At 45.7% G+C, this 57,671-nt stretch carries 47 protein-coding genes and 3 pseudogenes (1 of these 50 running past the window's edge); 19 read left to right on the top strand and 31 right to left on the bottom strand.

Annotated features, from left to right (window positions below):
• On the top strand, positions 1-539 hold the 3' portion of the coding sequence (locus tag DWX23_RS12840; protein WP_007366514.1) for a hypothetical protein. 196 nt of this gene lie to the left of the window's left edge; the window shows 539 of its 735 coding nt (coding positions 197-735); its start codon lies off the left edge, out of view; its stop codon occupies positions 537-539.
• Positions 540-741: 202 nt separating this feature from the next.
• Positions 742-951 (top strand): annotated as a pseudogene (locus DWX23_RS12835) (DUF4134 family protein); the annotation flags it as partial.
• Between the two features lie 41 nt (positions 952-992).
• Here DWX23_RS12835 and DWX23_RS12830 read toward each other — a convergent pair.
• Positions 993-1,214 (bottom strand): hypothetical protein, encoded by a 222-nt coding sequence (locus DWX23_RS12830; protein WP_227201767.1) that lies wholly within the window; start codon positions 1,212-1,214, stop codon positions 993-995.
• Between the two features lie 367 nt (positions 1,215-1,581).
• On the opposite strand from DWX23_RS12830, the gene ltrA reads away from it, so the two are divergent.
• The 15 genes and pseudogenes from ltrA to DWX23_RS12755 all read left to right on the top strand — a co-directional run.
• The gene (ltrA, locus tag DWX23_RS12825) at positions 1,582-3,249 is read left to right on the top strand and encodes a group II intron reverse transcriptase/maturase (protein ID WP_008777825.1); all 1,668 of its coding nucleotides are present in this window, start codon (positions 1,582-1,584) and stop codon (positions 3,247-3,249) included.
• Positions 3,246-3,467, top strand: coding sequence for a DUF4134 family protein (locus DWX23_RS12820; RefSeq protein ID WP_050776220.1), 222 nt, complete (start codon positions 3,246-3,248; stop codon positions 3,465-3,467). The genes ltrA and DWX23_RS12820 overlap by 4 nt, the downstream gene beginning before the upstream one ends.
• 10 nt (positions 3,468-3,477) lie before the next feature.
• Entirely contained in the window at positions 3,478-3,810 is a 333-nt protein-coding gene (locus tag DWX23_RS12815; protein WP_007366512.1) for a DUF4133 domain-containing protein, read from the top strand.
• Positions 3,807-6,311 (top strand): TraG family conjugative transposon ATPase, encoded by a 2,505-nt coding sequence (locus tag DWX23_RS12810; protein WP_005850488.1) that lies wholly within the window; start codon positions 3,807-3,809, stop codon positions 6,309-6,311. Before DWX23_RS12815 ends, DWX23_RS12810 begins: the two co-directional genes overlap by 4 nt.
• A gap of 49 nt (positions 6,312-6,360) precedes the next feature.
• Entirely contained in the window at positions 6,361-6,741 is a 381-nt protein-coding gene (locus DWX23_RS12805; protein ID WP_007366509.1) for a DUF3876 domain-containing protein, read from the top strand.
• 23 nt (positions 6,742-6,764) lie between these two features.
• Complete coding sequence (locus DWX23_RS12800) at positions 6,765-7,394, top strand: DUF4141 domain-containing protein (protein WP_007366508.1); 630 nt, start codon at positions 6,765-6,767, stop codon at positions 7,392-7,394.
• A 3-nt stretch (positions 7,395-7,397) separates the two neighbouring features.
• The gene (gene traJ, locus DWX23_RS12795) at positions 7,398-8,402 is read left to right on the top strand and encodes a conjugative transposon protein TraJ (RefSeq protein WP_007366507.1); all 1,005 of its coding nucleotides are present in this window, start codon (positions 7,398-7,400) and stop codon (positions 8,400-8,402) included.
• Between the two features lie 31 nt (positions 8,403-8,433).
• Entirely contained in the window at positions 8,434-9,057 is a 624-nt protein-coding gene (gene traK / locus DWX23_RS12790; RefSeq protein ID WP_007366506.1) for a conjugative transposon protein TraK, read from the top strand.
• Between the two features lie 6 nt (positions 9,058-9,063).
• Positions 9,064-9,372 carry a TraL conjugative transposon family protein gene (locus tag DWX23_RS12785; protein WP_007366505.1) on the top strand — a complete coding sequence of 103 codons (309 nt, stop codon included), beginning with the start codon at positions 9,064-9,066 and terminating at the stop codon, positions 9,370-9,372.
• Entirely contained in the window at positions 9,353-10,702 is a 1,350-nt protein-coding gene (traM, locus tag DWX23_RS12780) for a conjugative transposon protein TraM (protein ID WP_007366504.1), read from the top strand. The genes DWX23_RS12785 and traM overlap by 20 nt, the downstream gene beginning before the upstream one ends.
• Before the next feature lie 55 nt (positions 10,703-10,757).
• The gene (gene traN / locus DWX23_RS12775) at positions 10,758-11,744 is read left to right on the top strand and encodes a conjugative transposon protein TraN (RefSeq protein WP_007366503.1); all 987 of its coding nucleotides are present in this window, start codon (positions 10,758-10,760) and stop codon (positions 11,742-11,744) included.
• A gap of 2 nt (positions 11,745-11,746) precedes the next feature.
• The gene (locus tag DWX23_RS12770; RefSeq protein WP_007366502.1) at positions 11,747-12,322 is read left to right on the top strand and encodes a conjugal transfer protein TraO; all 576 of its coding nucleotides are present in this window, start codon (positions 11,747-11,749) and stop codon (positions 12,320-12,322) included.
• 8 nt (positions 12,323-12,330) lie between these two features.
• Positions 12,331-13,200, top strand: a complete 870-nt coding sequence (locus DWX23_RS12765; protein ID WP_007366501.1) for a toprim domain-containing protein — start codon at positions 12,331-12,333, stop codon at positions 13,198-13,200.
• 25 nt (positions 13,201-13,225) lie between these two features.
• A complete protein-coding gene (locus tag DWX23_RS12760; protein ID WP_007366500.1) occupies positions 13,226-13,729 on the top strand; it encodes a DUF3872 domain-containing protein in 504 nt (167 codons plus the stop codon).
• Positions 13,726-14,076: pseudogene (locus tag DWX23_RS12755) on the top strand (lysozyme); the annotation flags it as partial. The gene DWX23_RS12760 and the pseudogene DWX23_RS12755, both read left to right, overlap by 4 nt.
• A 137-nt stretch (positions 14,077-14,213) precedes the next feature.
• Here the strand turns inward: DWX23_RS12755 and DWX23_RS12750 are convergent.
• Genes DWX23_RS12750 through DWX23_RS12740 form a run of 3 tightly spaced genes read right to left on the bottom strand, consistent with a single transcriptional unit; the run spans position 14,214 to position 17,485 of the window.
• The gene (locus DWX23_RS12750; protein ID WP_120096715.1) at positions 14,214-15,236 is read right to left on the bottom strand and encodes a tyrosine-type recombinase/integrase; all 1,023 of its coding nucleotides are present in this window, start codon (positions 15,234-15,236) and stop codon (positions 14,214-14,216) included.
• A 22-nt stretch (positions 15,237-15,258) separates the two neighbouring features.
• Positions 15,259-16,248 carry a tyrosine-type recombinase/integrase gene (locus tag DWX23_RS12745; protein ID WP_120096710.1) on the bottom strand — a complete coding sequence of 330 codons (990 nt, stop codon included), beginning with the start codon at positions 16,246-16,248 and terminating at the stop codon, positions 15,259-15,261.
• Positions 16,229-17,485 carry a site-specific integrase gene (locus DWX23_RS12740; protein ID WP_120096712.1) on the bottom strand — a complete coding sequence of 419 codons (1,257 nt, stop codon included), beginning with the start codon at positions 17,483-17,485 and terminating at the stop codon, positions 16,229-16,231. The genes DWX23_RS12745 and DWX23_RS12740 overlap by 20 nt, the downstream gene beginning before the upstream one ends.
• 232 nt (positions 17,486-17,717) lie before the next feature.
• Between DWX23_RS12740 and DWX23_RS12735 the strand changes: the two are divergent.
• Positions 17,718-17,906: pseudogene (locus tag DWX23_RS12735) on the top strand (lysozyme); the annotation flags it as partial.
• Between the two features lie 63 nt (positions 17,907-17,969).
• On the opposite strand, the gene DWX23_RS12730 reads toward DWX23_RS12735, so the two are convergent.
• From DWX23_RS12730 to DWX23_RS12690, 9 genes are all read right to left on the bottom strand, one after another.
• Positions 17,970-18,191 carry a hypothetical protein gene (locus DWX23_RS12730; RefSeq protein WP_007366498.1) on the bottom strand — a complete coding sequence of 74 codons (222 nt, stop codon included), beginning with the start codon at positions 18,189-18,191 and terminating at the stop codon, positions 17,970-17,972.
• Between the two features lie 117 nt (positions 18,192-18,308).
• The gene (locus DWX23_RS12725) at positions 18,309-18,617 is read right to left on the bottom strand and encodes a hypothetical protein (RefSeq protein ID WP_007366497.1); all 309 of its coding nucleotides are present in this window, start codon (positions 18,615-18,617) and stop codon (positions 18,309-18,311) included.
• 45 nt (positions 18,618-18,662) lie between these two features.
• The gene (locus DWX23_RS12720) at positions 18,663-18,908 is read right to left on the bottom strand and encodes a hypothetical protein (protein ID WP_007366496.1); all 246 of its coding nucleotides are present in this window, start codon (positions 18,906-18,908) and stop codon (positions 18,663-18,665) included.
• Positions 18,905-19,138: a DUF3873 domain-containing protein gene (locus DWX23_RS12715; protein WP_007366495.1), complete on the bottom strand. Its 234-nt coding sequence runs from the start codon at positions 19,136-19,138 to the stop codon at positions 18,905-18,907. The genes DWX23_RS12720 and DWX23_RS12715 overlap by 4 nt, the downstream gene beginning before the upstream one ends.
• A 20-nt stretch (positions 19,139-19,158) precedes the next feature.
• Positions 19,159-19,416, bottom strand: coding sequence for a hypothetical protein (locus DWX23_RS12710; RefSeq protein ID WP_007366494.1), 258 nt, complete (start codon positions 19,414-19,416; stop codon positions 19,159-19,161).
• 24 nt (positions 19,417-19,440) lie between these two features.
• Positions 19,441-20,730 carry a PcfJ domain-containing protein gene (locus tag DWX23_RS12705; RefSeq protein WP_014224642.1) on the bottom strand — a complete coding sequence of 430 codons (1,290 nt, stop codon included), beginning with the start codon at positions 20,728-20,730 and terminating at the stop codon, positions 19,441-19,443.
• A 2-nt stretch (positions 20,731-20,732) separates the two neighbouring features.
• Complete coding sequence (locus DWX23_RS12700; protein WP_007366492.1) at positions 20,733-21,155, bottom strand: PcfK-like family protein; 423 nt, start codon at positions 21,153-21,155, stop codon at positions 20,733-20,735.
• 13 nt (positions 21,156-21,168) lie between these two features.
• Positions 21,169-21,390: a hypothetical protein gene (locus DWX23_RS12695; RefSeq protein ID WP_007366491.1), complete on the bottom strand. Its 222-nt coding sequence runs from the start codon at positions 21,388-21,390 to the stop codon at positions 21,169-21,171.
• Between the two features lie 11 nt (positions 21,391-21,401).
• Complete coding sequence (locus DWX23_RS12690) at positions 21,402-21,617, bottom strand: hypothetical protein (RefSeq protein ID WP_007366490.1); 216 nt, start codon at positions 21,615-21,617, stop codon at positions 21,402-21,404.
• 456 nt (positions 21,618-22,073) lie between these two features.
• Between DWX23_RS12690 and DWX23_RS12680 the strand changes: the two genes are divergently transcribed.
• A complete protein-coding gene (locus DWX23_RS12680) occupies positions 22,074-22,265 on the top strand; it encodes a hypothetical protein (protein WP_014224645.1) in 192 nt (63 codons plus the stop codon).
• A 321-nt stretch (positions 22,266-22,586) separates the two neighbouring features.
• Here the strand turns inward: DWX23_RS12680 and DWX23_RS12675 are convergent, their stop codons facing one another.
• The 18 genes from DWX23_RS12675 to DWX23_RS12590 form a co-directional block, all read right to left on the bottom strand.
• On the bottom strand, positions 22,587-25,091 hold the full coding sequence (locus DWX23_RS12675; RefSeq protein WP_122374762.1) for a PQQ-binding-like beta-propeller repeat protein: 2,505 nt from the start codon (positions 25,089-25,091) through the stop codon (positions 22,587-22,589).
• A 19-nt stretch (positions 25,092-25,110) separates the two neighbouring features.
• Entirely contained in the window at positions 25,111-26,067 is a 957-nt protein-coding gene (locus tag DWX23_RS12670; protein WP_233587598.1) for a metallophosphoesterase, read from the bottom strand.
• A 5-nt stretch (positions 26,068-26,072) separates the two neighbouring features.
• A complete protein-coding gene (locus DWX23_RS12665; protein WP_122374760.1) occupies positions 26,073-27,014 on the bottom strand; it encodes an endonuclease/exonuclease/phosphatase family protein in 942 nt (313 codons plus the stop codon).
• 140 nt (positions 27,015-27,154) lie between these two features.
• Positions 27,155-27,577: a hypothetical protein gene (locus DWX23_RS12660; protein ID WP_122374759.1), complete on the bottom strand. Its 423-nt coding sequence runs from the start codon at positions 27,575-27,577 to the stop codon at positions 27,155-27,157.
• 110 nt (positions 27,578-27,687) lie between these two features.
• Positions 27,688-29,430 (bottom strand): RagB/SusD family nutrient uptake outer membrane protein, encoded by a 1,743-nt coding sequence (locus tag DWX23_RS12655; RefSeq protein WP_229800929.1) that lies wholly within the window; start codon positions 29,428-29,430, stop codon positions 27,688-27,690.
• Positions 29,431-29,521: 91 nt separating this feature from the next.
• Positions 29,522-33,046: a TonB-dependent receptor gene (locus DWX23_RS12650; RefSeq protein ID WP_122374757.1), complete on the bottom strand. Its 3,525-nt coding sequence runs from the start codon at positions 33,044-33,046 to the stop codon at positions 29,522-29,524.
• Positions 33,047-33,169: 123 nt separating this feature from the next.
• Positions 33,170-34,252, bottom strand: a complete 1,083-nt coding sequence (locus DWX23_RS12645; protein WP_122374756.1) for a FecR family protein — start codon at positions 34,250-34,252, stop codon at positions 33,170-33,172.
• A gap of 66 nt (positions 34,253-34,318) precedes the next feature.
• On the bottom strand, positions 34,319-34,867 hold the full coding sequence (locus DWX23_RS12640) for an RNA polymerase sigma factor (RefSeq protein ID WP_122374755.1): 549 nt from the start codon (positions 34,865-34,867) through the stop codon (positions 34,319-34,321).
• A 629-nt stretch (positions 34,868-35,496) separates the two neighbouring features.
• Complete coding sequence (locus DWX23_RS12635) at positions 35,497-36,387, bottom strand: YitT family protein (RefSeq protein ID WP_122374754.1); 891 nt, start codon at positions 36,385-36,387, stop codon at positions 35,497-35,499.
• 136 nt (positions 36,388-36,523) lie between these two features.
• Complete coding sequence (locus tag DWX23_RS12630; RefSeq protein WP_122353606.1) at positions 36,524-37,666, bottom strand: glycoside hydrolase family 43 protein; 1,143 nt, start codon at positions 37,664-37,666, stop codon at positions 36,524-36,526.
• 4 nt (positions 37,667-37,670) lie between these two features.
• Positions 37,671-38,555 carry a TIM barrel protein gene (locus DWX23_RS12625; RefSeq protein WP_122353607.1) on the bottom strand — a complete coding sequence of 295 codons (885 nt, stop codon included), beginning with the start codon at positions 38,553-38,555 and terminating at the stop codon, positions 37,671-37,673.
• A gap of 213 nt (positions 38,556-38,768) precedes the next feature.
• The gene (locus DWX23_RS12620; RefSeq protein WP_122374753.1) at positions 38,769-41,885 is read right to left on the bottom strand and encodes a glycosyl hydrolase; all 3,117 of its coding nucleotides are present in this window, start codon (positions 41,883-41,885) and stop codon (positions 38,769-38,771) included.
• Positions 41,886-41,996: 111 nt separating this feature from the next.
• Complete coding sequence (locus tag DWX23_RS12615; protein ID WP_122374781.1) at positions 41,997-44,654, bottom strand: alpha-L-rhamnosidase; 2,658 nt, start codon at positions 44,652-44,654, stop codon at positions 41,997-41,999.
• A gap of 8 nt (positions 44,655-44,662) precedes the next feature.
• A complete protein-coding gene (locus DWX23_RS12610) occupies positions 44,663-47,335 on the bottom strand; it encodes a glycoside hydrolase family 78 protein (RefSeq protein WP_122374752.1) in 2,673 nt (890 codons plus the stop codon).
• Between the two features lie 51 nt (positions 47,336-47,386).
• Complete coding sequence (locus DWX23_RS12605; RefSeq protein WP_122374751.1) at positions 47,387-49,939, bottom strand: family 78 glycoside hydrolase catalytic domain; 2,553 nt, start codon at positions 49,937-49,939, stop codon at positions 47,387-47,389.
• 98 nt (positions 49,940-50,037) lie between these two features.
• A complete protein-coding gene (locus DWX23_RS12600; protein WP_122374750.1) occupies positions 50,038-52,938 on the bottom strand; it encodes a glycosyl hydrolase in 2,901 nt (966 codons plus the stop codon).
• A 75-nt stretch (positions 52,939-53,013) separates the two neighbouring features.
• Entirely contained in the window at positions 53,014-54,558 is a 1,545-nt protein-coding gene (locus DWX23_RS12595) for a RagB/SusD family nutrient uptake outer membrane protein (RefSeq protein WP_122374749.1), read from the bottom strand.
• 13 nt (positions 54,559-54,571) lie between these two features.
• Positions 54,572-57,671 (bottom strand): TonB-dependent receptor (locus DWX23_RS12590; RefSeq protein WP_233587597.1); only part of this gene is annotated, 3,100 nt, incomplete at its 5' end.

Genomic DNA, 57,671 nt, shown 5'->3' with positions numbered 1-57,671 from the left:
CAGACACCCCGGACATCATCGGCAAGAGCCGTTTCAGGATGGCATCGCCCCGGACAACCGCTGCCATACCGACGCAAGAAGCCGCCACTTCGGAAAAAGGCATTGAGCTGACGGAGGAAGAGACTACTTTTGACGACGGAAACACGGAAACCGTGTCCCGTCCCGCACAAGTCCCGGAGGATAAACTCGACGAAACCTTCACGAGCCTCACGCCTTCGGAACTGGAGTTCGGGGAGGACGAGCCGGAGGAAGAAACGCCCGACGCGCCGAGGGCATCGGGAAGCAGTTTCGACGAGATAGACGATGCGGTCAGAACCGCCAAGAACCCGGAAGCGACAACGACGGAACGGGAGCGGGCGGCAAAGGTCTTCACCGACATGGAAGGGACGGAGCTGTACGAGAAGCTGATGACCGGCTCGTCTGAAATGAGCATCCGCATCAAGGGACTTATCGAAATCCGGCTGAAGAAGAATAAACCGAAAAAGGATTTTGTCGTCCCGGACAGTATTGAGAACTTCGACATCCGCAACTATGTATAACGACTAAAAAAGAATGAGAATGAAAACGTAAGACGGCATCACCCACGCGCACGGCGGTACAAGGTACAGCCAATTCGCAACGGACACACCCAAGTCCGTAGAAACAAACGGGCAACCCACTAAACCAAAGTAAAGTAATCGAGTATCAACCGCCCGACAAAGGACCATCCACCCTTTGGACGGCACAAAACAAGAACAGTTTATGAACAAGAACAACAGACAGAAACTTATCCTCTCTGCGGCACTTCTGGTTGCCGCAACCGCCTCCGCCTTCGCGCAGGGAAACGGCATCGCGGGCATCAACGAAGCCACCTCTATGGTGAGTTCGTACTTCGACCCCGGCACGAAACTCATCTACGCCATCGGCGCGGTAGTCGGGCTTATCGGGGGCGTGAAAGTGTATGGGAAATTCGTGCGACGTGAAGTTGCGTAAGTGATTGTGTAACATTCTGATTACACCTCCAGTTCCGTCTGGAGTAGCCTACGGACACGTGCATAGGGAGTAATTCCTTTGTACGAAGCTGTCCCGACAAGGTAGCCTTTCCGAAAGGAGGAGACTGAACCGCGAGGGGAGGTCAACGGCTGATAATACCATTCAGCACGAGGAGCTTGGCTTAGCGGTATGGTCAACGAAAGTGAACTGTCCGATAAACATCGTAAAGTACAACGAGCCAAAGGTATTGACAGGCTCGAACCAAAAAGGTAAGCAGTCGGCTGTTCCCTTGAATTTTGGGGACACACGGACATGAAGCACTGCCGGTGGAATAGACAGGACCTAACCCGCTTATTTGTCACTTATGTAAAACACGGTAAGCCCGTATCTCTCCCATCTTAATGGGTAAGCAAACCGTAAGGTGAGCCTACATGGGGTGCGGGTATAGGAAAGCGGAAAAAGCGAATGCCGTTCTGTAATGGAACGGATACGGATTGAGCCTCGGTCACGTGTGGCAAGGGCGACATCATCCGACACGAAAGTGGGCAGACTTCTGTATGGTAACACTTTACAAAATAGTTTACAGAACTTTTAAAGCAAGGAATGCAAATGAACAAGACGAAAGAATTGTGTGCGCCTGAAAACAGAAACCTCCACACACTCTGGTCGGAAATCGACTGGACACGGGCGGAGATGTATGTTCAAAAGCTGCAAGCACGTATTGTAAAGGCTCAGAGGGAAGGCAGACATAACAAGGTGAAAGCCTTGCAATGGACGCTTACCCACTCGTTCTACGCCAAGGCATTGGCTGTAAAGCGAGTTACTACCAACAAAGGTAAAGACACCGCAGGCGTTGACAAGGCTGTATGGTCATCACCGCTTGCGAAAGCCAAAGCCATCGGTTCACTCAAACGCCGTGGTTACCAACCGCAACCACTACGCAGGGTGAACATCGAGAAGAAAAACGGCAAACTACGCCCCTTGGGCATACCGACAATGAAAGACAGGGCTATGCAGGCTCTCTATCTCATGGCACTCGACCCGATTGCAGAGACCACGGGTGACACCCACTCATACGGTTTCCGCAAGCACAGATGCACTCATGATGCCATAGAGCAATGCTTCATCCTGCTCTCTCGGACGTGTGCGCCCGAATGGATACTCGAGGGAGACATCAAAGGCTGCTTCGACCACATCAGCCACGAGTGGCTTCTCAATAATGTCCCAACGGACAAGGAGATACTGCGAAAATGGCTCAAATGCGGGTTCGTATTCAATGGTGAACTTTTCCCCACGGAAGAGGGTACGCCACAAGGAGGCATCATTTCACCGACCCTCGCAAACATGGTTCTTGACGGCTTACAATCGCTTTTGGAAAATTGTGTCAGAAAATATCAGGTGAACTACAAGAAAATCGTTCCCAAAATACATCTGATACGCTATGCAGACGACTTCATCGTAACGGCAAAGGACAGAGAGACCATTGAAACGGTCATCCTGCCACTTGTGCGCAATTTCATGGCGGAGCGTGGATTGACACTGTCGGAAGAAAAGACGAAAATCACACATATCAGTGAGGGTTTTGACTTCCTCGGTTTCAATATCCGCAAGTTCCCCAACAACACACTGCTCACACAGCCGTCAAGCGATGCCAAGAAACGCTTCTGCGACAAAATCCGCAAGGTGATAGAAAGCAACAAGACTGCCAAACAGCATTCACTCATCAAAATGTTGAACCCGATTATAACGGGCTGGGGCAACTACTATAAATATGGTACGTCCGCAGAGACATTTCATCGGGTGGATTGGGAAATTCATCGAAAACTATGGCAATGGGCAAGACGCAGACATTCAAACAAGAGTAAGGGTTGGATTAAGGATAAGTATTTCAAGACCGTAAACGGACGGAAATGGCGTTTTATGGCAGATATGGAGGAACGCTCGAAGATGCGTCAAATCACATTAGCATATCTTCCTGACATTCATCATGAAAAGTTCGCCAAGGTCAGACACTACGCAAATCCCTATGACCCTGCCGATAAATCCTACTACGAATGGCGTGAGACCTATCGTATGAAGCAAACGCTCAAGGGCAGAGAAAGCCTCGTGAGGATTTGGACAAGGCAGAACAGAACATGCCCTTTCTGTGGTGAACGTATAGACAGGGAGAGACCTTGGAGCATAACCGAAAGTATCATCGGGGGCAAAAAGGATTACAAACTTGTCCATACATCTTGCAAAACAAAAATGTCTAAACTAAAAATTGGTAGGAAATGAGACACTTGAATGAATATCAACATCATTTACGTGTGTTGCTTGAGCCGTATGATGCGAAAGTATCACGTACGGTTCTTAGAGGGGAAAGCCCCAGCAATGGGGCTGACCTACTCGACTCGTCCGGCGATCCCGACACATCCAAGACTGCCGCCTCGTGGTTCGGGGCGTGCATCTTCCTGATTGTCGCCGCCACCATCCTGCGCTCATTCTTCCTTTAATAAACAATGTATGGCTGAATACCCGATAAACAAGGGTATCGGCCGTCCGGTAGAGTTCAAGGGTTTGAAGGCTCAGTACCTCTTCATCTTCTGCGGAGGTCTGCTGGCTCTCTTCGTCCTGTTCGTCATCCTCTACATGGTCGGCATCGACCAGTGGGTATGTATCGGCTTCGGCGTGGCATCGTCTTCCATCCTCGTATGGCAGACCTTCGCGCTGAACGCCCGGTACGGCGAACACGGACTGATGAAATTAGGGGCAACAAGGAGCCATCCCCGATACCTTATCAACCGGCGGCGGATCACCCGATTATTCAAACGGAAACGAAAGGAAGAAACGACATGAGGAATACATCCAAAATGACAACACTGGAAAACAAGTTCCCGCTATTGGCGGTGGAGCAAGGTTGCATCATCTCCAAAGACGCCGACATCACGGTGGCTTTCGAGGTGGAACTGCCGGAGCTTTATACCGTGACGGGTGCGGAGTACGAGGCTATACACGGCTGCTGGTGCAAGGCGATCAAGGTGCTGCCGGACTTCTCCGTCGTCCACAAGCAGGACTGGTTCATCAAGGAGAAGTACACGCCGGAACTTCACAAGGACGACATGAGTTTTTTGAGCCGCTCTTTCGAGCGGCACTTCAACGAGCGACCGTACCTGAAGCACACGTGCTACCTCTACCTGACCAAGACGACGAAGGAGCGTAACCGGATGCAGAGCAATTTCAGCACGCTGTGCCGGGGGCATATCATCCCGAAGGAACTGGACAAGGAAACAGCCGCGAAGTTCATGGAGGCTGCGGAACAGTTCGAGCGCATCATCAACGACAGCGGCTTTGTCAGGCTGCGCCGCCTCTCCACCGACGAGATCGTGGGGACAGACGGCAAAGCCGGACTGATAGAGCGTTACTTCTCGCTCATGCCCGAAGGCGACGCCACGTTACAGGACATAGACCTCTCGGCACGGGAGATGCGCATCGGCGACAATCGCCTGTGCCTGCACACCCTGTCCGACGCGGAAGACCTTCCCGGCACGGTGGCTACCGACACACGGTATGAGAAACTCTCCACCGACCGCTCGGACTGCCGCCTCTCCTTCGCCTCCCCGGTGGGGCTGCTGCTCTCCTGCAACCACATTTACAACCAGTACGTGATTATCGACAACAGCGAGGAGAACCTTCAAAAATTCGAGAAGTCCGCAAGGAATATGCAGTCGTTATCCCGATACAGCCGGAGCAACAGCATCAACCGCGAGTGGATAGACCGCTACCTGAACGAGGCGCACTCCTACGGGCTGACCTCGGTGCGGGCGCACTTCAACGTCATGGCGTGGAGCGACGACGCGGAAGAGCTGAAGCACATAAAGAACGACGTGGGCAGCCAGCTGGCAAGCATGGAGTGCGTGCCGCGCCACAACACCATCGACTGCCCGACACTTTATTGGGCGGCTATGCCCGGCAACGCGGCGGACTTTCCGGCGGAAGAGAGTTTCCACACCTTCATCGAACAGGCGGTGTGCCTCTTCACGGAGGAAACCAACTACCGCAGCTCGCTCTCGCCCTTCGGCATCAAGATGGTGGACAGGCTCACGGGAAAACCGCTGCACCTCGACATCAGTGACCTGCCGATGAAGCGGGGCATCACCACGAACCGTAACAAGTTCGTATTAGGTCCTTCGGGCAGTGGCAAGTCGTTCTTCATGAACCACCTCGTGCGGCAATACTACGAGCAGGGCGCGCATGTGGTATTGGTGGACACGGGAAACTCCTATCAAGGGCTATGCGAGATGATACGGCGCAAGACGGGCGGCACGGACGGCGTGTATTTTACCTACACGGAGGAGAAGCCCATCAGCTTCAACCCGTTCTATACCGACGACTACGTGTTCGACGTGGAGAAAAAGGACAGCATAAAGACGCTGCTGCTGACGCTCTGGAAGTCGGAGGACGACAAGGTGACGAAAACCGAAAGCGGGGAATTGGGCAGTGCCGTGAGTGCCTACATCGAGCGCATCAGGGCTGACCGGAGCATCGTCCCCTCGTTCAACACCTTCTACGAGTACATGCGCGACGACTACCGCAGGGAACTGGCGGAACGCGACATCAAGGTGGAGAAGGAGGACTTCAACATCGACAACATGCTCACCACCATGCGGCAGTATTACCGGGGCGGACGCTACGACTTCCTGCTCAACTCGGCGGAGAACATCGACCTGCTGGGCAAACGGTTCATCGTCTTCGAGATCGATTCCATCAAGGACAACCGCGAACTGTTCCCGGTAGTGACCATCATCATCATGGAAGCCTTCATCAACAAGATGCGGCGTCTGAAAGGTGTGAGAAAGCAGCTTATCGTGGAAGAGGCTTGGAAGGCTCTCTCGTCGGCGAACATGGCTGATTACCTGCGCTATATGTACAAGACGGTGCGCAAATACTTCGGTGAGGCAATCGTGGTGACGCAGGAGGTGGACGACATCATTTCCTCGCCCGTCGTCAAGGAGAGCATCATCAACAACTCGGACTGTAAAATCCTGCTTGACCAGCGCAAGTACATGAACAAGTTCGACCAGATTCAGGCGTTGCTCGGACTGACGGAGAAGGAGAAGTCGCAGATACTCTCCATCAACATGGCGAACAACCCCTCACGGCTCTACAAGGAGGTGTGGATAGGCTTGGGCGGCACGCAGTCGGCGGTCTATGCCACCGAGGTGAGCGCGGAAGAGTATCTGGCGTACACCACCGAGGAAACGGAAAAGGTGGAGGTGTACCGTCTGGCGGAGCAATTGGGCGGCGACATCGAAGCCGCCATCCGACAGCTTGCCGAAAGACGGAGAAACAAGCAGTAAGTAATCAATAATCGGTAAAACAGATTTATCAACGAAAAAAGAAAAGCGTATGAGCATATCAAGAATGAAGATGCTGCAAGTCAGCAAGTGTCTGATCGGATTGGCGGTCATGGTGCTGCAATCCTGCGACGTGGCGGAGAACCGCCGCGACCTGCTGTGCGGGAATTGGGAAAGCGTGGAGGGCAAGCCCGACGTGCTTATCTACAAGGAGGGCGAAGCCTACAAGGTGACGGTATTCAAACGGAGCGGCATCCGCCGCAGGCTGAAACCGGAAACCTACCTCTTGCAGGAGGAGAACGGCAACCTGTTCATGAACACCGGCTTCCGCATCGACGTGGCGTATAACGAAGCCACCGACGTGCTGACCTTCTCACCGAACGGGGACTACGTGCGTGTGAAGCCGCAGCCGGAAACTCCGGCAGGAAAATAAGAACCGCTAAAATCCAAAGAAACATGAGAACAAGAATAACATTCGTCATCTGCCTGTGCCTGCTTCTCGCGGGCAGGGCTTCCGCCCAATGGGTCGTGAGCGATCCGGGCAATCTGGCGCAGGGCATCATCAATGCCTCGAAGAACATCATCCACACCTCGAAGACCGCCACGAACATGGTGAATAACTTTCAGGAAACGGTGAAAATCTACGAGCAGGGCAAGAAGTATTACGACGCCCTCAAATCCGTGAACAATCTGGTCAAGGACGCCCGCAAGGTGCAGCAGACCATACTGATGGTAGGCGACATCACGGACATCTACGTGACCAGCTTCCAGAAGATGCTGCGCGACGACAACTTCACGGTGGAGGAACTCGGAGCCATCGCCTTCGGGTACACGAAGCTGCTGGAGGAATCCAATGACGTGCTTACGGAGTTGAAGAACGTGGTGAACATCACCACGCTCTCCATGACGGACAAGGAGCGCATGGACGTGGTGGAACGCTGCCACTCCAAGATGAAGCGTTACCGCAACCTCGTGAGCTACTACACCAACAAGAATATCAGCGTGAGCTACCTGCGTGCGAAGAAGAAAAACGACCTTGACCGCATCATGGGGCTGTACGGGAGCATGAACGAAAGATACTGGTAGCCTATGGAGTTCGACAACCTTCACCAGATTCTCCGCTCGCTCTACGAGCAGATGATGCCGCTGTGCGCCGACATGGCGGGCGTGGCGAAAGGCATCGCCGGGCTGGGCGCGCTCTTCTATGTCGCCTACCGGGTATGGCAGTCGTTGGCGAGAGCCGAACCGATAGACGTCTTCCCGATGCTCCGTCCCTTTGCCGTCGGTCTGTGCATCATGTTCTTCCCTACGGTGGTGCTTGGCACGATAAACAGCGTCCTCTCGCCCGTCGTGCAGGGTACGGCGAAACTGCTCGAAACGCAGACTTTGGACATGAACAAGTACCGGGAGCAGAAGGACAGGCTGGAATACGAGGCGATGGTGCGCAACCCCGAAACCGCCTACCTCGTGTCCAACGAGGAGTTTGACAAGCAACTGGAGGAATTGGGCTGGTCGCCCTCCGACATGGTGACGATGGCGGGGATGTATATCGACCGGGGGATGTACAAGATGAAGAAGGGCATCCGCGACTTCTTCCGCGAGATACTGGAACTGATGTTCCAAGCCGCCGCCCTCGTGATAGACACCATCCGCACCTTCTTCCTCGTGGTGCTGGCGATACTCGGTCCGATAGCCTTCGCCATATCGGTGTGGGACGGCTTCCAAAGCACGCTCACGCAGTGGATATGCCGCTACATTCAGGTCTATCTGTGGCTGCCCGTGTCGGACATATTCAGCACCATACTCGCCAAGATTCAGGTGTTGATGCTCCAGAGCGACATCGAGCGCATGCAGACCGACCCCAACTTCTCGCTGGATTCCAGCGACGGGGTGTATATCGTGTTCATGATAATCGGCATCATCGGCTACTTCACCATTCCGACGGTGGCGGGCTGGATCATCCAAGCCGGGGGCATGGGCGGCTACGGGCGCAACGTGAACCAGATGGCGGGACGCGCCGGAGGCATGGCGGGAAGCGTGGCGGGTGCTACCGCAGGCAACATGGTCGGACGTGCCGGGAAACTGCTGAAATAATCAATGTGGAATTATAAACGGAAAAAGTAAAATGGAATTCAAGTCACTCAAAAACATCGAATCATCGTTCAGGCAGATACGCCTGTTCGGTATCGTCTTCCTCTCGCTGTGCGCAGTGATAACGGTATGGAGCGTGTGGAGTTCCTACCGCTTCGCGGAGCGGCAGCGGGAAAAGATCTATGTGCTGGACAACGGCAAGTCGCTGATGCTGGCACTCTCGCAGGACCTCTCGCAGAACCGTCCGGCGGAAGCGAGGGAGCATGTGCGCCGCTTCCACGAGCTGTTCTTCACGCTCTCGCCCGAAAAGAGCGCGATAGAACACAACGTGAAGCGTGCGTTGCTGCTGGCAGACAAGAGCGTGTACAACTACTATTCGGACTTCGCCGAGAAGGGGTACTACAACCGCATCATCGCCGGTAACATCAACCAAGTGCTGAAGGTGGACAGCGTGGTGTGCGACTTCAACGGCTATCCCTACCGCACCGTGACCTACGCCACGCAGAAAATCATCCGGCAGAGCAACGTCACAGAGCGCAGCCTCGTGACCACGTGCCGCCTCTTGAACTCGTCCCGTTCGGACGACAACCCCAACGGGTTCACCATCGAGGGATTCACCATCATCGAGAACAAAGATTTACAAACCATCAAAAGGTAAACGGACATGAAGAAAATCAAGAAATCACTGTGGAGTGCGTACTGGAAACTCCACGACAAAAAGAAAATGCTGGTGGAACGGCTCAAAGGGTATCTGGACGGCTTGCCGCCGAAGACACGCAGGCGCATCGTGCTGGCGATGCTCATCGCATTCGCCGCACTTGCCCTCTACACCTTCGGTAAAGCCGTCTATGACATCGGCAGGAATGACGGCAGCCGGATGGAGATAGACCATGCCGGACAGGTGGAACTGTCCGTGAAGCCGGATAACAATCACAATGTAATACCTTATTTATATGGAACAGACGAAGAATGAACCCAAGAACGAAAACAAGGCGGCTCCCGGCAACGACAAGCCGAAAAAGGAGCGCAAGCCGCTGACCGAAGCCCAACGGCTGAAACGCCAGAAAATGATAGTGCTTCCCGCTATGGTGCTGGTATTCATCGGGGCTATGTGGCTGATATTCGCCCCGTCCTCCGGCAAGGAGCAGGAGCCGGGAACAAGCGGCTACAACATCGAGATGCCCGATGCGGACAAGGAGAACCGCCGGATTATCGGTGACAAGGCGAAAGCCTACGAGCAGGGGGCAATGGAGGAACGGCAGGAGAACCGCAGCCGCGCCATGCAGCAGTTGGGCGACCTGTTCGACCGCGAAACGGTGGAAGCGGATGGGGACAGCGACTTCGACCTTGCCAATCCCGGCGGAACGGAAGAGGCGGTGAAGCCAGCACCGAAGACCATCCAGTCCTCGGCAGCCGCCTACCGTGACCTCAATGCCACGCTCGGCAACTTCTACGAGCAGCCGAAGAACGACAATGCGGAGATGGACGAGCTGCTGGAACGCATCGCCACCCTCGAATCCGAACTGGAAAGCGGAAAAGAGAGAAGCTCCACGATGGACGAGCAGGTGGCACTCATGGAAAAATCCTACGAACTGGCGGCGAAGTACATGGGCGGTCAGAACGGCACGCAGGCGGCAGCGGGACAGACCGCAGAGCCGTCCCCCGTGCAGAAAACCGGAAAGAACACGGCAAAACCCGTCAGGCAAGTGACGCATCAGGTGGTGTCCTCGCTCGGACAGCCCATGAGCAATGCCGAATTTGTCGCTTCCTTCTCGCAGGAACGCAACCGCAGTTTCAACACGGCGGTGGGCGTTACAACCGTACCGGACAGGAACACCATACCGGCATGCGTCTATGGGGCGCAGAGCGTGACGGACGGGCAGGCGGTCAGGTTGCGGCTGTTGGAGCCGATGGCGGTAGCAGACCGGATCATCCCCCGTAATGCGGTGGTGGTCGGCGCAGCCAAGATTCAGGGTGAACGGCTCGGCATCGAAATCACCTCGCTGGAACACGACGGTACGGTTATCCCGGTGGAGTTGGAGGTCTATGACACGGACGGGCAGCCCGGCATATTCATCCCCAACTCGATGGAGATGAACGCCGTCAGGGAGGTTGCCGCCAACATGGGCGGTTCGCTCGGCAGTAGCATCAACATCTCCACCAATGCCGGGGCGCAGCTCGCCTCCGACTTGGGCAAGGGGCTGATACAAGGCACGAGCCAGTACATTGCCAAGAAGATGCGCACCGTCAAAGTGCATCTGAAAGCCGGGTACAGGGTCATGCTCTATCAGGAGAAGAACTGATGTATAATCATAAGAAATCCAATCAATAACAACAACCCACTAAATTCAAAGTAAAATGAGAAAAGTAATCATGATGTTTGCCCTCGCTATGGGCATCGCAACTGCCAACGCGCAGGAAAACGTAACCGTTGAAACGACCAACGGAAGTGAAGAACTGACCTTGACAAAAGAGGTCTATCCGCAGAAGGAGGCGGACGGCGACCTGTATCACGGTCTGACGAGAAAGCTGGGCTTTGACCGCATGGTTCCCCCGCACGGCTTGGAAGTGACCTACGACAAGACCGTGCATGTCATCTTCCCGGCGGAGGTGCGCTATGTCGATTTAGGCTCGCCCGACCTGATTGCGGGCAAAGCCGACGGAGCGGAGAACGTCATCCGTGTGAAGGCTACCGTGAGGAATTTCCCGAACGAAACCAACATGTCCGTCATCACGGAGGACGGGAGTTTCTACACCTTCAACGTGAAATACGCCGCCGAACCGCTGCTGCTCAACGTGGAGATGTGCGACTTCATCCATGACGGCGAGGCGGTGAACCGTCCGAACAACGCGCAGGAAATCTACCTGAAAGAATTAGGCAGCGAAAGTCCGATGCTGGTGCGCCTTATCATGAAGTCCATCCACAAGCAGAACAAACGTGAGGTGAAGCATATCGGCTGCAAGCGTTTCGGCATCCAGTACCTTCTGAAAGGCATCTACACGCACAACGGGCTTCTGTATTTCCACACGGAAATCAAGAACCAGAGCAACGTGCCTTTCGATGTGGACTACATCACATGGAAAATCGTGGACAAGAAGGTGGCGAAGCGTACCGCCGTGCAGGAGCGTATCATCCTGCCGCTCCGCGCGCAGAACTACGCCACGCTCGTGCCGGGCAAAAAAAGCGAACGCACGGTCTTCACGATGGCGAAGTTCACCATACCCGACGGCAAGTGCCTCGTGGTGGAGCTGAACGAGAAGAACGGCGGCCGTCACCAGTCCTTCGTGATCGAGAACGAGGACTTGGTGCGCGCCAATACCATCAACGAACTTCAAGTGCGCTGACCATGAGAAAGTACATCGCAATAATCATCGCGTCGCTTGCCCTGTTCACGGGGCAGGCGCACGCCCAGCGATGCCTGCCGAAGATGCAGGGCATCGAGGTCAGGGCGAATCTGGCGGACGGCTTCAAACCCGGCGGCAACGACGGCGGGTACAGTTTCGGGGCGGCTCTCTCCACCTACACGAAGAAGGGGAACAAATGGGTGTTCGGAGGTGAGTATCTCCTGAAAAACAACCCGTACAAGGACACCGCCATACCTGTGGCGCAGTTCACGGCGGAAGGCGGCTACTATTTCAAGATACTTTCCGATGCCCGTAAAATCGTGTTCGTCTATGCGGGGGCTTCGGCTCTCGCCGGGTATGAATCGGTGAATTGGGGCGAAAAAGTGCTGCATGACGGTTCGACACTGCACGACCGGGACGCCTTCATCTACGGCGGTGCGCTGACGCTCGATGTAGAGTTTTACGTGGCTGACCGTATCGCCCTGCTCGCCAACCTCCGGGAGCGTTGCCTGTGGGGTGGCGACACGAAGAAGTTCCATACCCAATTCGGGGTGGGCATCAAGTTCGTCATCAACTGACACGCGGCATGGAACGGACGGATATAGACACCATGAGGCAAATATCCCTCGCGGACTTTCTCGCGCGGTTGGGGCATGAGCCTGTCCGAAGGAGCGGAAACGAACTTTGGTATCGTGCGCCGTACCGCAGTGAGCGCACGCCCTCTTTCCGTGTGAACGTGGCGAAACGGCTCTGGTACGACTTCGGTTTGGGCAAGGGCGGTGACATCTTCACGCTTGCCGGGGAGTTTGCCCGAAGCGGTGACTTCATGGCGCAGGCAAGATTCATAGCGGAAACCGCCCGTATGCCGTTTGTCGCATCGGAAAAGCCGTTGTACCTGCCGGAACCGTCCGAACCTGCCTTTGAGGGGGTGGAAGCCGTCCCACTGCTCCGCTCACCATTAACAGAGTATCTGGCGGAACGGGGCATCCCTTATGCCGTTGCATCCCGTCACTGCTGCCGCTTGAACTACGGCGTGCGTGGAAAACGGTATTTCGCAATCGGTTTCCAGAACGTGGTTGGCGGCTATGAAATCCGGAGCCGTTATTTCAAGGGTTGCGTGCCGCCGAAGGATGTGTCGCTGGTCAAAATGGAAAGTTCTCCGACTGGCGTGTGCAGTTTATTTGAAGGATTTATGGACTTCCTTTCCGCTGCCACGCTTGGATTGGAAACAGGCGACAGCCTTGTGCTGAACTCCGTCGCCAACGTGGGTAAGGCGGTAAAACACTTAGACGGGTACGGGCGCATCGACTGCTTCCTCGACCGTGACGAAGCCGGGCGGAGGACGCTGGAAGCCCTCAAAGGACACTACGGCGGACGTGTCTGTAACTGTTCCGCACTCTATGACGGTTGCAAGGACTTGAACGAGTATCTGCAACTGACAGCAAAAAAGAAATGAACAATAACTTAAAAATCAAAGGACAATGAACATACTGAACAACAAGAACAAGAGAATATCCATCTTCAAGGCGTTGGCACTCTGCCTGTTCGCCGCCGTGTCGCTCACGCTCGCATCGTGTGACGATGACATGGACATCCAGCAATCCTATCCGTTCACGGTGGAAACGATGCCCGTACCGAACAAGGTCACAAAGGGGCAGACGGTGGAAATCCGCTGTGAACTGAAAAGGACGGGCGATTACGCCAACACGCTCTACACCATCCGGTATTTCCAGTTCGAAGGGGAAGGCACGCTGAAAATGGCGGGCGGCATTACTTTTCTGCCCAATGACCGCTACCTGCTCGAAAACGAGAAGTTCCGGCTGTACTATACGGCTGAGGGCGACGAGGCGCACAACTTCATCGTGGTGGTGGAGGACAATTTCAAAAATTCCTACGAATTGGAATTTGACTTCAACAACCGGAACGTGAAGGACGACATTCAGACCGTCATCCCCATAGGCAATTACAAACCTCTGCCAAGATGATGCGTGTATTCATGGCTATCCTCTGTTCGCTGCTGGCGGTCTGCTCCGTGTCCGCACGGGACAGCCGTCGGAAGGGGACGGACAGGCAGGCGGCAATCTACCGCCTGCCGCCTTTTGAGCGGGCGGTTCGCTGTACGAAGTATTTTGAAGGCTGGCACTCGGAGAAACACCACCCATACGTGGGCTGGGGTCATCAGGTGCAGCCGGGGGAAAGGTATTCGGCACGCACCATGACGAAGCGGCAGGCGGACGCACTCCTGCGGAAAGACTTGCGTAAGTTCTGCGCCATGTTCCGTAAGTTCGGGCGTGACAGTCTGCTCCTTGCCACGCTCGCCTACAATGTCGGTTATGTAAGCAATTTTATTATGTAAAAAGCATCTGTTAATTATCTGATTATTAACTTTGTAGTTATTGGATTGTTTACATTATATTTAATAGAGTGAAGAGAATTTTAAACTAATACTCTTCACTCTATTCTATTCCTCTATTTATATTTTACTTGTAAAGCTTTTAGGAATTCCATTAAATCTCCGTCTTTTTGCCATGTAGTTTTGCTTTCTTGAATAATACCAGAAGTCAGTTTCTTCAATGCCTGTTCTTTTATTTTTTCACTTGCCCTGGCATATATTTCCGTTGTTGTTGTAGAAGTATGTCCAAGAAAGTCACGAATATAAACGAGATTTATACCTGCTTCCAGCATATGCATAGCTTTTGAATGTCGAAAAGTATGACAAGATATATTATTGGGTATCAATTCTGAATATTGTTTCCTTGCATTTTCTGCATGCCTTTTCACAATATCTAATACAGCCATTCTTGTTAACCTTTCTCCTTTGGGATTAGGGAATAATGGATGACATCTATATTGTGCTGCAAAAAGATTGTTTTCTTCCATATACAACCTTAAATTTTTCACTTGGTTGGTAGAGAGAGGAACTACTCTGATTTTATTACCTTTCCCATGTAATTTTACAGTCGTAGTTTCTCCTAATCTTATATTTTCCGGGGTGAGGTTTATGATTTCTTGAACCCTGGCACCGCTGTCGTACAATAGCCCCATAAGAACAAAGTCTCTACGCCCTTTGCGAGTTGATAAATCAGGTTGTTCAAGCAATACCCTTACTCCTTCCGTAGTCAGATAAGACATTTCCTTAAAAGGTGTCTTTTTCTGTTTGATACTCAATATAGCTTGCCAATAAGCCATACCCTTAACCTCACGATATTGAAGAAATTTAAAAAACGACCGTAAGGCGCATAAACGGTTGTTCCTTGTTGATATTGAACATTTTCTTGTATCTTCCAGCCAATGTAAAAATCCCAAAACTCTTTCTTTTGTAAATTCTTTAAGGCATAGTTTTTCTGGAGCTATTAGTTCAATTTTATACATGTATTGTATAAAAAGCATAAATGTTACACTATATTGTTTTACCGTTTGATAGGAACAACCACATTCCATTGTAAGATAACGGTTTAAATAATCTGTGAGATATTTTCCAAAATCTGTCATAATTTCAAGTCTTAACGCATAATTAATCAATCATTTCATTCATATTAGGGAAAATATGATTATGAGCCATATCCACCTGTTCTACAATATCAGGAAACATAGCCTCTACTATTCTGACATACTTATTTGTGGCTTTAATGGATTGATGTCCCATATATGTCATTAGTATTAGCATCACATTATGTATATCCTTCCCTGATTTGCATAATTGCACAAATGAATTTATACAGAATGTATGTCGGAGATCGTGTAGACGAGGACCTTTTCTATTTTCGTTTCGCATAATACCAGCACGTTCTAATATATGATTGAAATGATTTGAAACAGTCCTTGGTGAGATGGAAGTATCATTACATTTTACAAAGAAATAGCTTTCCGGATTAATGCTAAACCCAAATTTCTGTTTTTGGGCTACATAATCATGGCACATTAGTACCAAGGAAGGAGAAAGAGGCACATACCTGTCTTTCCCATTTTTACATTCTCTAAGCAATAAGCATTCATTTTTGAAATCGATATCACTGTGTTTCAATTTTAGAGCTTCACCTACACGGATTCCTGTTCCATATAGTAAACGGATTAGGCATGGCATGGAAAATCGGGCTGAATTGACTAAGTGATAATAGGAGTTAATCCTATCACATTCCTTGAAAATCTTCTCTATTTCATCAGATGTATAAATATAGGGGGTAAAATTTGATTGATGTTTTGGTAATATTGGAATATATGAATCATATCCAATTATTTGTAGGAAAGAAGAGAATCCTCGAAGAATGACGATCCTATAATAGCGGTTTTCTTCGGACTCTCCAGAAAATTTACAGCACCAGGCATCTGCCAAGTCTTTGGAAATACCAAGGGCTTTCTCGTTTCTGTCATTAGCAAACTTGTCAAATCGCTTTAACATAAATTCCATTACGGTTGTTTTACAACCTATGTTTTGTTTATATTCTACATATTGGGTAATTAACCCGGAGAATACGCTGCATAATTTACCAGTTCTCTTTCTCATATATATCTAAATAAAAAAATTCAGGAATTTGAGGAACTTCAAGTGCACATTGTCTTAGATGCTTTAAATCAACTTTCACATAATTTAAAGTGGTTGATAAATTAGAATGTCCAAGTATTTCAGCTATAACGCTTGGAGTTTCACCATTCTCAAACAAGTTAATAGCAAGACTATGACGTAAAGAATGAGGACCGTGTTTACGTGTTGAGATATCTATTTGGGCAGAAAGCATCCATTCAGAAACAATTCCTGGTAATGCCTGGGGGGAAATTCTTTGGTATGGAGCCATGTGTTCCAAAAAGACATATGGACTGTCAATTTCTGGTCGTCCAAATTTGATATAATCAATAATGGCACTTCCAATTTCTTCTGATAATGGAAATGAAACAGGTTTTCCTGTTTTTGTCTGGACAAGGGACAAACGATTGAGTTCCCATTCAAAGTTGGCGTATGTAACTCCTACTATATCTGAAGCGCGGAGCCCATAACGTGCTGCAAGTAAAATCATTGCATAGTCACGTTTGCCTTTCGGAGAAGACCTGTCTATTGTGACCAATAATTTCTCTATTTCCTCCTTACTATAATACGATGGCAATTGAGGGTTTCTTGGACGATGGAGACATAATATTTTATCCCAACGAAAAAAATTACAATCTCCTAATAAGTTACGTTCACATGAGTATCTAATAAAAGCCCTTACAGAAGATACAACATGAGGCCAAGGACGTTTCTGTCGCTTCAAATCACGTAAGAATAATAAGCAACTGGGAATGTCAAAGTCTTTAACGAGCTTGTTGTTCTCTTTTAGAAAATTAAACAAATCTCTCAAATACAAGTGATATTTACTTACTGTTAGAGGACTTTTAATTCTCCTTTCATGACAAATAAATTCATTGAATTGTATGCCTAAATCTCCTTTGAATTCAAACATGGGACTTCGCGGTGTTGGTTTTCCAATGATAATTCCTGTATGCAGAACTTCATTCATTATTCTTATATGTCTAACCATGTTCTTCTCAAAATCAGACAGTTGGGCGTATGCAACACCTTTATGGCGAGTTTTCAAAAAATCTTCCCCTACACGAGCAGAATAGATTTCAATTCTATTTTCCAGCATATAACATTCCAGTTTATTATAACTACTCTTAAATGCACAAATAGTTAAAGGTGCATAATGTCTTTCACGCAGTTGCTGGACAACTTGTTTCCTTAAATCATAAAAATTACTTTCTTCCATAAAAACATTATTTATTGTTTGATATTAATTGAAGCTCCATCTATTTGATTTGATGGAGCTTCAATATATCTCTTATTAGGAAATAATGCTATGATTTTACCTAATAAGTTAGGAATATTATGTAAAAAGTAATCCTGTGAAAAATGAATATACTATTTGTTAATCAATGATTTATATTTTCTTTATTTACATAATAAAATTGCTTACATAACCCACATTATGTAAAAGTTTACATAAGGTTGGTCCATACCGGCTTTTGGGGAGCGGGAAGATACCCAAAAGCACGCTGATCCGAAAATTGGAGGCGGGCGACAGGAACATTTACCGGGAATATATCGCTTTCTGCAACTACAAGGGGAAACGGCACGCCATGCTGCTCAAACGGAGAAAGGCGGAGTTTGCGCTGCTGTACATTCCGTAACATGGCAAATGCCTGACAAATGAAACTCCGATGAAGCCGCAACTTCATCGGAGTTTCCGCTTTTCATACATTCGGGATTTTTCCTTTGCCGATTACTTCACCGTCCCTGCAATGCTCTATGATGCCGGGCGAAAATCCCATCTCCCCGATTGCGATATGCCGGATATACTCCACATATTCCTGACCTTGAAAAATCCTGCCCGTGAGGTTTTTGAAAATCATCCTTATGCTTGTTCCGTCATCGCTGTGCAGGATGATTTTTCCGTTCTGTCTGATTTCTTCCATGATTGAAACTTGTTTTTGTGAATACTATCGTAGATTGGGACAGCGGTTTCTTTGCTACTTTCTTTGTCCGCCGTCATGCTCACCGAAAGAAAGTAGGGCGGCTTTGTCCGCCGCCACTCAAAAATGGGTGTAGAGTCCTGTTACCATCGTGAACATTTCTTCCAGCATATCGCAATATATGCCATCGTGTGTTTCGATGTCCTTCGTCTTGCACTCGAATGTCTTTTTGCTGAACGTCCTGCGGTAGAAACGCATATTGTAGAGGTCTAAGCCGGCATCGTAGATGATGTCAAGGCGGTTGGCACTCGTCTTGTTCCTCGCAAGGCTCATGCGCAGTCCGTTACCCATATCTATAAAGTCCTTGCTTCCCGTCATGGCGGCAAAGCGTCTGCCGCCTATCTGCTGTAAAATAGTCTTCGCTATCATGCTTTTCTTGGTTGTAGGTTGGCGGTGCGGACACCGCCAACTTGTTTAACATTCTGTTATCTCGGCAATGGGTGTGTTTCGTTTCAACCATTCCATCAGGCACTCCATATTGTACTCGCTTGTGATGACTGCCGTATGGCTGTTGATGGCGGTAAACCTGCTGCTCTCGTAGTCGTCTATCCACCCTTTTAGGGTATCAACTCCCCACGCTTCGGCATCGTCAAAGATGCCGTCCAATACTTTGATAGGCTCACTGAACTTCACTATCAGCGTTTGATAGGCTGCGTTCATCGTCTGTCCTCCTTTCCTTCCTTTGCCGTGAGCCACTCATCCCGTGCTTCTCGGCACTCGTCCAATGTGGGTTTGACACAAGAGAACAACTCTCCGTCTGTGGGGTGGCGGTAGTCGTACTGCACAAGTGTCCGCTTGCGTCTGCCGATACCTAATTGGAAACGCTCGTATTTCTCCGTACCTGCTTCCGTGCAGGTGCTTACTCCGTTGATGGTCATCCGTGTTGCCATAATCGTTGATTTTAGGGTGGTTAAAAATGTACTGACAAAACTCTGTTCTTCATCACCATTTCGGGGTCGCTCGTGTAGCGTTGGTGCAGGTAGAAATGGTGGGAACCGAAGCCGTAAAGGAAAAACCTGTCAAGTCCGTGCTTCTCGGCAAAGTTCTTTACACTCCGTCTTAACTGCTCCTCACTCGTTGCAAGAGTGAGGAGGTTCACAAATTCAAGGAACATCGTGGGGATTTTATCGTCCCACAGACAAACCATGCTTTCAATTTTTACTTCCATACTATTGGGTATTATAGGTTGATACTATGCCGCTTCCATCCGCTGGCGGATAAGGTTCACGTTGCTGTTCACAAGGTTTACAATGCGGTCGTGGTACTCGGTATTGGAATTGTGCAAGCCACGACTTTGCACCACTTCCAATGTCTTCAAGGAAACCTCCACCGTTTCTATGCGCTTGCCGTCAATGGTAGCGGATAGGATAAGAGAGTTCTTTTCAAGGAAATAGGAGTTGGAAAACACGCAATGGTGCAGTTCCGTCCCTTCCGCTGCAAACTCCGCAACGCTCTCCAACACACGCACCTGCAAAGTGCCGTCCGTGAAGGCGATGCCGAAGAATATGCCTTTGAGTTTGCGGTATGCCTTCTCGTGTTTCTTCGCTTGGCGGATGCGTTCCTCCAACTTCTTGCGTTCTATCTCCTTGTTGCGCTTGTGCATAAGTCTGTCGTGTTCGGCTTTGAGGTCGGAGGGACAGACGTACTTCGGGCTGTTCGTGTCCTTGCCGAAATGCCGCAGGAGGTCTATGGTGTCACGCCACATGGAGCCGTCAGCAATGGTGTAGCCGTTGCGGATACATATCTTTACGGATGCCCAATACCTCTCTATGTCAAAGGAACTGCGGATATAGTGGCGCAACATGGGGTATTGCCCTGCCTTCAACAGCGTTTCGGCTCGGCTGTCGGAAAGGATAGCCGTGAAAAGGTCGTAAGGCAGTATGTTGTGGTATTCGCCATTGAAGCCGTTGCGTTTCAGTTCGGGTATGAAACGCTGTCGGGGATAGGTGCAGACGGGGTTTATATCGTATGCACGGAGTTTGTTGTTCTTGCGTACCTCCATGTCGCTGTATTCCGCCCATAGGTCGTAGTAAAGTATGGACATTCCACGCAGTCGGGCAATGGTGACGGTTGTGCCTTTGGGCGAAATCCACCTTTGCACCACTTCATAAATGGAATACCCGGCTGCCTGCCCTGCCTTGTATTGGGACTTGACGAAGAAGAAGCGTATCACTTGGTACTGCTTGCAGGTGGTGATGATGCAGAAATACTCGTTCTCGCTGAACACGCTCTTTCGGGTGCGCAACGCTTCCAACTCCATGCCGCAATGCGGGCAGGTGCATCCGCAAACGGTGTCCGCAAGGTTGTGTTCACTCCTCCACGAATGTCCGCACTCGGTGCAGATGTTCGTGCCGTCCGCCCTCTTGATGGCGTAATGTTTGAAGCAATGGCGGAAAGCGTAAGCCCTCTGTGTGGCGGTCAATTTCGGCAGTCGCTCGCTCAATCGTGCGACTTCCTGCTGTATGGGTGTTCTCGGTTTCATAATCAGAAATTGAATAGGTTGGGTTGTTGTACTTCTTGTGCGGTCGCTTTGGTGGCGGTTCTCGGCTTGCTGCGGTTCTGCAACTTGCGGAGTTCCTCCTCTTGGTATCTGCGGACTGCGTTCTGCCGTGCTTCCGCCTTTTCCTCTGCCGTGAGTTCCACAACGTGGTTCACCGCCACTTGGCACTGAATGGGCTTGCCTACCTCTATCTCGTTCTCGTCATAGTAGTGGACGGCTTGCCCGAATATCTCCCCGTCCGTGAAGCCGTTGCAACCGCTCCGCTGCACGTAGTTGAGAATGTAGGTGACACAATCGTCTATGTTCTTGGCAGGGTTGCGGTAGTTCCTCGCAAAGAGCGTATCTTCCGCTGCACGCTGCTCCAGATACATCTGTATCGTTCTCTTGAAATGTTCTGTTCCTTTCATATCGCTGTCTTTTTTAGATTGTCTGTTTCAGTATTTCTCTCCAATAGGTCGGCTCTACCTCGCTCAGAAGGAAGTCTGTAAAGTCCCTCCGTGCGTCCTTGTTCAGTTCTCGGTAGAGTTCACGGAACACGGATATGTTGCCGTTGATGTACGTTTCCACCATGTACACGAAGATGTTGTCCACCTCGTAGTATCTGCACTGCTGCGCTGCCGTTTTGCTGCTTCTCTTTGCCATGTCAGTAGGGGTTAAAGGGTGAATAACCAAAGGATGAAGCCGAAGAAGGCAATAGTGGAAAGGATAGCCACGATTACACCTATCGCCACTCGGAACACTCCGTTTACAATCTCTCTAATAATGCCCCAAAAGATGCCGAACATCCCGAAGGCGGTGCGTACCATCAAGCCGCATATCGCAAGCCCTATGTACTGCGCCATTTGTCTGAAATTTGCCGTTGCCGTCATATCTTCGCTGTTTTTGATTTTTTTGTTTTTTAATGCGGATTCAAGAGCTGAGGGAGTTGAGTTTCAAACTATCTTATCTGCCTCTCGTTTATCCGACATTTTTTTTATGCGTCTTTCTGTCGCATCGGTCGTTTTCGTTTCGGGTGCTTGAAAAGGTAGGGATTAGGGAATGCAAGGTTTTTCGGGAAAAATACTACCCGCAGGGCTGGAGATTTTTTCCGAAAACAGGAGGCTTGACCTTGCATTCCCGTCCAATCCCGGAATTACCTTTGCGCCCAGAACGGAAATGACTATCTGATGCGGCTCACTGAAAGACGCGAAAATGGAGGTAAACGGAAGTGGAGGCAGATTGGACAGGAAAACTTCAAAAGAGAAATCCGTAAAAAAGGGAAAACGCCAAAAGGAAAAGGGACATAGCCGGAGGCGTGAAACCGGGCAAACCACCGGCAAGGAAGTATGATTTTATATGTCTGGCCGAGCGTGTACGGTCGGACGGATAAAATCATTCTTCCCGGTTTGCCTGCCGTGTGTGACGGCTTGTTCCATTTATGGATCGGGCGGTCAGACACGGCTTTCCGCTTACGGCTCAAAGGAACAGTGGAAAAAGAAAAATCGTCAGAAACCCGTAAAAGCACCTCTTTGGCATAAGCACAAAAGAAATGGGCCTTGCATCATTAGTCTAAACTGTTGTTTAGGCGTGAGGCAAAGCCCTTTTCTCCGCTTATGCGTAGTCGGCATACGTTCGACCAAAATCCTTTTGGGCGATGGTGTGCCGACGGACAAAACCGCTTTTACGGAAAAACTTGTATGAGAAGAAAAAATTAGGGAGATTCATTTCAAAATCTCCCGTTTTATTGTTACTTTTGCATACGAAGAGTTCTTTGAAGGTTACGCAACGCGCAGAAGGATGATGCAGTAGATAACTAACTAAATCGTAACCTATTACTATCATGAGCAATTAACCTACGCTCAGTTCCAATAAATTACACTCTTTTCGTAACTTCGCCTTACAAATGTATAAACATTTCCACCGAAATCAACAGCGATCAAAGCATTCCCTGAAACAGCCACCGAACCGAATACCGGAGCACCTGTCGCATGTTTCCATACCAGTTTACCGTCTTCTTTATTCACTCCGTAGATAGTTCCGTCGGAAGCACCTACATAAACCGTATTACCTGCCAGAACCGGACTGGTTTCGATCGTTGCGGAAGGTTTACGGGAATAAGGAGAAGTGAATACCAAAGCGTCGTTGGTTGCAAACTTCCATTTCAACTCCAGTGTCTCGTTATCCAGAGCGATCAAACCGTCTTTAGCTGAACCGAAGATGATCTCTTTATCCGTCAGCAAAGGTGTAGAAGTCACATCCACACTGAAAGGTAACTCCTTGCGCACAACCACGCGACCCGTATTGGCATCCAGAATAAAGAACGATTCACTCGAAATGATATACAGCAGGTCACCATGGACAGCTGCCGAAGCACCACGGTTACGCAGGCCGTTCGTATTGGCTTCCCATTTCAGTTCTCCGGTTTTCAGGTCGTTTCCGTAAAGTGCACGCCATTGGGAAGAACCAACCAATACATTCTTTGCTATAGAGAATGTCGTTGTTGTTCCTTCGCCCTGCCCCCAGGCTTTATTCCGCCAGATTTCACGACCGTCTTTCGTATCGATAGCACAAAGCCCTTTACCTGTACCTGCATAAACAACACCGTCAGAAGCAACCAGTCCTTCGATCAGGGAAGGCAGACCGTTTATCGGTAACTGTTTTTCCCAGCTGAGTTTACCGCTTTCGGCATGAATGGCATATAAATACCCCTGTGCATCTTGTGCCAGAACCTGACCATTATCTATAACGATCGTGTTCTTAACTGAGTTGCGTACCGGATATTTCCAGATAAGTTCTCCAGTCTTACCGTCGAGGGCATATATATGGGCCTCCCCTTTCAGGTTCTCATCCACAGAAGCTATATAGATCTTTCCATTATAAACCAAAGGCGATGTCATATAAATATTCGCTCCTACATTCTTTATCCAGGCCATCTGTAAAGGTTGGTTCAGTGCAGGTTGAGCAGGTACGGCATGCTGAGGATTCTCCAGCAGGTTCACCCAGTTACCACTCAGTTTCACCTCCACAGGAGCAGCATGATATGTAAAGGCACTTTCTGTTTCAGCTGTTTCTCCATTATTGAAACGGGCTTTTATCTTTAAAGTAACAGCCTTTCCCTCCTGTTTGGCAGTCAAAGGAACTTCGGCATTCCAGCACCAATCGGTAGCTTCTTGCAGTTTTTTGTTACTGAACAAGGCCTTACCGTCTACCAGACAGGTATAAGTCACTTCTTTTACCGGCGTTACGGATGAATAGACATTTACCGCCAAAGGCACAGCACCCGAAGCCAATACAGGCACCTGTCCCTCAACCGGGGAGGTTATCTGAATCTGTTTATTCAGATAAGTATAACGAAGCTCGGAAACGAAATCTCCTTTCTTATCGACATGCAAGACACGGAAAGCACTGGTTGAATGGTCGATACCACCTTTATCCAACGTTGCCGTAGAAACGGAATATACATCTCCCTGCTTCTTCATATAGTTGATATGCCAGTGTCCGTATACCCAGGCTTTCAGGTTATGTTCGTTCAGGTTGATCTGTTCCTGATCGTTGATTCCGAAAATGAACTGGTCGCCATACGTCAGCAGGTCATGGTTGAAAACGACGATCGGCTTGCCTTGCGGAACCTGTGCCAGGTCGTTCTTCAGCCAGCGATAGACATCTTCCTTCGTATAACCGGGCTGATAATCGCCTCCGGCCATCGGAGTCACGATATAGTGCGTGCTACCTGCATCGAAAGAGTAATAAACAGGACCGTAAATACTTTCAAAAAGTTCTTCACCATATTTCCCTTTCACCAGGTCATGGTTACCGATGGCATAAAACATCGGGCAATCCATATTGGCGGTATTCATCATTTGGATATGTGCCTTCAGACCTTTTTCATAGCAGATATCGCCTGTGTGCATAATAAAGGCAACCTGTTCGTTGGCTGCATAATCGCGCACATTATTTACCCAGTCACCGTGATTCTCCGTATTGAAGATCTCCGTATCGGCGATATGGACATATTTATGACTGCCATCTTTTTTGATCCCTCCGTTATAAGGCTGCAAACCGAATTCATACCCTTTCTGTTCACCGTCGATACGGATATAATGTTTATTATCCGTCTTATATCCCGAAGGAGTGGTGATAAAGATAAACCGTTCCCTCGGATGTCCCGGCAAGGAAAACGAACCGTCGGAAGCCGTTTTCACGACATTCAGTCCGTCGGAAACAGCTACACCAGCCATCGGTTTCTCTCCCTTATCAAAAACTCCGTTATTGTTCTTATCTACAAAGACCCGTCCTGTATAGGCAGCGCTGGCAGAGAATGCCACACAGCTCAACAGGGCGATGTTCAGAAATGTTTTTTTCATGTGATTGATGTGTTTATATTTAGAATGTTAGTTGTAAATCTTCTATCCAAGGTACTAAAGGTTGCGAACGGTCTGTAATACCCAGTTCTTCAGGTCCGGGAGCAATGAACTCGCTCTTTACTCCTTTCAGGTCCATACCTTTATCTGTCAATGTAACGATCCCGTAAAGGGCGTCTTTATAAGGCAGCGTATATTTCAAAGCCGGTCTTTTCTGATTGATCTCGTCGCTGAAACGTTCCGGACAGGCATATTTCTCGCCTACCCACTGATTGGAAGCACTGTTGATCTGGATATAGGCAATCCCGTTGATCTCCTTCATATAATTCGTATGATCGTGCCCGCTGAAAGCGACCGCCACCTTTTTATATCCGGCACGCCGATTCTCCTCCTCAAAGATCTTCCGGATATCTTCACGGTTCTCTGAAGAACATTCAAAGCTCTGATGTGAGAAGATGATACAACGTTTGTCGGTAGCCTGAAGGTCTTGTTTCAGCCATTCCATTTGTTCGGGATCCACCAACGAAATCTTTTCCGCTTTATAATAGTTCCCTTTGTCGTAAGGGAGATACTTTTCTCCATCATAGATATTATTCGGATCGAGTACGATAAAATGAAAATCTCCCTTATCGAAAGAATAGTACGGACTCTGCATCCCTGTGAACCGGATAAACTCCTCTTTCGAACAGTTATCCATATCATGGTTCCCAAATACCATGTGCTTCTCGCCGGGATAATCCTGCCAGAGCTTCAGGAAAGGCTTGTTTTCTTCTTTCGGCATACAGAAGTCACCTAGTTCGATGATAAAGTCGACCTGATTCTCTTCGGCTGCATGTAAAAAGGTACTCAAACGTTCTTCCGCATCATGTGCGATATCCTGATGTATATCCGATACGATGGCAAATGTAACAGGCTTCGTTTCTTTCTGGCAGGAACCGAATCCCAGACAGATAAGAAGGGATAGGAATAAGTGTTTCATCATAACTATTTTTTGATATTGAAGGTTGTCAATACGAATCCGTGATCGGAAGCATAGAAGAAGTCATCTCCTTTAAATGAGAATGTTTCACCCAGGATATTGTCATAGCATTGGGACTCTACTGCCTGTATCGTTTTACCCTGATAATAGATGAAGTCGATACGATCCTGACGGTTCACCGTTTCCAGCGAGTCGGCATCTGTCAGCCAGGTCGTTCCGATGTTCTTCACCGGATCGGGGTTGATCTCACGGAAACTGTCTTTGAAATTGGCCGCCTCCATCTCTTTAGATACCGTCCAGTTGACAACAGCGCCCCCATGATTGTACATGTCTTTGGTCGCTTCCGTCCAGTCCAGATGAGAGTGACTGTTAAAATCACCTCCCATAATGACCGGAATGCTATCTGTCTCCGCTATCATCGGTTTCAGGGCACCCAATATTTTGCGTATCTCATCGTCACGTGTACCGGCATCGTCCCAAGCCAGTATTTCTTCTTCCGACTTATCGGTGGGGGTCAAACGCATATCAGGTAAATAATGTATCCAGGTATCGAACAAACGGACCGGTGTCCCGTCCATATCTATTTCTACCCCTCCGAAATTAAACGTATCGATCACATCGGGATAAGAATATCTCTTTACGATCGGATAACGGCTAAAGATACAAAGGTTACTGGAAATCAGATAATGTTCGTATCCGAGCGAGTCCGCGATCATCGGAGCCGCCCCATAAGTTTCAACCATCAGAATGACATCCGCCTGGCTTTTCTTCAAAATGCCGATGATGCCGTCACAGGCTTTTTGTCCATAAGTTTTTGAGTGACCTGCATGCCAGACGTTCCAGGACAGGACGGTGAGTTGTTGCTCTTTTTTCTGTTCTGAGCAAGAAAGGAACATATTTATAAAGAGTATTACAGATATAATACAGACAAGACTTTGTGTTTTCATGTATATAATACTTATCAATGTTTTGTTAAAATATTATCACAAAGATAGAATAAAAGAGTGTATCAAAAAATAAAATATCTTTTTGATACACTCTTTTATACCAAATAAATAGCTATATATCTTTATTAAAAAATAGCCTTCTAATCTAATAGTGAATATGTATCTGCCTTAGTAAATTTATTTGGAATAATTCCACTAGGACAATCTTCAATTACTTGTAATATATAGACAGTACTATAATAATATTCTCGTTTATATATTACAAATGAATTATGTTCGCCACCAAATTCCTTATTTGCATATTTAACAAGATTTTCCTGAAAACGAACTTCTATTTCTTGTGGTAATGGATTAGAAGATGTCTTAAATTCAGTATAAGGGACAACTGTATATCCCTCAGATTGCCATCTTGCAACAGATCGTTCAATAAGGTCCTGTACTTGTTGATTGGCATCTACTTTTAAAGTTTCTACAGCCTGCTCTACAATAGACTGAGCAGCTACCTTATCATTGAATAACAAACATAATGCAAAGCTTACAGCTATAATTATATAACGTTTCATGTTAATTATATTAGATTATTAAGATAAAGACTGCACCAATACTCAATAAAAGATATTTTTCTTGGTGCAATCTAACTTATTATGTTGAATAATAACTAGAACAAAGATTATTACCAGCCGGTAGGCTGTTTCAGATTAGGATTCAACTGTACCTGTGTAAATGGTATCGGATAATAATAATATTTAGGAGCGATGAATGTAATAGGGATATTCTTATCTTTTACAAAACGGATATATCCTTTATCTCCTTCACTCAAATAGATACCTTGTTCTTTACCTGTTTCATCGAACAATGTGTAAACAGTCAGCTTATCCTTATCTTCGCCTGAGAGATTATTATCTGCCGGAGTTTTGAAAATAGCAATATCAGGTTCGCCATCACCTGTAATATCCAGCGGTCCGAAGCCAGGAATATACATACCTTCAGAAGGTCTTTCCATCAACTCACCAACACACCATCTTTTGATATCATCTGTTCTCAGACCTTCGCAAGCCATTTCGACACGTCTTTCACGCCGAATCTCAAGAATAACTTTTGCATTGGCACCTGTTACATTAGGATACTGGGCAGCAATCACCGGGTCATTCGGAAGATTACCCATATCCATCGGAGTTACTCCAACCCTGTTTCTTAACAAATTAATCGTATTATTGATATCGTTCGCAGTAATCGATCCCAACTCTGCTTTTGCTTCTGCATTAATCAATAAAACCTCCGCATAACGGAAGATAGGAAGATCGTTATAATTCTTACCGTATCCACCATTCAGATCCTGTGTTCTAGGATAAAACTTTACCTGTCCCAACCCGCCATAAGTCGGGTTTACTTTCTTAGCCTGAACGTCACCCGAAGCGATGAAACCTGCCGGCATAATTGTTTCTGCCATACGGGGATCTCTGTCTTCAAAAATCTGAGTGAACTGTCTTTTAGCATAAGAAGGATCCAAAGAGATAGGGGTTCCATCCAGTTTCAGATAGCTATCAGCCAAGCTTCTACTCAAATGCCACTGCCAGTCTAATACGGAAGATGTATTGTTACCATGTCCGATTGTACGATCGTAATCAGCATAAAGAATCATTTCCTTATTTCCAGACAAGTCTCCGCTAATAAACAAGTTTCGATACCCTTCTGCTCCGTTTCCGGTAATTTCAAAGCCACCCTTTGTCATAATTTCATTGGTTGCCCATATTGCTTTTTCCAAAAACGCATTGGCAGTACCCTGCAGATTCAGTTCCGTATGATATTTACGATATGTACCTTCATACAACGCAACACGAGCCATCAAAGCTAAAGCGGCCCATTTATTAATACGTGTACGGCTCTCTATTGCTTTAATATTTTCAGCAGCAAATTGTAGGTCAGCCATAATCGAATCGACCACTAACTCTCTTGAATCCTGGCCTTTTTCCAACAAATCCACATCAGAGGTCTGTAGTGGTTTAGGATACCAAGGAGAAGATCCGTATTTCTTGATTTGAGAGAAATAGAACCAAGCGCGGAAGAATTTTCCTATACCAACGTAATGCTTAACTTCACTTTCATCTCCCTGTGCCCTATATCCGTTAACCAACAATACATTACATTTACGCAATGTACCCCAATCACTATGGCTACCGTTAACATAGTCTGGCCGACCATCATTCGCCCATCCTCCGACATTCTTTTCATCGATCTTACCTCTCAACATATTATCCCATTCATTGGAACCACTGTATGTACTGATATTATCCGAATAAACATCATCTGTACTATACTGTAAGATTTCATACAACCCGTTCGTGTATGTTTCCAAGTCCTGAGGAGTATTGAAAAAGTTCTCCTCACTAATACTTGTCTGTGGGTATCTCTCCATAAAACTATCGTTACAAGCTACCAGAAATAAACTTGCTCCAACAGTTAGTATATATTTTAATGATCTCATAATTATCCAGTATTGTTATTATTTAGAAATTAAGATTAAATCCAAAAGAGAAAGAACGCTGCAACGGATAAACTTTACCATCATCGTCCAATGCTTCCGGGTCTAGATTTGCTTTCAATCCACTCACTTCAAACAAGTTTTCACCACTGAAATAGAAACGCAGACGTTCGATACCCGCTTTCTTAGTTACAGACTTAGGTAATGTATAACCGAAAGTAAAGTTTTTCAAACGCATATAAGCTGCATTCTGTAAATACTTTGTTTGAACGGCGGCCAGTTCATGACCTGTAGATTCGGCAATATAAGCTTTTACTCTCGGGAAGTAAGCATTCGGATTCTCTGGAGTCCAGTGATCCAGGTTTTGCTCCTGAACGTTTGTCCAAGGCTGTGCATAAATTCCCCAGAAATAATGGTTACCACCTTCTGCATACCAGTCTTTCTTTCCGATACCCTGGAAGAAAGCACGTATATCAAAACCTTTCCAATCTGCATTCAGGTCAACACTGAATGGTAAACGGTTAGATTTATTACCGATTTTCTTATAGTCTCCCGGATCCGCTAATGTACCAGCACCATTATCAATTTTACCGTCCCCATTTATATCTTTAAATTTCAAGTCACCAACATAGAACTGATAACTTTGGTCGTCTTCACCCACTTTAGACTGATCGGCATGATTCTTCAGTTCTTCTTCACTTTGGAAGAATCCTTCGGTTGTCAATCCCCACATCTCTCCGATTTCCTGTCCAACATAATACTTATCCCATTTGGATGTTCTACCTATTACATTACCATTCTTATCTGTAATATTCACATAGTTATCAAATTTCGTAATAAACGAACGACTATCGGCCAACACAAAACGTACGCTATAATTAAACGGCGAGTCTTTCAGATTAAACTGATCTCTCCACATCAAAGACAATTCCCAACCTCTAGTCTTCATATCTGCCGCATTTTCTTTCGGTTCACGGATACCTATTACGTTAGGCAATGTTTTACCAGTTGTAAGCATGCCGGTTGTATAACGTACATAGTAGTCATAATTGGCCGTCAACCGGTTGTCCAGGAACGACAAGTCGATACCACCATTCACAGTCGATACCTTTTCCCATGTCAGGTTAGGAGCAACGATATATGGCATATAAATACCGATAGGACGACTTCCATCCAGAATAGAACCGATTTCATAAGTAGACATACTAGGAAGATAAGTATACTCATCTACACCCTGGTTCCCCAGACTACCATAAGATCCGCGCAGTTTGAAAGAAGTCATATTCAAAGCATCCTTAACATTCGTAAAAAATGATTCTTCAGAAACAGTCCATGCAGCAGATGCAGAAGGGAAGAAACCGTAACGGTCATTCTTCGGGAACTTAGATGTTCCGTCATAGCGTCCGTTGAATTCGAGGATATAACGATTGTCATAGATATAATTCAAACGGAAGAAAGTACCGCGAACGGCCCATTCCTTTATCGTTTCGCTAGTCTTCACCGTACCGGTAGCCAGCTCCGGAGTAGGATAGCCATCACTGATCAACTGGTCTCGAGACACCCAGAAGCTATTTGTCTTCCGATATTCCTGGTTAAAACCGACCATTGCCTGCAAATAATGCTTCTCATTGAATGTCTTGTGGAAGTCCGTATAGACATTGAATACATTGTAATCATAGAAAGCACTTTCATTTCTTGCAGAAGGAGTCACGTTGCTTGTTTCCAGCGGTCTTTCCGGACCGGTCTTGTAAGTATAAGGCAAGAATGATTTTCTTGTTATTTCGCTGTCTCTTCTGAATGTAGCATCAGCTTTCAACTGCCATACATCTTTCATCAAGTCAATTGTTGCTGCAAATGAAGTCTGGAACTCACGGCTGTTGTTTACCTTGCGACCACCATCTTGTAGTTTTCCCAACAGTGCACCTCCACTACTGGTCCAGGTTCCATCAGGGTTTTTAGGAACATCCAAAGAGTTAGTTCTGTTCACCATATGGAAGAAGTCTTTGGTTGACCATCCTGATTCACCGAAAGAAGGTTCATCGTATGTACGATATGTGAAAGAAGTATTATTACTAACGTTCAACCAGTCGGTAATCTGATAATCCACCTTACCTCTCATGTTATAACGCTTGTAAAGGTCATTACCGTAACGGAACATACCATCCTGATCATAATATTCACCGGAGAAATAGTAACCAACTTTCTTACTTCTCTGAGAAATATTGAAATTTACCGTGTAAGAAGGAGCGGTTGAATTATAAACTTCATCCATCCAGTCCGTATGACCATAGTAAGCCCATTTATTAGGATCGGTAGGATTCAGAGCCACCGGATTCAAAGAAGGATTCTCTGAATATTTTTTGGCCTCATTCATCTGTTCCTGTGTATAAAGCGGGTTATACAACGGCCATGCTGCCTGATTCTTCAAATCCATTGTCACATAAGGATCCGTTACATGCTTAGGTACTCGGCTGATCTTTCTGGTTGAATAATATGCATTTACACCAATAGCAATTTTATCAGTCTTAGCAGTTTTAGTCGTTACCAAAATCACACCGAAAGCTGCACGCGCACCATAAATGGCAGCAGAAGCCGCATCCTTCAATACAGAAATGCTCTCGATATCATTAGTGTTCAAACGGGAAAGTTCACCAGCTGTAGTCGGAATGTTATCCACCAAGATCAGCGGATCGCCATCGTTGATAGACGTTTTACCACGAATATTGAATTTACTGGCTTCATTGGCACTACCACTGGGAACGGTAATATTCAGGTTAGGGATTGTTCCCTGCAAACCTTGCCCTACATTTGTGATAGGACGGTTTTCCAACGCTTTGGAAGTAATAGCATCTACAGCACCTGAAAGGTTAGCTTTCTTCTGTGTACCGTAACCAACAACGATCACTTCGTCCAGTGTTTCGCTGTCTTCACTCAAAGTCACATTCAATGCACTTTTTCCATTCAAAGGAATATCCTGTGTCTTATAACCGATATAAGAAATACTGATAACAGCATTCGGAGAAACTTCCGGTAAAGAGAAATTACCATCGACATCAGTTATACCACCGATAGTGGTTCCTTTTACCAGGATATTCACACCGATCAGCGGTTCTCCTGTCCCGTCTTTAACATTACCTGTTACAGTAATTTTCTTTTCCTGCTGGGGAGCGGCAACAGCAACTTGTTTTCTGTTCGTTTCGTTCTTACGAACAATAATCTGGCGGTCATTAATGATATACTCAATGTCCGTTCCTTCGAACATTTTTTTCAATATGGATTCAACGGTCTGATTGTTGACGTCCACATTTACTTTCCTGTTCAAATTGATATTTGAACCGTGGTACACAAAAATAAATTCACTGTTCTTTTCGATGTAAGAAAATACATCTTTTACAGTCCGGTTGTTCATGCGAACGGTCAATGTGGTTTGTTCCGCATAGGTTGATTCTGCATAGACTACAGATCCCCCATAACTTACCAGACATAAGGCTAAACATGCACTTTTAAGAAAATGAGCCGGTTTTCGGCTGAATTCTTCATTCTTTTTCATACATTTGTAACGTTTTTTCTTTGATACATAAATTAATAGATTAAACAAGAAACTTGAGAACCGAGTGATATGGCCGTATCGTTCGGTTCTTTTTTTAATTCGACGTCTTTCACATAGGCAATTCTATTTTGATATTATTACGTTGTTATTCGCATCCGTCTTATATTGAAGGAACAGGGACTGGCAGATGATATTGATCACATCTTCCATGTTCTCCCGCAAATCCAGTTTTCCGGAAATGGGGATATCTCCTATCTCTTCATTATACCAAATGGTACGCCCGTAATAACGGGACAACCGGTCCAAGGTCTCTCCAACCTTCCGGTCGCTCAACATCATCATATTATCCTTCCAACAGATATACTCAAAAACATCCACCTCCTTGATTGCCGTACCTTTATCATTTATCTCAAACATTTGATTAGGAGAGAGTTCCGACTTGTTATTCTTACCGGAATTAACTTCCACCCGTCCGTCAACCAGCACGACCGAAGCAAAAGCATCTTCCTTATAGGCGCAAACATTAAACTGTGTACCAAGCACTTTTACATCAAAACCATTTGTTTTGACAATAAAAGGACGTGAAGGATCTTTCGTTACATCCAGGTAAACCTCTCCTTCCACAATTATTTCTCTTTTTTCCTTTTTGAATACTGCCGGATAAAATACACGCGTACCGGCATTTACATACATCCTTGTTCCATCGGAGAAAGTGATATCCGCCCTTCTACCTTTCGGGACAATGATCTGGTTTATTTCCTCTTTTTTCTCTTTCTTATCTTCTGCTGTCTCCTTCTTTACAACGTGTTCCTCTGCATTCGACTTTCCATCCACATCATATCTGATAGACGATTCATCTTTCAGTTGCATCTTATCCTCACTTTCGATCAAAACGATTTCATCGCCGGACAAAGAAGAAGTGTTGTTTTCAAGCAAAGCAAGCGACATAGAAGTATCATTCTTCGTATCCATTACAAAATAAAGACCGACAGAAAGAAGTATGGCTATTGATGCAGCAACAGACCATATATAACGGTAGCGTAATCTGAATGAAGTATGTGGCTGATCCAACCGGGCTTCTATCTCCTGCCATGATGCCAGAGCTTCCGGTAATTTATCCGACTCTGCTTCATGAACTTTCCTAAGTAAGTCTTTCCCGGCCTGCTCAAATGATTTCTTACTTAATATGTTTTGTTTTCTATTCACAAGTAACCTCTTTTTATCCTTATTACGGGATAGGTCTCATTTGGTACTCACTTTTTTTGAATAAAATCAATTCTTTTTTAGATATAATTTCCTAAGACACGTCAAAGACCTGAATAGCAGATTCTTACTGGACTGATAATTTATTCCCATTATCTCGGCTATTTCATCATGCTTTAGTTCATTGACATAATACAAATAAATTATTTCCTGTTGATGGGGAGATAATTGCGAAAAGACCTGCATCAGATGTTTAGCCCGATTATCAGCATCCGAATCTTCAAAAGAAAGTAAAGGCATCAGTTCATCGGTCACAAACACTTCTTCATACAAGGAGATATCATCCGTGGCTTTCTCCTTTTCAAGTGTATCATACAATTTATTACGTAAGGCTTTGATCAGGTATCCTTTCACATTCGGGGTAGCGGAAAGAGACTGATAGTTCTGAATTAGTTTTATGAAAATATCCTGGATGCAATCCTTTACTAAATCCTTATCCGATACCAATTTGGAGCCATAATTATACAATAAAGAATAGAAGCGGCAATAGATTTCCCTGAAAGCCTCTTTATCCCCTGTCAAACATAATCCCCATAATTTCTCATCGGATATTTGCATATAAATATCTACTTATAATTATTGTAATAGCCTATCAACAACAATTGGTGTGCAAAAGTAAACACGCATTATTACACTCATATTACATCAAAATTAAGTAAGTATTAGTATTCAGATCGTATAATTTCATAAGTCCATAAATAGTATTACACTTTCAACATATCTATCTCTTTGAAAATAAAAGGTTGGAAATAGTTCTGTTAGAACTATAGTATATATTGCTACTTTTTACTGAAAACAATGATTTACTCCTATGCATAATACTTCGATTGTTAACAAACGTTCCTTAAAACGTTCATTCTTCTTCTCAATTTAACCTATTATAATAAAAATGAGCTATATTTGCATCCGTTGGGTTATTAGTTCTAACAGAACGATGGCATTAACATACAAATCTAATACCGCAACCTGTTCTTCCTGCTTTACCGTCTTAAATTACCATAAAAATTCCCCACTCAAAAAAATGAGTGGGGAATTTTCCCCGCACCGGTGGGGATAAATCCCCATTATAGTGGGTTCTTTTCCCCATTGCAGTGGGGAGAACTAAGTAGAAAAGGCTTTTCTACAAACTATTCAGGCACGGAATATATAAATTCCATGCCTGAAAGAAAGTGAATATAAAGAGTTATTTATTTTACTTTGATATGGTCGAAACCTTCCCCGTACACACCGATAACAGCACTCTGTGAAACAAATGCCTCCGGATCTATATCTTTGATCAAACGGAAAATTGTAGTCGACTCCCGCTTTTTTGCCAACACGAACATCATCTTCACACCGAGTCCGGTATACATGCCGGTTCCGTCTATTACCGTTACACCCCGGTGGAGATCTTTATTGATACGACGTCCTATCTCTTCATGTTTCTTGGAAATAATAAAGAACTGCACTGACTGGCGGGCACTATTCACCACCTGGTCGAGCACAAAGCTGGAGATATACAGAGTAGCAAAACCATAAACCACTTTTTCCCAATCATGCAGTACGAAATAACTGGAAGAGATAATGATCATGTCCGTCATCAGAATGACACGCCCCAACGTAATATCCCTGTACTTATTGATAATGGCAGCAATAATATCCGTACCGCCGGAACTGCCATTAGCAGAAAAAGCAATACCAATACCGCTTCCGCAAAAAGAAGCACCGATAACACAAGCCATGAACGGCTGATCACCAAGTAAATGCAAACCGGCTGTCGCCCCTTGAATAATCGGCAGAATAAAAGTCATGACCAATACGGCAAAAATGGTCTTTACGCTGAACCTCCACCCCAGAATGATCAGAGAAGCGATCAATAGCCCGCCATTAATTGCAAAATACGTGTACTGAACATTCAGTCCGGTCGCCCAATACACAATAGAAGCAATACCTGGCACCCCACCGGTAGTTATGTCGTTGGGCAAAAGGAAAACTGTCCACCCAATAGCATAGAAAAGCATGCCAAGAGCGATCATCAGGTAATCGTGCAGCTCTCTCAGCATTAACTGCCTTGAGGTAATCGATAAAGTTGGTTTCATTTTAAAAGTTTATTAATTTGCAGCTCCGCAAAAACGAAGCTGCAAAATTAATGAAGATTAAATCAATTTATCGGTATGATTCCAATGAATTTATAAAAAACAGATTGTTAAATTTCTATTACGACGGATCAGGCAGTCAATAACTCCATTTATCACGCCATTCAATGACGGGCTGGTCACCATCGAAACGGATAGGAAGCCAGATATAACGGCCATCTATCGCATTGTCGGGAGTCCATCGGTCACCCATATAAATGAATTGCCCCGGTTTGCCCGGAACCGGTAAAACATACGTACTTTGGGAATGGAAAGAGAGGTCGGCATCCGCCCCGGCAAACGGGTTCTCCAGTTCCTCCCAGGGTCCCCAAACAGAAGAAGCGACGGCCGAGCGTCCCGCATTCGGCGCCCATCCGGTACAGCCGGACATGATCAGGTAATATTTCCCGTCACGTTTGAACATTGCCGGAGCCTCCATGAAACGACCGGGGAAGAAACGGGCATAAGCACCGGAATAACCGGTATAATCGTCCGTCAGTTGAGAGATATGCAACGTACTGTTCTCTTCGGAAGAATAGATATGATAGGCTTTGCCATCCTCATCGACGAACAGATTCATATCGCGGGCCATTTGTCCGCCTTCCATGTCACGCCCGAGTAAATTCAGACTGTCCGGATGAGCTGGCAAACTACCGCCTGTAAACTGACTCCTATCCGATTCCGGAACCCGCTGTTTATGAATATCCTGCACATTGATCGGCCAATGACCGGCATTCGGACGTACGGCACGAAGGAACGTATAAGGACCAACCGCTCGATCGCTCACGGCAATACCGCTAAGAGCACCGGAATATCCCGCCCCTTTCGGCTCCAGATGAAACCACATGACATACTTGTTATTCTTCTTATTATAGATCACTTTCGGACGTTCCAGAATACAGCCTTTCGCTATGCTATGTGTCGAATCATCCGTCACGACAGACAGAGCGATGCCTTCGTCTTTCCAATTATACAGATCCTTGGAGGAATAACAGTGAACACCGACCAGGGCATTATTTCCGGCTGTTCCTTCCGTCTTATGCTCGCCAAACCAGTAATAGGTATCACCGGCATGAAGAATACCGCCACCGTGAGCATTGATATGCGTCCCGTTGTTATCCGGCCACAGTTCACCGGGAGTAAATACGCCCCCTGCCTGTTCTGCCCCTGTTTTACTTTTACAACTCATAAAAGCAACGGCAAACAACAGGATACACAACTGTATAATCTGACCTTTCTTCATACGATCAGACGTCACAAATACGTATACATTTTTCAAGAGAGGCGATCTTATCCTGCTGGCGCGGAACGAACTCCTGTCCGACAAACCCTTTATAACCGGTTTCCACTATCGCTTTCATGATAGCCGGATAATAAAGTTCCTGTGTCTCGTCGATCTCCGCACGTCCCGGATTACCGCCGGTATGGATATGGGAGAAATATTCGTGATACTTTTGAATATTCTCAATAATATTTCCTTCCATGATCTGCATATGGTAGATATCATACAGAAGTTTAAAGTTAGGCGAACCGACACGGCGGCACAGTTCCACTCCCCAGACAGTATGATCGCACTGATAATCTTTGTGTCCCACACTATTCAGCAATTCCATTGTCAGGACCACATTATGCTTCTCTGCCAAAGGCATCAGACGCTTCAAACCTTTTTCACAATTTTCCCATCCCTGAAGATCGGTCAGGCCGTTCCGTTTACCGGAGAAACAGATCAGATTGGTCAATCCGGCTTCTGCTACCAAAGGAATTACCTGTTCATAACTGGCAACCAGTTCATCATGCAGTTTAGGATCATTAAACCCACGGTCGATCCCTAAACCGGCTCCCTGACACATAGCTACCGTCAACCCATGTTGCTGTACCACCGGCCAATCTTTCGGATCGAGTAACTCGATCGATTCAATGCCTATATTCTTACATATTCCGCAAAATTCATCCAGCGGATAGTCGCCGAAACACCATTTACTAACGGAGTGGCGTATATTCCCCTTAAGCGGTTCCTTTGTTTCTACTTTTTTCTTCTTTGCAGGATTCGCTGCATCCAGTCCGGATACGGCTAACGCAGCCCCACCCACCAGTGCGGTCTTAATGGCTGTTCTTCTTGAGATGTTTTCCATGTTATTCAGAATTGATAATTAATTAGATGGTACAAATATAAGAAAAGAATCTATTTCAGCACCTTGTCTATCCACGGCAACACCCATTCTACCTTAAAATAATAAAACAACACAATAGTGAGAATGGCTGCCATCCTATAGTGCTACTATGATCAGGACTATAGTTATAAGCTATTCAGGACTATTGTGTTGTTTATATGGATCGAAGAAGTACTAATGTACTAAATCGAAATCAGTCATCAGACCATAATCCATCATTTGATATTCATTACCAGGAATAGGCTTTTCTATTCCTTTCCAATGCCACGGAGAAGCCAGGCCCGGGGCCGGATTACGATAGTGCGGGCCTAACAGGTTCTTATGGCTACCGATTACCCGGACATCTATCTTATTCTTACCTTCCTTCAGATAAGATGTTACATCCAAACGATAGGGATCGTATGCAATAATACCTGCTTTCTGATCATTGACATAGACTTCGGCAATCGTTCCTTTCCAGTCGTTCAGCTGAACAGCATATGGGGTTGAAAGAGATTCTACCTCAAAGTCTTTGGAATAACTTACTCCCCAGGAATAGAACGGTTGCTTCTGTGCTTTCCAGCTACCCAATGTCAGGTTTTCAACCGGAGCACTGATACTCCATCCTAACTTTTCCGGGACAACGGCAAAGTCTCCCAGGACATAAACCGGCTCTATCTCTGCAAAGATGCTCATAGGACTAACACTCAATTCCACAGTATTCAGACCTGTCTTCACCTGTTTTCCTATAGCATAAACACCGAACGAACGATCCAACCACCATTCTCCCGGTATCGGTTTCACCTGTTCACCGTTGATCTTAACAGTAAATAATTCAGGACGTTCCGAAACCAGTTTCATATTTGAATAATCGAACTTATCGTTTACAGTAAAACGGTAAGTCGCCGTAAAGCCACCGTTCTTAAAGGTATCCCGATCTAAAATATTCCGCTTGTACTGTACGGAAGTATTCCAGGGGTTACCATTCGCAAAACCATATTCACGGAAAACGATATCGGCTGCCTGTGCAAAGTAAACATTCTTTGTTGTCTTTCCATTGACACTCACATCACAGAAATCGATATTCAGTGCATTATCCTTCAAACGGTTAACCTGAAGCGGACTAACAGCCGGAACCGGAGTAGAGCCTGCAACGGCCGGCATTTCAGGATAAGACTTCTGTGAACCTTTGGAGCTATACAACAATAAACTTCCGGCTGGTTCCAGATGGAACTTCATTGTCAATTTACCGTCTGCTTTCGTCGAAGGATACGTATAGATATTTCCACTCATCGCATCCATCTGAACAGCTGATTTCCCGTTGACAGTAACCGTTCCGTCCACAGCTTCATCCAGGGATGAATTTACCAGGAACAATAATTCCCCATCGGTAAACTGACGGCGCTGGTGGTATAAATCGCCTCCGTTAAACGAGAACCGGCAATCTGCATCCGCAAATGTATTCTGAATAACTGCATCCGTCAACTGAGGAACGGAAGTTACAGACTGGGCAGAAAGTATTGTTTTCCAATCCGCATTCTCAGCACCGTCGATCAAGGAAGGAGAAGAGAAAGTGACCACACGTCCGCCCTGTTGCACAAAGCTCTGCAATAAATCGAATGTCGGCTTATTCAATGTTTCCATCATCGGAGGTAATACGACTGTCGTATATGCCGCTTTACCGATAATAAACTTACCGTCGGCAACGGTCCCATGATCTTTTATAATATTCTCTGAACCCAGATCATATTCTACCTGGCTCTTTTCCAAAGTCGTTATAAAAGTCTGGAAAGCCTGACCGATTTCCATCAGTTTCGGACTGCTCTTAGTATGTGAATAATAGCTCCATAATGTAGCATTAGGCTCTATGATCAATATATCGTTCTGCTGAACCCCTTTGCTCATAAGTAAAGACAGACGGGCAAAGTAATCATTCTGCGACTTATAATCGGCCCACCACGGCGAATGGTAGGTAAATACCGGCGGATAATCGTATTTACGGGCACCCGTAAGAGTCATATGTGCCAGATGCTGATTCATAAAGTTTACTCCCAGGACATACTCCCAGTCTCCGAGCCGTTTGAAATCCTTGAAGGTTTCGTCCCAGCCACCGCCACCATACGTTTCACTCAACGTACGTGAATATCCCATCTGATTGGCGACGCTACGCAATTCTTTTACCGAACGGACATTACCAAACTGCGCTACAGGGCTTTTCTCATCAAACTGGTTGAATAGCATATCGATCGCAGGCATCTGATGCCAGGCATACATGGCCATATTATCCGGCCCGTCATTCATATAAGGCCATCCGTGTTCCCAGTAGTGACCGGTCCATTCCAGGTTATTCTCTTCACAATACTGATGGAAAGGTTTTGACCAACGGTCGATAAACAACTGCAACAAAGTCTCCATATAGTTATGACGCACCTTCTTCCAGTCGCCGGTCTCTTCTTCCAGCAACGGCAACAACGGTTTTAAATCATATCCCCATTTTTGCTGGAAGACATCGAACAGATCCGGAGTCCAGCGCAGTCCGCCCGGAGTACTAATATTCGGCTCGTCAGAGAAAATACCCTTAATGGATGAACCGAATTCTCCTTTCAGCGTCTTTTCATATCCGTTCTTCATCGTTACTTCCAGGAACTTTTCCGTTACTCCCGGAACCAACAGGTCCACATACGAATAACCGCCGTACCAATCCGATTTCCCCATATAAGTTTTCTTATACAGGTAATATTCTCCTTTGGTTCCTTTATATTCAGCCATTTGGGCTGTAATATCTTTCCAGGCATCGCCTTCCTTTTTTAAACACATGTAATAAGGGGCTGTATCCTCCGGAAGTAATTCAGCCTTTGTCAAAGCCAATCCCTGGCCCTGGTTATAAGATTCCGGCATTTCCTGCGGCACATGGCCACCGGCAAATCCGCTGGGATAGGAGTTTTCATCATAAATCCAGACGTTCATACCTATCTCTTTCCCGAACTCTACCGCATGTTTATAGAGAGAGAACCATTCGTCACCCAAATATTCAGTGATCATACCCGGACGGGGATGAATGAAAAGACCTCCGAAACCGGCCTCTTTCAGCTCACGCATCGTACGCTCTACTTCGGCCTCGGTCACTTTACTGTTCCAGACTGCCAGCGGGGCACTTCTAAAATCGGCAGGCGGATCTTTAAAATCCTTTTCTATAGTGGTAAAAGAATCCTGCGTTTGCACGCTGGTATTCTGACAGCTAACCAAACCGAATGATAGGGCACTTCCTGCAATAACACCGGATAAGTATTTTACAATGTTTTGTGCTTTCATATACTTAAAGATTTATTCGTTTGTACAAAAGAATAGGTTAAGCCTTTCTTCTAAATTATAAAATTGACAATTTAGTTGATAAAAATGATATTTCACTACTGCCTGTCATTCCTACAGAGCACATGTAATCCGATAATTCCCCGATTGTATTTCCAACTGATCCAATTTGTCCGACTTTACATCATTAATCGAAACACTCTTGGCTTTAACGGGTAACAAAACCGTAGCTTTACAACCAACAGGAATACTCAGATCCAGGGTAAAGGCTACGTCCGTTTTTTCCCATTTTACATCTAACATTCCGAAAGGAGTTTCTTTCGCTGCTTTCACCCATGAAATACCTTTTACCAGTTGAGGCTGAATAAATACATGCTTGTATCCCGGATTCGCTTCGTCTGGGTTGATACCTCCCAAAGCCTGGTAAAACCAGGAGCCGATACCATTATAACAATTATGGATATGGCTACGCTCTCCATTCCAGTGCTCCCAGGTCGTAGTCGCTCCATTATCCAGCATATACAAATAGCCCGGATACTCTCTCTTCTTCAACATTCCATAGATAAAATCGGCCTGTTTATTCTTCACAGCCCATTCGGTTATTACAGGAATCCCCACCAGTCCTGTTGCCAGATGTCCGTTAAAACGGTCTTTCGTGACACGATACAAGGTATTTCTGACATCAGACTGTTCATCTTCCGGTGTTGCACCGACCAGCATCGGGTAGATCAAATCGATCTGCGTACCTGTAGCATAACTCTTCTGCCCGGGATCATAAAACGTTTTATGGATAAGCGTATTCAGGTCTTTATATTTAGCCGCATACGCCTGTTTATCCTGTTCCTTACCCAATACATTCGCTATCTTACACATCGTTTGATAGCAAACCGATATATAGCAATTATCAACGGCATCAACCGATAAAGGATTTGTCTGGTCGATCCCGGTCGGAGTAGCCCAATCACCCAGATACCAATTCCGGTAATCGGTGTTCGGCCATGTTTTCAGCAGACCGTTTACGGTATATTCATCCACATACTCCAGCCATTTCTGCATATAAGGATAATAACGTTCTATCAGACGGCTGTCGCCATAATTTACATAGGTAGCCCACGAAGCTGTAATGATAAATCCGCACCAGTACGGGCCTCCTCCTGCCATATAAGGATTAGGAGCCGTATGAGGCATACCTCCGTCTTCTCTCATGCAATCTGCCCATGCCTGCATCCAGTTCATGTATAAAGGAGTAAGATTATACATTGTCTGAACGGTCTGCGTCGAGGCATTCCCGTCGCCACCATACCCCAGTCGTTCGATCTGGGGGCAGTCTACCATATACCCACCTAACGTCAAACAACGGAGTGTATAGCGGATCATATCGTGAATTGCATTTAAGTCTTCATCCGAACAACTAAAAGAGGCACTTCCGTTATAATCCGTATGAACCAGGCAAGCTGTTATATCGGTTAGCGCCGGAGCCTCACTCAGATTCGTCAGTTTCAGATACCGATAGGCCTGGTAATTGAACTTATTAACGAAGCTCTCCCCTGCTTTACCGGAAGCGATATAATAATCTTCATAAAGTCTGTCTCTGAACTGCCCTTCTTCGTTCAGAAAATCGCAATAGCTAATCCGTATCTTCTGACCGGAAGCCAATGCCGGAAACTTTATTTTCGTCCACCCCGTAAAGTTCGTTCCCATATCGAAGATCCAGGCGGTATCACCGGATGCCTGGCATGATACCGGATGGAACTCTTTCTGAATCCGGTTCAACTCTGCCATTTGCGGCGTAGCCTTATGGACCGGTATCGAAGCTATTTTTACTTTTTCCCATTCAACGCTATTCAATGTAGAAGCAGTTAAATCGGGAAGCAGTTCGGAAGCCGTTACAACCTCCCCGCCAAACTGATGCGGCCTCCAGTTTCCTGTCGAGACATAACCGCTTTTACGAGCCAGCCAGGAATCGTCCGTAACCAAAACCGTAGTCCAATCTCCTTCGTCTCTGCTTTCCAGCTGGGCACGGACAAACGGACCGCCTTCCACAACGCCCGGAAGTCCGTCGCGGTACCAGCCTTTACCTAACCAGAGAACAATCTCATTACTCCCTTTCTGAACAAGTCCGGAAACATCATAAGTAACGATCAGGGAACGTTTATCGAACTGGGAGACAGCCGGCGTCAATACAGCATCGCCGACATGTTTTCCATTGACATATACCTCATGGTAACCCAACGAATTCACATGGAGCAACATCTTTTCTCCAAGTGTATTACATTGGAATGTTTTCCGGAATAGCGGCGATTCCATTTGGCCTTCGGCCTGGTTCATGCCGATATATCGGGCAGTCCAATCTTCCGGATGCAGCAATCCCACTCCAAAACAAGCAGGTTCACTCCATGCGGACACATTCCCTTTTCCATCCCAGACACGCACTTTCCAATAAGAAAAGCTCCTGGAACTTAGAGGACTACCCTGATATAAAACCCCATTGGATTTGTCTGACTCCATCTTTCCCGAATTCCACAGGTCTGCTTTTCCTTCCGACAAATACTTTTTATCCGAAGCGACCAGTATCTGATAAGCAGTTTGTTCGACACCTTGTTCCTTTGAGTTTAACACCCAACTGAAGTGAGGAGAGGTATTGTCGATTCCCAACGGCTCATTTAAGTTCTCACACTGCAAACCATCGATATCCAATGACGAACGGGTACTGCACGAAACGGCTAACAGCGAGACAAACGCAAATAATACTTTTAAATAAATGCCTTTCATATCCGTCATTATTTATTTACCTCAAACTTATAAGTACCTGCAATCAATTCTTTAGGAGTATTCTCTCCTTCCAGATGTAATGTAGCCGTTGTACCGGGAGGCACAGTTACTTTATAAATAACTTTATCACCCACTCTTTCCCAGGCTGATTTTATCAACCCGTAAGGAGAATTATAAGAAGCTTTTACATAGGTCAGTTCTTCTACAAAATGAGGCTTCAGGATCACATTCTTAAAACCAGGGTTCTGCGGATCGACATTAATCCCCGCCAATGCCTTATAGAACCATGCTCCAATTTCACCATACATGATATGATTCTGCGAATATCCCCAGGCCAGGCCGTTATAATCCCAATTCTCGTAAAGGGTTGTCGCCCCCTGACGTAACCAGTTTCCCCATGAAGGATAATCCTGCTGGGTTACCATACGGTAAGCCTGTTCTACATTTCCCGTCTCCGTCAATGCATTAAGGATCGTTTTACATCCCATAATACCCACATCCAAATGATCTTTGTCCGCTTTTACCCGTTTGGTCAACTGTTCTGCAACCTTTTCTTTACAGTCTTCCGGGACTATCCCCCAATATAAAGGCATACTAAGCTCCGTCTGATAGCCGTTGGCATAAATACCGGTTTCCCTATTCAGGAACTTCTCATTGATCGCATTCTTTATTTTCTCTGCCGCTGCCTTATAATACTCATAATCCTTCTCAAAACCGAACAGTTTGGCAGTACGGGAAACGATATCCGCATTTTTATAATGATAAATCGAAGCTGTCAATTTCTTATCTGAGACAGATTTGTGAGGCACCCAATCTCCCAAGCAATAATCACTGATCAGTCCTTCCGGATACTTTTTCAACCAGTAATCCGTATGCATTTTCATGGCTTCATAATTATCCTTCAGGCAGGTCGGGTCACCATAAAACTCATACAAAGCCCAGGGAATAATGGTCATTGAGCATGTCCAGTCGGCAATGTCACCACCCCAACCACCGGAAGGTATAATACAGCGCAACCGTCCTCCGTCATACATATTATCCCGATGGTCATCCATCCATTTTTCATACAATGTAATCCCGTCAAAGCTATATAGTCCTGTTTCAATCGCCAGATGGGCATCGCCTGTCCAACCGTTCTTTTCCCGGTGAGGGCAATCTGTCGGATATCCGACCAGATTCGACAGATACGAGTAGTTGGTCGCTTTCAATAATCTGTTGACAAACGCATCGGAACACTCAAAAGAGCCGTTTACCGGAGTATCCGTGTGTATAAAATAAGAAGTAAGATTTTCTGTCGACAGATGCAAAGGCTTATCCGAAGATATCTCTGCATATTGGAACCCTTTATAATTAAAACGGGGCATATATTCATTCGTATTGCCATCCAATATCAATACATCCGTCTGGAACAGCTCGTCTTCCGGATGAACGCCATACTTCAACGGCTCATTTACATTTTGATAAAACTGGGTGTTATTATCGTCGAATAATCGTTTTCTACGGGAATCCAGTTGTTCTCCATGACGTACTTTCACCTTTGTGCCGGGTATGCCTTTCGCTGTGAACTTCGTAATGCCTGACCAGTTCTGCCCGAAATCACATAGATAGAGTGTATCGCTTATTTTCTTCAGGTCGACCGGTTTGCAATATTCCGTGATACGGATCGGATGCATCGCCTGAGAGGTTATATTCGTGCAGGGGATAGCGACTTCCGTTGCATTCTTCCAGGATGAATCGTCATAAGATACGGTATTCCAACCCGGTAACTCCTTTCTGAAATCATAATTTTCCGCCACATAGATAGCATTGAATGTAATGGGACCACCTTTCACCTTGAAACTTTCATCGGATGCCAGAATCTCTTTTGTCCCATCCGTATATGTTATATGCAAATTCAGGCAGAAAGAAGGACGCTTACGCCATGGAGCTTTATCAAAGGACCATTCAGCAACCGGCTGATGGTTATACCAGCCATTTCCGAGAATTACCCCCACAGCATTATCTCCTTTACTCAAAAGATCGGTGACATCATACGTAACATACAATAACCGCTTGTCATAATCGGTAAAAGCCGGATCTAAAAAATGGTCACCGACCTTCTGCCCGTTAATGGATAGTTCATATAATCCGGCTGCCACTATGTACGCCCTTGCCGATTGGATGTTCTTGTCTAATCGAATAGCTTTCCGGAAATAGGGAGTCTCACGGGACTCTATATCCTGTCCATCTGAAATAAATGTTCCCTTCCAGTTTGAAGGCGTCAACATACCTGTTTCAAAAGAAGAAATTACTTTCCGGGATTCCCGCTTGTCTTTATCCCAAACAGTAACACTCCAATAATATTTCGTAAAAGGCTCCAGGGCTTTCCCCTTATAACCTGCCATCGTTTTCCCGTCTGCTTTTTTCTCCTGCCACAGGATCTTCTTTCCTTTGGACAAAGCGACAGAATCTTTTCCTACAGTGATCCTGTAGGCAGTTTGAACGGCTCCGTCCCTGCTATCTTCCAGATGCCACGAAAAACGCGGAGCCTGGCGGTCGATACCTAACGGAGCAATCAGATGCTCGCACTTCAAATCCGCAGGCACACACTCTTCGGCTTTCTCCTGCGCCTTTAGTCCACAGATGTTTACAGAACATAGAAACGCCATAACCATCCCCCTAATAATCTTATCCTTTTTCATCTCCTAATGAATTTAGTTAACAAATTATTCTTTGTCATGCAAAGATACGTATCAAGTATATTTCAAATGAAGTTCGTATTTTTCCTGACCTTCCATCTTATATACTTTGATTCCATTTTTCTCAGTCCGTAAGAACGGTAGCTTGATTTCTTCCCGTGCATCCAGCCATAATTCGACAGACACTGTATCCGGGATCCTCAACCGAAGGGTCCGTATTCCTTTCTTTCCCTGCGAATAAAAATGTACTGCCCCTTTTGCTGTGTATACATCAAAATCTACTTTCTCCAGGCTACCGGGCTGCGGCTCTATTTTTATTTTACCAGATCCTCCCTCTATCGGGCAAATACCGGCTATCCCCTGACTGAGAGCGATCAAAGGATGCATGGCGCAATGACTCCACTGAGAGCCTTCATCCGGATAAGCAGTCCAAAACTCCTGTAATGTGTTATTTTCCCAAACAGAGCTCATTCGTCCCCATTTCGTTCTCAAGTCAGACAGAACGGATTCAATCTTCCTGTATTTAACCAATGCCCACAGACGCCACACGGCATTACACGGGTATGATATACCCAACTCTGCAGGAGTCTGTTCCAATATTTCCAATGACTTATCTACAGAATTACCCGGACACAAATCATAGACCAATGCCGTAGACAAAGAACGGTCACAATAACGTATCTCTCCTTCTTCCTTTATCCAGGGTAGATTATTCACATAAACTTTCCGTTCCTCATCCCAAAACTTACGGATACATCCCTGAAGTATCCTATTGCCATAAGCTTCAATCCTGTCAGCTTCTTCCTTATCTCCAAACAAACGGCACAAAGGAGCCAAAGCATTCCTGCACATTGCTGTAATATAAAGATTTAACGCCAATTGTTTATGACGGTTCTTTTTATATGCCTCATGATCGATGTAAACCGAACACATTCCTAAGTTCTCTGCCGGTACCAATTGCTCCTCTTCATTCGTCAGCGAACAGAGAAAAACAAAAAACTTAAGAAGTCTCGGATAGACTTCTTCCAATCCCTTTAAATCACCGGTATACATGTAATAATGATAAGCATCGAAACAAAATCCGATACTATGATCCAGAATAGGGCCCCAACCGGTCAGTTGCATCTGTCGTTCCATCGTACGTGCCAACCGATCCCAGGCAGGCCAACTATCCATAAAGTATCCGTCTATGGAAGATCCCTGGCTGAATGTATTTATATACCGGAAAGGAAGCGAACAATCTCCCATCGTCTGAAAAACAGCATGTAACTGATGACTACCATCTCCGCTGTATTGTTGCCTTTCCCGCGCCATTCCATCGACCAGTGTTTCCTGGGCACAATTATATAATGTATTTACTGCAGCATCGACCACCTTTTGAATAGTATCGTCTGCTATGAATATATCTGGTTCTTTATGCCAGGGATATATTCTACGGCGCATACCGACCGAAGATATCCTGACCGGACGATTAAAGTTACGAATATGTAACTGAAGCCATCTGAAACTCTCGAAATCAAATGTTTCAAAGGTATTAACCCCTTCTTTACAAACAAACCGGGTCCAGGAGTTAAAATGAGAATTTATAATAGCAGGACCTCCGATCCGATGTGCTTCATGCACCAACAATTCCACCACAGTTCCTTCCGGAGCGTCAATAGTAAAATAAGGCCACCCGACGCCTTGTTCACTAAAAGAAAAGGTCAGCGCAGCCGCATTGTTTCCATTCGGCTCCACCAGCCACTCGTCTCCGGACTGTCTGACAACCGGCTGATGTATAACATCGAAAGCATCACTGACCAACATATCAAAATAATCTTCCGCCGGTCTCTTCCAATGAATCCACATGGATTCTTCCAGTTTGGGCCAGGCCACCGAATATTCCCGCATCAAAGGAATACTCCTCCGGCGGATCTCTGATACGTTTTTATCCCCGGATATCTCCCAGACATATTCTGAGACTCCGTTACAGACAGACGGATGACATCCGTCATCACTCACAACCAATGCTTTTACCCAGTCCGCATTCTGGATAAAGTCAGGCGTATCCCATCCATACGGATACAGTCGGGCATCAAAAGTCTCTTGTAAAGAGCGCAGAAACCATCGTTTGTATTTTCCGGGCTGCCAACTGCGGGATAAATAGCTGAACCACGAGTCATCCGTCAGTATTTTTTGCCCATCGATATCCAGATTCAGGATAAATCCGGGCTTTCCCATCGGAGAAGTTCCATCACCGGTTCCAAAATAACAGACTTCGACGGCTATTGTATTTTTACCTTCGACCAAATATCCCGCCAGATCCAGCGGATCGGCTTCCTGCCAGCGGGGATCAGACGGAGCAGGCCCCCATTGCACTCTTTTCCCGTTCACAAACAAACGATATCTGCTATCCGCCAGTATCCATCCATTCGCTTTCAACGGCTTTTCTTTCAGTATGACATCTTTCCGGAATAAAATAAAAGTGTTTTGCAGCGTCCGGCCGGCCGGATACCAAATCCATTTCGCAGGAGACAGATCCAAAGCTCCATTCCGGTCTTCCTTTGCAAAGGAAGACATACCTACGAAAAATAAAAGTGTTATAAATAATACCTTATGAATTGCCATACTACAAAACAATTTTATCCGGATGAAACAAATATCAACAGCTTATTTATCTTTTCATAAAAGGACTATAAAAGTAAACAAATGAAAAACTATTCACACTATAATCCCCGCAATATATTAACCGGACCGAGTAAACCTGCGTCAGTCAGCGGGGTACTTCCCCTCAGCATATCGAAACGGAAAACATCATGTGTTTTTGTAAAACGTTTCTCTACCGGCAATTTCCAGTCTCCAATCACCCGATTCGCCCATAAATTGACTATATCAATCTCCAGAACATTTCCTGTATCCTTTATACAATCCGTAATATCGACGCGCCAGGGAGAGCACCACAAAACACCCAGCTCTTTACCATTCAAACGAACAGACGCCACATGCTTAACATCGCCCAAATCGAGGACAAGCCTTTCACCTGCGTGAGAAAGCTTTTTCTGCACATTCCCCATGTCAAATACTTTCCGATAAGTTGCTTTACCCGAATAATACTTAATCCCTTCTTCGGGGCTATCGATCCAGTTAGAAAGCTTATCAAAATGTACTTCACCGGGACCACCCCAGTCTTTGTCAAATAAAACCTGCCATGAGTCGCTTAACTCTTTGACCTTCTCATATTTCAAGAAATTAGGAACTCCTTTGCCGGAACTGTTCTTAGAGATAGATTTGTGGAATACAATAAAACAAGAGCCATACGGCGCCAACTCCAACGACAAACCGGTAAGTCCGCCCTTCTGCTCAAAAGAACCCGCCTCTTTCATCTCACCCGTTACCGGATCCCATATCTCCGGTTGTTTTCCGGTAACTCGAAAGGAAAAGTCTCCGACTTCGGTCCTTCCTGTACGATTAATCACAAAATAAATCTCGGACTGTCCATCCACCCGATGGATATAATCGAACTTTTCAGGCTCACGTGTCTGACCCGCATAAGAAAAATCAGGTTGTATTCCATCCGCTAGCAAAACTTCACGTGCTGTCTTCCCCCAGATGATACGTCCTTTACCAAACTTCCGTTCCGTACGAGTTTTCCCATCCAGGTCACCCCAAATTTCTGCGGCAATCTTCCGTACCTCTGTGTCACAATCCGGATACCCGTTCAGTTCTGCCGACCTTTTAGGAGGTGCCCCAACTACAGTAGCCCCATCCCTGATCAATTGCCGAAGTTTCTTGATTACTGGCAGAGACATGGCATCCGAAGGATCGGATAAAACCTTCAACTGTTGATAATGCCCTACTGCCTCACATATCTCTTCCACAGGAGAAACACAATTCTGAAGATATAAAAGACGATAACTCATACCATCAGGTAATACGATCCTTCCATCTTCGACGGACATACGTGTCAGTAGTACTTCTGCATTCGTATAATCACAGTCATAGCCTACCCCGAGAGTCGGCACAACATATTTAGGCGGGACCAGCGTCGGCGGTCGTTCGCCCAAAAAGAAACAGACATCGGCCACAAACTTACCCTCCTGCAATAAAGACTGGCAACGAGACAAATAAGAAAAAAAGGCTGAAGACTGTTCCCACCAGGTTATATTAGGAGTAAAATGCTGACCGGCACAAAATTCATATCCGGGTTTCCCATCTTCCGGAGGCTGGCAGGTTGCCTGATGTAACATAAAGCGGTTTATGCCTTCACAAAAAGCATCATTCGCATAGGGTTTTAAATCGTAGGGACCCAGAGACCAATGCGTACGGTCCTGTTCCATCTGTGTGAAAGCTTCCGCCTGCGCTTCACGCCGGCCATATATATGTGCAGCCGAAGCTGTTTGTTTCAAATTAAGTCTTGCGCTTTTACGCGAATTCATTCCGTCTTCAGGTAATTTGTAATGTACCCAAAATTCGCCGGCCGGAATATCACAACGCCCCAAATTTTTTAGTGCATCCTGAGGAGGCGTATCATTCGGTCCTCCCGCCTCATTACCTACATCCATGCCATTCTCATGGCATAATTCATAGAAATGTCCATAAAAGTTTTCTGCGACACAATCCTGTATCGTTCTGTCAAAATCATCCCGAAAACGAGCCGAAAAGACAGAATCATTCACTGTATATCCCGCTAATATAGCCATATATGGCTTTAAATCATATCCTCGGAAACGCCGGAATTGCTCCGGGAAATCCTGAGTCCATGTCAGTTTTCCGCATTCCCAGCTATCCGACCACAAATAAGCCAATTTACCGCCGGCCTGTCGGGTCTCTTCAATAACTAACTTACCTAAATGATCAAAATGATCATCCAAAGCAACCGTACTCAAATAATCTATTTCATATCCGTCTCCTCCTTCGAACGTATCGCCTTTAGGATATGCATACCATTTGCTCCAGGGATGACCTGTCAATGTATATCCTGTCCGTAAAATGAGCCAGTCGCCTTCCGGAACATCCCAATGCAATCTCCCGTCAGAATTTATACAGTCCGTGATATCTATAGCAGTTTCCGGATGTACTGTTTTTGTTTGGCGTTCTATTTTAAATGCCTGAACCCATACATCATGGTAATAATTATCGACAGTTTCAGGTTGAGGAAATTCTTTGGAAAAGGTTACAGGCCCGGTAACGATCTGTTCACTTTGAACTACTTTCTTCATCGCTTTATCCGGTGTAACCCAAGGCCCCATCATGGTCCAGCCTCCCGCCAGGTTAAATCCTATTTCAATATTCAAACGTTTAGCTTCCCGGATAGCATGCCGATAAAGAGCACGCCACTCAGGACTCAGCCATTCAACACCTAATAAAGCCCCTTCCCCGGCATATCCACCCGTACATATCAGATTGACACCACTGATCCCTTTTGCTTTAAACTCTTCCAGGTCACGGGTAATAGAGCCTTCATTTACACGATTATAGAGCCACCACCAATAGACTCTTGGCTTTGCATGATCCGGCGGTGAGACAAACAAGTCACTAAGATCGCCTGCTCGCTGACCTACAACCGAATTGCAGCAGAGAAATATGACCAGTAAAAAGAAGATAGACTTTAATCCAGTATGTTTCATGGTATTTTTCTTTAAAAATATGAACAAAGCAAGGAGATCGTTCTTTGTAACAATCTCCTTGCTATTATCTATTTATCAATATCCCGGATTCTGTTCCAGCAAATAATTGATCTGTCTTTCTCTTAACGGGAAAGCGAATACCAAACGGTTTTCCGTTACCTCAAATGCGGAAGGAAGAATCCACTGATACTTCGCCTTCATCGTCTTTCCGAACGCGGTCATTGTTTCTATCGCTTTACCTGTACGAATCAGATCTGTCCAACGATGGTTTTCAAAGGCCAGCTCATGACGCATCTCATCAGCTACATCCTCTGCAGTAACGCTGGTCAGCGGCTCCAATCCGGCGCGGGTTCTTACCTCATTAACATAAGGTAAAGCCTCTGCATTTCGATTCTGCTCTACCAAGTTTTCTGCCAGTAACAACAAAGCACCTGCATACCGGTAAACCGGGAAGTTATCTCCTGCACGCCCAGCATACTGATAAGGAGGGTGATAATACTTCCGGATGAAGTAGTAGAAATTTTTACCAGTTGTCGGAGTAAAATCCGATACCGTCTTGACTTCTTCGCAAGTAAACTGTTCAGCGTCATCAGTCTTACCTTCTGCTACAGCAATGGAAGCATCCAAACGCTTGTCACCCGGTTCATAAGACTGGATCATCTCTTCCGTAGGAACACACCAGCCACCGCTTGTACCTGCATAGTTCGAAAAGGTGATACCCATCAGGAAGTCATTATTACTACATTTCGGAATCAAACGCCAAGGAATATCATTATGTACGCCTGCATTAGAGCCATCTTCGATGTACTGTATTTCAAAAATAGATTCTTTCGAGTTCTTATTGGCAGGATTAAATACAGCTTCATAACTGTCCAAAAGACCGTAATTCATCTGTGTGATATCTTTCAAATCCTGTTCAGCAGCTTTGTAATCACGAGTAGGCTGTGACATATAACAATAAGCACGCAGCATTTTAGCAGCTCCCATCGTTGCCCGGCCACTCTGCGGGAAAGTGCTTGCTACCGGCAATCCCAAAGAAATCGCTTCCGATACATCGGTAAGCACTTGTTTATAAACATCTTCTGCCGGAGATTTAGCAGCAAAAGCTTCTGCTTCGGTAGTTACCTCTTGCAACATAAGAGGAACACCACCCCAATGCTGTACCAAATCGAAATAATAGAAGGCTCTCAGGAACAAAGCTTCTGCTTTTACCGTTTTCTTCTCTTCTTCCGTCAATTCGGAAGCATCCAGTCTACCCAAAATCGTATTTACCTTGGCAATACTAGAATAAACGCCTTTATAACGGTCCGGACTCCAACCGACAGTTTCGTCATCTAAAAACAAAGCTAGTTTTTCAGTCGAGTTATAAGGACCTCTATCACCGCTATAGTAGGTATAGAATGTATTATCCGAACGCATCTCATCCATAAATATACCACTCAAGGCGATATTTCTCAAACCTGTATACGAAGCAACCGTAGCTTGCTCGAAATGATCTGCAGTCTTATAGAACGTTTCCGTCGTAATAGTTGTCTCAGGAGTCAGATTCAGGAAAGAGTCACTGCAAGAAGAAAGAGACAACACACTTGCCGCAAAAATATATATATTTAACTTTTTCATATTCTAATGCTCTTTAAAATTTAACATTCAAGCCAATTGTATAAATTCTGGCAACAGGATATGTTGTATGATCCACTCCCTGATATAATCCGCTTGTATTCTTATTTACTTCCGGATTCATTCCCGGATAAGAACCTACAGTAAACAGGTTTTGAGCACTTCCATAAACACGTATTCCCTTGATATAAGGATTTGATTTCATCGGAATCGTATATCCTAACGTGATATTCTTCAATGTTATGTAATTATTCTTGAATACCCAACGAGAATTGGTATATCGGAATAATTCCGTCGTACCTGTTCTTGTTCTCGGAATATTACCGTTACCTGGATTATCTTCTGAGCGCCAACGTTCTGCAACTTCCTTACGAACATTGAATACACCGTCTATATTTTCCGTCCATTCATAAGTTCCGTCTATAATGTCTCCGCCTAATGAACCGGTAAATACAACGCTCGCGTCAAAATCTTTCCATGAGAAAGTATTCGTCATACCGAAAATACAATCCGGATTCGGATCCCCAATGAAAGTACGGTCATTGTTATCGATAATACCATTTCCATCCAAATCTTTCATACGGACAGTACCGACCATAGAAGAGGCATGTTTAGGTCCGGCTTCATATTCTTCCTGAGTCATGAAAACGCCATCATAGACGTAGCCGTAGAACAGACCTAACGGTTTACCGACTTCCGTACGGTTGTAATCTTCCTGATTATTATTACCGCCAATCGGCGTATTGTTCGTACCCAGCTTCATTGCTTTATTACGATTAAATGTCAAATTCAAGCTGGTATTCCATTTAAACTTGCCTGTCATATTCTTCGTTTCCAAGCCAACTTCATGTCCCCAGAATCTGAATTCACCAATATTGGATTGGATGTTTTCGAATCCGGAAGAATAAGGAATATCAATCTGATACAACAAACCATCCGTTTTCTTCCAATAGTAGTCATAAACCAAGAATACACGGTCATTGAATAATCCTAAATCTACACCGAAGTCGAGCTGTTTGGTTGTTTCCCAGGTAAGGTCCGCATTACCGATACCACTTGTTCCACGTCCGGCAGAAATTCCGTTATTGAAGACATAGTTGTAAGTTCCGATCGTAGCCAAATGATTATAGTTACCGATATTATAATTACCTACGATACCATAACTTCCACGTAATTTCAAATAGCTCAACCTATCGAATCTCTCCATGAAGCTTTCATCCGAAGCAATCCAACCTGCAGAAACAGAGGGGAAATTAGCCCACTTCGCATTCATACCAAAACGAGAACAACCATCCCGACGGAAAGATACAGACAGTAAGTATTTACCCATATAATCATAATTGGCACGTGCCAGATAAGAGATCATTGCCCATGAACTTCTGTCACCTTCACCTGTTTTTGTCGTGGCAACATTGAACCACCCCACTTCATCATCAGGGAAATCTGATGCATTGATTTTTGCATTCTCTGAGGTTGTCTTCTGGGTTGAATATCCGAGCAAAAGATCTACATTATGCTTATCCGCAAATGTCTTATTGTAGGTCAACGTATTTTCGATCAACCAGTTCACATATTTACTGGTACCATAAGAACCGACAGCCGGTTGAGGAGGAGCAGTGAACATGGCACCATTTGCAATAGAAGGCACCCACGATTCGGTTTGATCCGATCCTAAATCGGCATTCGCACTGATACGATATTTCAATCCGTCTATAATCTTGACATCTGCATAGGTGTTAAGCGTTCCTCTCATTTTCCTTTTAGGATCGTCACGTTCACTCAACACGAGATAGAAGTTCGGATTGGCAAACATACCTGGTTGTGAATAAGATATCGGATATGTTCCGTCATCATTCTTATATTTCAACTGTGGATCCATCAAGAAGGCAGAACCAATTATATAACGTCCGCCACCCAATCCGGGGATAATCTGCCCGCTCATATAAGAACCTGATAAATTCAAGCCAAACGTTACACGGTCCGAAGCTTCATATACATTATTAGCACGTGCCGAGAAGCGTTCCGAATAGGTATTGATAATAACACCATCCTGCTTGTTGTAGTTTAGGTTCACAGCCGATTTCACTTTTGTGGTTCCTGATTGTAAACTCAGGTTATAATTCTGCGTCAATGCAGTCTGCAAAAGCACATCATACCAGTCTGTTCCATTCTGTAACGAAGAAGGATTCCGATAACATTCAGGAACTCCTCCGGTATAGCCTTCATACTTAGCCTGATCTTCGTAATATTCTTTTTTGAACTGAGCAAATTCCTGAGCATTCATCACATCAGGACGTCCTCTTTTCGATACTTGTGTTGCACCGAAATAAGCACTGAACTCTACATCTGTTTTTCCTTCTTTCGCCCTTTTGGTCGTTACCAAGATAACACCGTTGGCAGCCCTGGAACCATACAAAGAGGTAGAAGCAGCATCCTTAAGAATTGTAATATTTTCAATTTCTTCAGGACTTATCGACTCCAGTCCCGTACCTTCGTTCGGAGTGATCGGGAATCCATCTACTACTACAAGAGGACTGTTACCACCATTCACGGAAGCAGCGCCACGGATACGGATAGCCATACCACCGCCGGGTTCACCGTTTGCCTGAGTGATCTGTACACCCGAGAATTTACCCTGCATCTTCTGGCTGATATTCGGAACAGGAATGTCTTCCAGTTCTTCATTATTCAATTTACTCATAGAGCCGGTTACCGAACGGGCTTTCTGAGTACCGTAAGCCACAACAACGACTTCATCCAGCGCTTCTGAATCTTCCGATAGCTTTACTGAAAAAGTTGTTTGATTACCTACTACGATGTTTTGTGTATTATAACCGAGATAAGAAATTTGCAATGTCGCATTATGAGAAACTTCTAAAGAAAATCGTCCGTCTACATCGGTAACGGTTCCGTTCGTCGTGCCTTGTTCCAGCACATTTGCACCGATAATCGGGGTTCCTGTTTTATCCGTCACAACACCCGTGATTTTCTTTTGTTGCTGGCTAATCGTCACAGACGCATCTTTTAAATTGGAGCCATTAGCCGCAGATACATTTGCTCCTGAGAGCACGCTTAAAAGTAATAATGGGAGTGTAGATCTTAATATAGGAGTATAT

The sequence above is a fragment of the Parabacteroides sp. AF18-52 genome (genome assembly GCF_003479145.1).
Lineage (GTDB): Bacteria > Bacteroidota > Bacteroidia > Bacteroidales > Tannerellaceae > Parabacteroides > Parabacteroides faecis.
This window is presented reverse-complemented; position numbering and strand designations above follow the sequence as displayed.

What these genes read in the sequence shown, in the direction of transcription:
- ltrA (WP_008777825.1), top strand. Translation starts at nt 1,582, where the DNA reads ATGAACAAGACGAAAGAATTGTGTGCGCCTGAAAACAGAAACCTCCAC.
- DWX23_RS12820 (WP_050776220.1), top strand. Translation starts at nt 3,246, where the DNA reads ATGAGACACTTGAATGAATATCAACATCATTTACGTGTGTTGCTTGAG.
- DWX23_RS12815 (WP_007366512.1), top strand. Translation starts at nt 3,478, where the DNA reads ATGGCTGAATACCCGATAAACAAGGGTATCGGCCGTCCGGTAGAGTTC.
- DWX23_RS12810 (WP_005850488.1), top strand. Translation starts at nt 3,807, where the DNA reads ATGAGGAATACATCCAAAATGACAACACTGGAAAACAAGTTCCCGCTA.
- DWX23_RS12805 (WP_007366509.1), top strand. Translation starts at nt 6,361, where the DNA reads ATGAGCATATCAAGAATGAAGATGCTGCAAGTCAGCAAGTGTCTGATC.
- DWX23_RS12800 (WP_007366508.1), top strand. Translation starts at nt 6,765, where the DNA reads ATGAGAACAAGAATAACATTCGTCATCTGCCTGTGCCTGCTTCTCGCG.
- traJ (WP_007366507.1), top strand. Translation starts at nt 7,398, where the DNA reads ATGGAGTTCGACAACCTTCACCAGATTCTCCGCTCGCTCTACGAGCAG.
- traK (WP_007366506.1), top strand. Translation starts at nt 8,434, where the DNA reads ATGGAATTCAAGTCACTCAAAAACATCGAATCATCGTTCAGGCAGATA.
- DWX23_RS12785 (WP_007366505.1), top strand. Translation starts at nt 9,064, where the DNA reads ATGAAGAAAATCAAGAAATCACTGTGGAGTGCGTACTGGAAACTCCAC.
- traM (WP_007366504.1), top strand. Translation starts at nt 9,353, where the DNA reads ATGGAACAGACGAAGAATGAACCCAAGAACGAAAACAAGGCGGCTCCC.
- traN (WP_007366503.1), top strand. Translation starts at nt 10,758, where the DNA reads ATGAGAAAAGTAATCATGATGTTTGCCCTCGCTATGGGCATCGCAACT.
- DWX23_RS12770 (WP_007366502.1), top strand. Translation starts at nt 11,747, where the DNA reads ATGAGAAAGTACATCGCAATAATCATCGCGTCGCTTGCCCTGTTCACG.
- DWX23_RS12765 (WP_007366501.1), top strand. Translation starts at nt 12,331, where the DNA reads ATGGAACGGACGGATATAGACACCATGAGGCAAATATCCCTCGCGGAC.
- DWX23_RS12760 (WP_007366500.1), top strand. Translation starts at nt 13,226, where the DNA reads ATGAACATACTGAACAACAAGAACAAGAGAATATCCATCTTCAAGGCG.
- DWX23_RS12750 (WP_120096715.1), bottom strand. Translation starts at nt 15,236, where the DNA reads ATGACAGATTTTGGAAAATATCTCACAGATTATTTAAACCGTTATCTT.
- DWX23_RS12745 (WP_120096710.1), bottom strand. Translation starts at nt 16,248, where the DNA reads ATGAGAAAGAGAACTGGTAAATTATGCAGCGTATTCTCCGGGTTAATT.
- DWX23_RS12740 (WP_120096712.1), bottom strand. Translation starts at nt 17,485, where the DNA reads ATGGAAGAAAGTAATTTTTATGATTTAAGGAAACAAGTTGTCCAGCAA.
- DWX23_RS12730 (WP_007366498.1), bottom strand. Translation starts at nt 18,191, where the DNA reads ATGGAAGAAATCAGACAGAACGGAAAAATCATCCTGCACAGCGATGAC.
- DWX23_RS12725 (WP_007366497.1), bottom strand. Translation starts at nt 18,617, where the DNA reads ATGATAGCGAAGACTATTTTACAGCAGATAGGCGGCAGACGCTTTGCC.
- DWX23_RS12720 (WP_007366496.1), bottom strand. Translation starts at nt 18,908, where the DNA reads ATGAACGCAGCCTATCAAACGCTGATAGTGAAGTTCAGTGAGCCTATC.
- DWX23_RS12715 (WP_007366495.1), bottom strand. Translation starts at nt 19,138, where the DNA reads ATGGCAACACGGATGACCATCAACGGAGTAAGCACCTGCACGGAAGCA.
- DWX23_RS12710 (WP_007366494.1), bottom strand. Translation starts at nt 19,416, where the DNA reads ATGGAAGTAAAAATTGAAAGCATGGTTTGTCTGTGGGACGATAAAATC.
- DWX23_RS12705 (WP_014224642.1), bottom strand. Translation starts at nt 20,730, where the DNA reads ATGAAACCGAGAACACCCATACAGCAGGAAGTCGCACGATTGAGCGAG.
- DWX23_RS12700 (WP_007366492.1), bottom strand. Translation starts at nt 21,155, where the DNA reads ATGAAAGGAACAGAACATTTCAAGAGAACGATACAGATGTATCTGGAG.
- DWX23_RS12695 (WP_007366491.1), bottom strand. Translation starts at nt 21,390, where the DNA reads ATGGCAAAGAGAAGCAGCAAAACGGCAGCGCAGCAGTGCAGATACTAC.
- DWX23_RS12690 (WP_007366490.1), bottom strand. Translation starts at nt 21,617, where the DNA reads ATGACGGCAACGGCAAATTTCAGACAAATGGCGCAGTACATAGGGCTT.
- DWX23_RS12680 (WP_014224645.1), top strand. Translation starts at nt 22,074, where the DNA reads ATGATTTTATATGTCTGGCCGAGCGTGTACGGTCGGACGGATAAAATC.
- DWX23_RS12675 (WP_122374762.1), bottom strand. Translation starts at nt 25,091, where the DNA reads ATGAAAAAAACATTTCTGAACATCGCCCTGTTGAGCTGTGTGGCATTC.
- DWX23_RS12670 (WP_233587598.1), bottom strand. Translation starts at nt 26,067, where the DNA reads ATGAAACACTTATTCCTATCCCTTCTTATCTGTCTGGGATTCGGTTCC.
- DWX23_RS12665 (WP_122374760.1), bottom strand. Translation starts at nt 27,014, where the DNA reads ATGAAAACACAAAGTCTTGTCTGTATTATATCTGTAATACTCTTTATA.
- DWX23_RS12660 (WP_122374759.1), bottom strand. Translation starts at nt 27,577, where the DNA reads ATGAAACGTTATATAATTATAGCTGTAAGCTTTGCATTATGTTTGTTA.
- DWX23_RS12655 (WP_229800929.1), bottom strand. Translation starts at nt 29,430, where the DNA reads ATGGAGAGATACCCACAGACAAGTATTAGTGAGGAGAACTTTTTCAAT.
- DWX23_RS12650 (WP_122374757.1), bottom strand. Translation starts at nt 33,046, where the DNA reads ATGAAAAAGAATGAAGAATTCAGCCGAAAACCGGCTCATTTTCTTAAA.
- DWX23_RS12640 (WP_122374755.1), bottom strand. Translation starts at nt 34,867, where the DNA reads ATGCAAATATCCGATGAGAAATTATGGGGATTATGTTTGACAGGGGAT.
- DWX23_RS12635 (WP_122374754.1), bottom strand. Translation starts at nt 36,387, where the DNA reads ATGAAACCAACTTTATCGATTACCTCAAGGCAGTTAATGCTGAGAGAG.
- DWX23_RS12630 (WP_122353606.1), bottom strand. Translation starts at nt 37,666, where the DNA reads ATGAAGAAAGGTCAGATTATACAGTTGTGTATCCTGTTGTTTGCCGTT.
- DWX23_RS12625 (WP_122353607.1), bottom strand. Translation starts at nt 38,555, where the DNA reads ATGGAAAACATCTCAAGAAGAACAGCCATTAAGACCGCACTGGTGGGT.
- DWX23_RS12620 (WP_122374753.1), bottom strand. Translation starts at nt 41,885, where the DNA reads ATGAAAGCACAAAACATTGTAAAATACTTATCCGGTGTTATTGCAGGA.
- DWX23_RS12615 (WP_122374781.1), bottom strand. Translation starts at nt 44,654, where the DNA reads ATGAAAGGCATTTATTTAAAAGTATTATTTGCGTTTGTCTCGCTGTTA.
- DWX23_RS12610 (WP_122374752.1), bottom strand. Translation starts at nt 47,335, where the DNA reads ATGAAAAAGGATAAGATTATTAGGGGGATGGTTATGGCGTTTCTATGT.
- DWX23_RS12605 (WP_122374751.1), bottom strand. Translation starts at nt 49,939, where the DNA reads ATGGCAATTCATAAGGTATTATTTATAACACTTTTATTTTTCGTAGGT.
- DWX23_RS12600 (WP_122374750.1), bottom strand. Translation starts at nt 52,938, where the DNA reads ATGAAACATACTGGATTAAAGTCTATCTTCTTTTTACTGGTCATATTT.
- DWX23_RS12595 (WP_122374749.1), bottom strand. Translation starts at nt 54,558, where the DNA reads ATGAAAAAGTTAAATATATATATTTTTGCGGCAAGTGTGTTGTCTCTT.